Source organism: Snodgrassella sp. W8132, from assembly GCF_016100865.1.
GTDB classification, from domain to species: Bacteria; Pseudomonadota; Gammaproteobacteria; order Burkholderiales; family Neisseriaceae; genus Snodgrassella; species Snodgrassella alvi.
Genome location: NZ_JACFRQ010000001.1, coordinates 1,350,127 through 1,407,797, shown reverse-complemented (window position 1 = coordinate 1,407,797; position 57,671 = coordinate 1,350,127). Strand labels below are relative to the sequence as shown.

The following is a 57,671-nucleotide window of genomic DNA, read 5'->3' as shown; positions in this document are numbered from 1 at the left end:
TACACTAACCTTTATAATAGCCAAATAAAGTTATGGTAGTTATTTAGAGAGAGTAACTTAGTCAGGAATAAATGTTTACATGAATAGCCAGTTTAACCATATCGGAATTGTGACACGGCCGCAAACACCAATGATGAGTGAAGTACTGGACGAACTCATTACTTTTTTATGTGAAGAAGAAATTTCGGTGTATCTGGATAGTGAGGCGCAAGCGGATAACCAGATTAATCCGGTATTGCTGCAACGCTGTAATATTATTAATAAATGTGAAATGGGGCGGCGCTGTGATCTTGTTATGGTACTGGGTGGTGACGGTACTTTATTGTCTGTTGCCCGTAAACTGGCACCTTACCGGGTACCACTGATTGGTATTCATCAGGGACATCTTGGTTTTCTGACACAAGTACCGCGTGCTCAGATGGTAACAGAATTAACCGGCATGCTGACTGGCAAATATCTGCCCGAAGAACGTATTTTGCTGGAAGCGACTGTGGTACGTGCAGGCGAAGAAGTTTATCATTCACTGGCACTAAACGACGTTGTACTCAGCCGTGGTGCACTGGGGCAGATGATTGAATTTGAGGTATTCATCAATAAAGAGTTTGTTTATACCCAGCGTTCAGACGGTTTGATTGTGTCTACACCTACTGGTTCGACGGCATATGCTCTGGCTGCCGGTGGTCCTATTTTACAGCCAACTCTGCGTGCATTCAGTTTGGTGCCTATTTGCCCGCAATCCATGTCCAACCGGCCGATCGCTGTTAGTGATACCAGTGAAATAGAAGTGCTGATTACTAAAGGCAGCGATGCCCGGGCTCATTTTGACGGACAGGCGTTTTTTGATTTACATACTATGGATAAAATCCGTATTTGCCGCTATCGCAATTCTCTGAGGATTTTACATCCGGTTAATTATCAATATTACAAAACTCTGCGCCAGAAACTGCATTGGGGTGACCAGCTGGTATAGCTATTTGCTGTATAAACAAACTTAAGCCGTTAATCAGATTTTAAATAATTTTTGTAGCCTGATATCATCTCTGAAAAAATAATGTGTATGTTGCTATTGGTGGAAAAAACACAATAAAAATTAATAAAACCGAAATTTATTATCGATTATTTTAGATTTTTCTAAAAAATGGTTCCTTATTTTCCTAAAAAATACTAAAATCCGGCATAAATCATTAATACTTTCTCTAAGAAAGGTTGTTTATGCTTCTGGCGCTGTCTTTGCGTGACTTTGTCATTGTTGATGAGCTGAATCTGAGTTTTCAAAGCGGCTTTACCGTTCTGACAGGTGAAACCGGGGCGGGTAAATCAATCACGCTGGATGCATTGGGTCTGTTGCTAGGTGATAAAGCTGATTATGGTCAGATAAGACATGGTGCCAGAGAAGCCCAGTTATCAGCACTGTTTGATGTCAGTGATGTAACGCATGCCCGCACCTTACTACAGGAACAGGGATTACTGGATGAAAACGAAACGCAATTAAGTATCCGCCGTACGATTGATATAAAAGGAAAAAGTCGCAGTTTTATTAATAATCAGGCGGTTACTCTGAGTCAGTTGCGGCAGATAGGTGAATTATTAATTGATATACATGGTCAGAATGCACACCACTCTTTAAATAGTGAATCCGCGCAACGTATATTACTGGATGCATTTGCGGGTGCTGATACAGAAGTTGCTCTGGTACGTGAAGCCTATCAGCGCTGGCATGAAGCCAAAAAAGAGCTGGAAAAAGCGCAAACACAGGCTGATAGTCTGAATATTGAGCGTGAGCGCTTGCAATGGCGCTTTGATGAGCTAAATGCCCTGAATCTTCAAGAGCATGAGTGGGAAAATCTCAGTCAGAGTCATGATTCATTAGTACATGCGGCGGAAATACTGCAAACGGCGGAAAATGTAGAAGAAGTTCTCAATGGTGATGAGGGTTTGCAAAGCCGTTTGTATCATTGCCGGCAGCAACTGGCTGCACTGATTAAAGCAGCTCCTGCTTTTGCAGACAGTGTGGCATTACTGGAATCAGTAGAAGCAGAATTGAGTGAAGTCAGTGCGTATTTGCGTGAAGCCACTGCCAGTGTAGAGACTGATGAAAATTTATTAGCACAGCAGGGACAGCGCATGCAGGAGTTAATGAGTGTTGCGCGTAAATATCGGATCGAGCCACCACAATTGCCTGAAGAGCTAGAAAAAGTTGAATCAGCTCTTAATGAACTGGAGGCGGCTGCGGATATTGAAGCGTTACAGGCGCGGGTAGTAGAACGCGAAAATGAATATATGCATGCAGCACAGCAATTATCAGTGAAACGCCATCAGGCAGCGAAAAAGCTGGCGAAACAAACCACGGCTCACATGCAAAATTTATCAATGCAAGGCGCACGCTTTCATATTGAATTGTTAAGTGCCTCACCATCTGTGCATGGTCTGGAGCAGGTACAGTATCAGGTAGCTGCCAATCAGGGCACGCCTTTAAGAGCAATGAGCAAAGTCGCTTCCGGTGGTGAGTTGGCACGTATCAGTCTGGCTCTGCAAATGGTTACCAGTCAGTATAATGCGGTACCTACATTGATTTTCGATGAGGTGGATACCGGTATTGGCGGGGCTGTAGCTGATGTTGTTGGTCACGCACTGCGTAGTCTGGGGCAAAATCGTCAGGTGCTGGCTGTTACTCATCTGCCGCAGGTCGCAGCTTGTGGTCAGCAGCACTGGCAGGTGCGAAAGCATAACAGCAAAGGGCAGACTGTAAGTGAAATAAACGTACTGGCTGCGACAGATCGGGTGAATGAGATTGCACGAATGCTTGGCGGCGAAACCATTACCGATACCACACGTAATCATGCCAGGGAAATGCTGGAGCTGGCGCAAAGTTAATTCTGTTATTACGAATTTATCTGCAAGCTCTCTGATTTTTCAATGTATATATGTCATTACTGCAAAAGCCGAAATGATATTTATTTAAGTAAATAATTATAAAATAACGTTTATCTGCTTATGTTTTATGCATGCTGTTCTTGATTACAACGGTTTTAATAACAAAACATATTCTGATAATTTTCCTGTCAGCGTGCATTTTTTAATATATGACTGATATAGACTGGAACGGGCTGCTTTAGCCTGAGCAAGGTGTATAGATTCAGTCTGTTTCATGCGCGATGTATAATGATAACTTTCAATATTCTATGATGAGTTGCTGATGAGTGAACCACACAGTGATAGAACACTAGATGTTATCGATTTAAATTGCCCGATGCCGATTTTACGTGCAAAAAAGGCGCTGGCAGCAATGGATAGCGGAGAAGTATTGCTAGTACTGGCAACAGATAAAACTGCTCCTGATGATTTTGCAGCTTTCTGCCGGCAGACAGGACATGAATTATTGCATCAGCAAATCAGAAATGATGATGTAATAATGATGTGGGTAAAACACCGCTAAGTTTTTCAGACGGTAATTTATTACAATTAATTACAATATTTTGTTAACTTTATTCAGGTTCAGGTTGTAGAAGCTGCGACAGAATAGTACATTAACCTATTATTTTTTAGCTGTGTAACACACGCTGATAGAACGGATACAGATGCAGACTCTCACTATAACCCGTCCGGATGACTGGCATCTTCATGTGCGTGATGGTGCAGCATTAAAAGCAGTAGTACCTTTCAGTGCACGGCAGATGGGGCGAGCCCTGATTATGCCAAATCTGAAACCACCGGTAACCTCAGTTGCAGCAGCACTGGCTTATCGTGAACGTATACTTGCTACAGTACCTGCGGGCAGTCATTTTCAGCCATTGATGACTTTATATCTGACTGACCAGACTACGCCGGCACTGATACGCGAAGCCAAAGAAGCAGGTATTATTGCGTGTAAGCTTTATCCTGCCGGTGCCACAACTAACTCTGCGGCTGGTGTCAGTGATTTGTGGGCTTTATTGCCGGTATTGGAAACTATGGCTGAAACAGGCATGCCATTACTGGTGCATGGTGAAGTAACCAATAGTGAAATTGATATTTTTGACCGTGAAGCAGTATTTATTGATGAACTTTTACAGCCGCTATTACAACGTCTGCCTGAACTGAAATTAGTATTTGAGCATATTACCACTGCACAAGCTGCTCAGCTGGTGATTCAGTCTGGTGAAAATGTGGCTGCTACGGTAACACCCCAGCACTTGCTCTACAATCGCAATGCTTTACTGGTAGGAGGAATCCAGCCTCATCATTATTGTTTGCCGGTACTAAAGCGCGAAACCCATCGTCAGGCACTGTTACAGGCTGTAAGCGGTACACAGTCACATAAATTTTTTCTCGGTACCGACAGTGCGCCGCATGCACAGCACAGTAAAGAATGCGCTTGCGGATGTGCGGGTATATTCAGTGCCTTTGCTGCTATTGAGTTGTATGCGGAAGCTTTTGAGCAGGCGGGAGCATTGGATAAATTACAGGCTTTTGCAGCAGAAAACGGTCCGCGGTTTTATGGTCTGGAAATCAATAAGGAAACCATTACACTGGAAAAAATAAATCGCACAGTGCCACCATACTATCCGTATGGTAATCATGAACGACTGATTCCGTTGCGTGCTAATCAGACCATTAGCTGGAGTGTGGTAAATAACTAAATATGCAAGATTCAACTCAAATTACAGACCGGCTATCAGTACAAACACATCAAACCGAAATTCGGGTGCGCGGCTTTCATATAGATGTATACCGCCATGTTAATAATGCACGCTATCTGGAATTTCTGGAAGAGGCACGCTGGCATTATTTTGATGAAGCCGGCTTAACGCCAATGTTTACTGAAGCCGGTTGTGGAATGGCTGTGATAAATATCAATATCAGTTACCGGCGCAGTGCCGGTTTCGGAGATGATTTGCTGATATCTACTGCTTTGAGCAAAATACAACCGCGCAAAGTAGAAGTTAATCAAACGATTACTCTTAAAAATACAGGACAGACAGTTGTGCAGGCTGTGGTGACGTTTATGGCTTTCGATCAGCAAAGCAATAAAGCAATTTCTTTTCCTGCTGCGATACAAGAACGATTTAATGCTATCAGGTAACAATATAAGTTAAGTCAGTAAAAAACCCTGCCAAGCGCAGGGTTTTTTACTGACTTAACTCAACCACTATCAGGCTTTACCGTCAGCTTCACGCAGCATGGCGTAAATTTCATCTTTCAGGCGCAATTTTTCCCGTTTCAGTTCGTCCAGATTATCCAGACCACTGGTTACCGGGTTATTAGTCAGACCTGTAATTTTATCGTCCAGTCGGTTGTGTTCTTCGAATATATTAGCAAAATGGGTATTTTCCGCCTTTAATTTGGTAATCAAGTCGCGATATTCAGGAAACATATAACATCCTTTACAGTTGGTTAAAATGATTTTTATTATTTTGCATTAATTATAGCTTAAGGTATATAAGATTGCGCTAGTTATGACGTAAAAAGTAACAAGAGCATGTTAAACTGGCACAATAATACATACGGGAGTTTATAATGTATAAACGGTTAATGGGTTGGATAGGCGCATTTATTCTGGTTTTAAGCCTCAGCGGGTGTGGCTATAATACAATGCAGTCACAGGATGAGGCTGCAAATGCTGCCTGGTCGGAAGTGCTGAATCAGTATCAGCGTCGTGCTGATCTGGTACCCAATCTTGTGAATACAGTTAAAGGCTATGCCAAACATGAACAACAAGTTTTAACCGACGTTACTAATGCCCGTTCACGTGTAGGCAGTCTGAATATGACCAGCAGTGATGCTGATAATCCGGCAAAAATGGAACAGTTTTCACAGGCACAGGGAAATCTGAGCAGTGCTCTGAGCCGCTTGCTGGTAGTAACAGAAAATTATCCTGATCTGAAAGCTGATCAAAGTTTCCGGGATTTACAAGCGCAGCTTGAAGGTACAGAAAACCGTATTGCTCTGGCACGCAACCGCTATATTCAGACAGTACAGGTTTACAACACTACTTTGCGTTCTTTCCCGAACAATATCACAGCCAAAATTTTCGGAATGCATGTTCGCCCGAATTTTGTACCGGAAAATGAAGCGGCGGTAAAACAGGCACCGCAGGTAGAATTTTAATTCGTTTTCTGTTGTTATTTTATGTGATTAATTAAACAGCCAGTTTGTCAGAACTGGCTGTTTGCATATCAGTATAGTAAGCAGCTGCTACTATTGTGCTAATTGTTTTTTTGCAGAATCTGACAAAATGGAAATTAAAAATTTATATGGTTGCGGCTATTTTCCGAACAGACAGGAGTAATTGTTAAACATACCAGCAGTTCGATAAAAACTTGCAATACTAACTGTGGAAATTTGCTGTATCGGACTGAATACTTGTATTCTGTTGTAATAACAGAATCTGTTTGTCTGAAAGTATGGAGTCAGATAATAGTGGTCTTTTATCCTGACAATCAAAAGGTTAGTATGAACTAAAATACAAGCAAATTTGCTTTTATGGCACTAAGGTTGCAAAGATGAACACAATACGCTTATCTGTCCACAGGCTACTCGGTCTTTTTCTGGGCTGTTTTTTTGCAATGCATTTGCTCGCTGCCAATGGTTTGGTTCCTGTACCAGCGCTGACTGATCCGGTAATGGATACAGCCAATATGTTACAGCCTGCTACCCGTGCAGAATTAAACCAGCAGTTACTGGCGTTCAGCCGGCAGCATGGCAGCCAGATTATAGTATTGACAGTTCCGGCTATCTCACCGGAAACACCTTTTGACTATGCTACGCGTGTTATGGATAGCTGGAAACCGGGGCGTAAAGGAATTGATGACGGTGTACTGTTGTTGCTGGTGCGCGATGAACATAAAACGTTTCTGGCACCCGGTCGCGGACTGGAAGGGGCTATTCCTGATGTTTATGCTAAAAGAATTCTGGATGATGTGCTTCGTCCGCAGTTACGGGCAGATAATGCAGACGGCGGTGTACGTGAGGCTGTAAATCAGCTGGAGAAGCTGATTAACGGTGAAAAATTACCGGCACAACAATCTGCACATCAGGAATCTGATGATTCAGGCTCAACAATTTTTGGAATTCTGTTACTGATATTTATAGCCGGTTCATTTTTGAAAAATATATTTGGTAATACGCTGGGCAGTGCAATAGTTGGATTTCTGGTATTAAGTTTTGGCTGGTATTCGGGCTGGAGCCTGTTTGCAGCGATTATTGGTGCAATTCTGGCATTCATAATAGCACTCATTTTTGCCGGTAATATTTTTATTGGCGGCTCTGGCGGTGGTAGGGGCGGTTTTGGCGGTGGTTCAGGAGGCGGAGGGTTTAGCGGAGGAGGCGGCGGCTATGGTGGTGGCGGAGCTTCCGGTAGCTGGTAATACTGGCAGTCATAATTGAACTCCCCGTTAAATACTGATAATTTGTAAATTTTACGTAAAATAATGTATAGTTATTTATTTATATGATTATGATTATTTAGCATTTCGTTTCTGGTGGGCATACATGTCTAAAGTCGGTTATGGTATCTTTTTTCTGCTGATGTACTTTTTAGTCATGCGTTATAGCGTGTTCGGAGTGCTGATTGATATTGTACTAATCATACTGATTATGTTTTATCTTCGGGCTGTGCAGATTGTAGATGATGGTACTGAAGCATCTATTGCTGCCGACAATAATCTTTATATTGTTATTATGTTTGAAGTGGCTGGTCAGATATGTGCAGCCAAAGGACATGTTTCTGATGAAGACCGGTCGCGTGTCTATGACATGATTAAAAAAATGCAGCTGGATGCAGAAACTGAAGTTTTGTCGCGTTATGCTTTTAATATGGGGCAGACAAAAAATTATCCGCTCAGAATCAGACTTAAACAACTATACCGGGCTTATAGTGATGACAAGCGCGGTTTAATGCTGTTTTGTAAAAATATGCTTGAATTAGCGCTGATTGACGGACGGCTGCATAATAATGAACGGCGCATTCTGAATATCATAGCGGATGAATTTCATATTCCTTATGCACAAATGCTTATTTTTGCCAGCCAGACTATTCATCAGGAAAATGAATACCGGCATTACTGGCAGACCAACGAGCAATGGAAACAGCAGCGTCAGCGTGCGCGTTCAGAGCAACGCCGTCAACAATATCAGCAACAGCAGAAGCAATATCAGCAGCAATACCAGCAACAGCAACAACAGCCTGAAGAAACGTTTGGTTCTGATCCTTATCTTGTACTGGGTATATCAGCAAAAGCGAGCCCGCAGGAAATTAAACAGGCATATCGCCGCCTGATGAATAAATATCATCCGGATAAACTCATTAAGCAAAATCTGTCGGAAACTAAGATGCAGCAGGCAACTGAACATGCTCAGCGTATACAGGCAGCCTATGCTTATGTGAAACAGTTACGCGGATTTGTTTAGATAATAGATAAGGGATTATAGAATCTATATTTATTTCAAAATATATAACCCTTAGAATTTTGTGATTTTCCAATCAGAGAATTTGTCAGAGCCAGCTCTGATAATAGGTTGGTTTTTATGTTAGAAATCATTTTTGCTCTCTGGCAATATCTGGATTTTTACTTTACAGGCTAATTTTCCCTGCTAGATCAATTAGTATCGTTATCATCAAAATATATGCTAACTAATGTCGCCAGCAATAATATCCGTTACATCTGACTTTCCGGTTTTCTGTTTTTATATGATATATATTGTTTTTGTTATCAGCCTGGTAACAGCAGCATTTTCTTATTAAGAAAATTTATGGTAGTGTAAGTAGAATGCTGATTATTCTGGAATTAATTAAGTAACTCAATATATACTTTTTAATAAATCTGCGGTGCTAACTATGAAATCAGATATACAGGAAAAAGCAGAATATACGAGCTTAAATAAACTCAATATGCAATTATTACCACGTATCTGGCGCCACTGGATAAATCCGCGCCAGCGGGTAAGTAAATATTTTCCTGCTCTTGCATTGCAACAGCTAACTGAACAAATTACATTATCTGAGCAACGTCATACCGGACAGCTACGGTTTGTGATTGAATCCAGCCTTGATACCGCGAATTTGTGTCATCACACTACGGCACGCCAGCGTGCACAGTATTGGTTCGGAAATCTGGGTATATGGGATACTGCTGAAAAAAGTGGTATTTTGGTTTATGTACTTTTTGCTGATCGCGCAGTAGAAATTATTGCAGACCGGGGTATTAATACCTGTGTGAGTATGGTGCATTGGCAGCAGATATGTAATCGCATTACTCAGGCGTTTCAGCATCAACGATATATGGATGGTTTAACTGCCGGACTGGATGAGCTGACGGAATTACTTGTACAGTATTTTCCGCGTACGCATGCCGGTACTAATGAACTGGCTGATGAAGTTATTCTGCGCTAGTTTTGAAAAACTAAGTATTTATATAAGTAAATTTTCAAGGTACTGTAACGGCTTAATATTCAATTAAATTATCAGTGTGCAGTATTTTCAGTAAATTAGCCCATAATTACAAAAGATGTGGAATTAATTATTAATATTTCGGGATAAAACGCCATAAATAGTTTTTTTGAATTAAATTTATTTAATAATATTAAAATACAAATATATAAGGTCTATAATATATCTGCGGCTTAAAAGGACAGATTGACAAAGAGGGAATGTGCATGGCCGCAGGTAGTTTGACTATCGCACGTAAGCATAAGCCGGAATAATCTGATATTGCATGACAGGGTTATTCTGGCTTCAGTTTGTCTGATGAGTGCACGTTCAGCGCAAACGTCCGATAATAATGTTCGGCGCCTTGATTAACAGCATGATTTTATCTTCATTTTTTAATTGCATAGTTTGCGCACTATGACGGGTAATACTGGCGGTCAGGCTGACAGCTGCGCCTAAATCCACAGTAATCACACTGTTTACAGCACCAGTATCTATGTGGCGTATTTGACCAGTTAGCTGGTTACGAGCGGATATTTGTAAATTCGGATCGGGACGCGCAAGCATAATGGCTGATGCCTGAATGAGCGCCAGTGCATCAACGCCTACAGCCAGTTCCATCTGTTCACAACTGTGTCTGGTAAGTATGGCTACCAGTTCCTGTCCGTTGCTCAGTTGCAGATGAACCTCATTATTTACTGCCCCTTCAATGATTTGGCTGATTCTTCCGGCGAGTTGGTTATCAGCACTTAAATCCAGATTCATTTTTTGCCATAAACCATGATGACTATTGTCAGCGTCAGCTTCCAGTTGCCTGATAAGTTGCTGATGACGTTGCTGCATAGTGTGATAATAATTTAAAAAAGCTTCACCAAAAGCTGTTAATACGCTGTTTCCGCCACCCTGACCACCGGTTTGCCGTAAGACTAAAGGTTCAGGCGCCAGATTATTCATTGCATCTATGGCATCCCATGCTGCTTTATAACTCATAGGTACCGCTTTAGCTGCCTGGGTAATGGAACCGAAACGCCGGATATTTTCCAGTAAAGTAATCCGTTTGCTGTTGCCAATTCGCTGGCCGTTAATAGTGGGAATTAGTTCGCTGTTAAGATTAAATTGATTCATTGCGATTGTTACGAGGAGCTGAGTACAGACATCCATTATCCATATGCCAGATTTGAGCGTCAAAAGCAGCTGCATCTTCCGGATCGTGAGTAATCAGTAGCATGGGTAAATTTAATTTCTGCTGCCAGGCAGATAACTCAGAACGCATTTGAGCCCGTAGCTGAGTATCCAGTGCAGAAAATGGTTCATCCAGCAGAATAGCCCGCGGCTGAGCAATCAATGCACGAGCCAGAGCCACACGCTGGCGCTGTCCGCCGGATAGGTGAGCCGGATATTGTTCAGCTACCGCATTGAGCTGCATAGCAGTCAGCCAATGCTCAACTTCTGCGTACCGGCTACGTTTTTTCGGATTGAATAAGCCATGACAAATACCGCAGGCAATATTCTGCCGGACATTTAAATGGGGAAAGAGGGCATAATCCTGAAATACAAAGGCCAGTTTACGTTGTTGCGGGCTAAGATTAATATGCTGCTGTGCCTGAAATAGAGTAACACCATTCACATTAATATGACCCTGTTCAGGAGTCAGCAGACCGGCAACAGCCTTTAGCATCAGACTTTTACCGCTGCCTGAGGCTCCCATAATAACTGTACGCTGTGACTGACAGCACAGGCGGATATCCAGAGTAAAATGACTTCCGTCATTACGCTGAAGGGTTTTCTGAAAATTAAAATCTAACATAAAAACCATTGGCCGGATTAAAAACAGACAAAGCAATACCGGAAAATAATATTGTTTAATTCAGGTATCGGATTATTTAAGATTGGTCATAGGTACTTTGCCGGATAAAAGTTTGCCGGTAATTAGTAATATCAGAATACAGACCACAGATATAATCAAGACCAGAGTATTGGCCAGATAGTCATCTCCGGCCTGTACTGCTTCATATACGGCAATCGACAGGGTTTGTGTCTGCCCCGGAATGCTGCCTGCCACCATCAGCGTAGCACCGAATTCACCCATACTACGTGCAAATGCCAGTAATACGCCGGCCAGAATACCTCTCCAGGCTAGCGGCAGAGTAATGCGCAGAAATACTCCGGCATTACTGATACCCAGAACACGCGCTGCCTGCTCCAGCTGGGAATCCAGGCTTTCAAATGCAGCACGTGCCGGTTTAAATATCAGGGGAAACGATACGATTGTTGCTGCTACAACAGCACCCTGCCAAGTGAAAATCAGATTAATACCCAGATAATGTTCCAGCCATTGACCAATAAAGCCATTTTTTCCAATCAGTACCAGTAAGTAATATCCCAGTACCGTTGGCGGCATTACCATTGGCAAAGTGAGAATGGTATCAATCAGTTCCTTTCCCCAAACAGTTTTACGGGCAAGTACATAACCTATACCGACCCCAAAAACCAGATTAATAGCAGTTGCCCACAGGGCGATTTTAAGCGATAGGGCAAGAGCAATCCAGGCCGCAGCCATTATCTACTCCTTGAAATAAAAAATTCAGACAGATTCGCGGAAGGATAACTGCCGGTGGAAAAATACTCAGCGTGCGCTTTGAAAACCGTAACGCTTAAGAATCTTCTGACCTTTTGGCGACTGGATAAAATTAATAAAGCGGCTGGTAGCCACTGGTTCTTTACTGGCTACCGTCTTAGCAATCGGATAGCTGATTGGCTTACTGGTCGGGATGGTTGCAGCTACACTAACTTTATCCGGCATAATGGCCGCATCTGTGCCAAATACGAAACCGGCTTCTGCTGACTGATTAGCGACGTAATCCAGAGCCTGACGGACATTATTCACATTCACAATTTTAGGCTTTACCGTACTCCATACTTTTGCCTGCTCCATTGCTGCCTGAGCATAACGTCCGGCCGGTGTAAAAGCGGGGTTGCCCAGTGCAATATGTTTAATACCTGGTTGCTGCAGATCTTTCAGTCCGCGTACATTCAGACTGCTTTTTTTCGGAATAATCAGTACCAGACTGTTATTTACAAAATTAATTCTGTCCTGTGCCCGCACAAGATTCTTAGTCTGAGCCTGATCCATAGTTTGCTGATCAGCAGAAGCAAATACATCTACAGGTGCACCGTTTTGCATCTGCTGAAGCAGAGAGCCTGAAGCTCCGAAATTAAGCAGTACTTTATCCTGAGGATATTGCTGCTGATATGCTTTGGCAATGTCATTAAATGCATTGGTCAGACTGGCAGCCGCTGAAACTGTGATATTGGCGGCAAGTGAAGCAGTGCTCATTACACTCAGGCTGATTGCAGTAACAATAGTAGTCAGACGAATGTGGTTAAAGCGCATATTTTATCCTTATTTGAAATAAATTATTATCTGGCGCCGGGTCGGGCAATGCCGATTATAAAGGAAAATTATTGCGAAATATACCTATGTATATAGCGATAGATAGTCATAGAGATGTTCGATACAACATATATGTCATAGCAAATAAATAATTTATAAATCACTTTGTATGCAAAATATTCATGACTAATAGAAATAATTTATTGAATAAATTATTTCTATTTATTGCTAATGTAATAACTTGTATTTTAACCTTTATACTAATTAAATTCGGAATTTAAATGAAATTGTAATTATTTATTTAAAGTAGAAAATACTGATAAAATTTTATAATAGTTTAAATAAGGTATTATAATAGGATTAAATGTTAGTATAAATTAATTTTCTGGCATAATTAGTAAGCAGTGCGGGGATGGATTTCCTGCAAATAAATAATAAAAATTTTATTAGGAACATACACACATGAACCTGACAAGACGCCAGTTTTTCAAGGTTACCGCAGCAGGTGCCGGCGCGACAGGACTGGCAGTGATGGGCATGGCTCCTGCCACAGCCTTTGCTGAAGTCCGCCAGTACAAGCTGTTGAGGGCTACAGAAACACGTAATAACTGCACATATTGCTCAGTTGGTTGTGGTACGTTGTTGTATAGTCTGGGTGACGGTGCCAAAAACGCCAAAAAGAAAATTTTTCACATAGAAGGTGATCCCGATCATCCGGTCAGTCGCGGCAGCTTATGTCCTAAAGGCGCCTCACTGATTGACTTTGTTAACAGCCCGAACCGTGTATTGCATCCGCAGGTTCGTGAAGCCGGAAGCACAGAGTGGAAAGACATCAGCTGGGATAAGGCACTGGATCGTATTGCCCGCCTGATTAAAGAAGAACGTGATGCCAATATTATTGAAAAAAATGCTGATGGTGTTACGGTTAACCGGCTGGAAAGTGTGGGTATGCTGTGCGCTTCTGCCAGCTCCAATGAAACCGGTATTCTGACTCAGAAATTCATGCGTTCGCTCGGGTTGGTTGGTGCTGATTCACAGGCACGGGTTTGTCATGGGCCGACGGTATCTGCACTGGCTGCTACGTTTGGTCGTGGCGCTATGACCAATACCTGGACTGATATCCAGAACGCCGATTTTATTCTGGTTATGGGTGGTAATGCCGCTGAAGCACATCCGGTAGGTTTTAAATGGGTTATTGAAGCCAAAAAACAAAAAGGCACTAAACTGATTGTTTGCGACCCGCGTTTTAACCGTACTGCCTCTGTAGCCGATCATTATTTGCCGATTCGTTCCGGTACCGACATAGCTTTCCTCGGAGCGGTAATCAACTGGCTGATTAAAAATGATAAAGTGCAATGGGATTATGTCAAAAACTATACCAATGCTGCTTTTATTCTAGCTGATGGCTATGGTTTTCATGAAGGTCTGTTTTCCGGACATGCCGATTACACGACTGAAGACGGCAGCGCGGCACCGGAAGCGGCTCCGAAAGGTGCTAAAGGCGGGGCTGTTTATAATAATGCCAGCTGGACATACGAGCTGGATGAAAACGGCTATGCCAAAGTAGACCCGACTTTGGAAAATCCGCGTTGCGTCTGGCAGATAATGAAAAAGCATTATGCCCAGTACACACCGGAAATGATGCACAAAATTACCGGTACCCCGATTAAAGATTTTCTGCTGGTGTGTGAAGCGCTGGGGGCAACCTCGGCAAAAAACAAAGCCGGTACAATTCTGTATGCACTGGGCTGGACTCAGCATACTTATGGTTCGCAGAATATCCGTACCATGGCCATGATTCAGCTGATTCTGGGTAATATCGGTATGCCCGGTGGGGGTGTGAATGCTTTACGCGGCCATTCCAATATTCAGGGCTTGTCTGATCTTGGTTTGCTGTCTACCAGTCTTCCGGGCTATCTGAGCCTGCCTAACGAAAAGAAAAATCCGACTTTTGCTGATTATCTGAAAGTTCAGACACCAGCAGCCATGCGTCCGGGACAGCTTAATTACTGGAGCAATACGCCCAAATTTATGGTAAGCCTGCTCAAATGGTTCTTTGGTGATAAGGCTACCAAAGAAAATGACTGGGGCTATGACTGGCTGCCGAAGTGGGACAAAATGTATGATGTGCTGCAAATGACCGAAATGATGTATCAGGGTCAGATGCACGGTTTGCTGGTACAGGGTTTCAATGCCATGGGTTCCTTTCCGGATTCTAACCGTATCATCGAAGCATTTTCCCGCCTCAAGTGGATGGTAGTAATGGATCCGCTTAATACCGAAACGGCTACCTTCTGGGAAAATCATGGTGATGCGCATGACGTAGATTCCCGCTCTATCATGACGACAGTGTTCCGTCTGCCTGTCCCTTGTTTTGCAGAAGAAAATGGTTCGATTGTCAATTCTTCACGCTGGCTGCAATGGCATTATGCCGGAGCCGAAGCTCCGGAAGAAGCCAGAGCCGATCTTGAGATTCTGGCTGATTTGCATTTACGTATTAAAGCTCTGTATGAGAAAGAGGGCGGTAAAGTACCTGAGCCGATTTTGAACCTGAGCTGGCCGTATAAAGTGCCGCATTCTCCGACGCCGGAAGAAATGGCACAGGAATCCAATGGCTGGGCGCTCACGGATATTAAAGACGAGCAGGGTAATATTATCGTGCCTAAAGGCGGGCAACTGGATAGCTTTGCTCAGTTACGCGATGACGGAACAACAGCCTGCGCATGCTGGATTTTCGCCGGTTCCTGGACTAAAAACGGTAACCAGATGGCACGGCGTGATAACAGCAATGCCGGACTGGGTAATACCCCGGGCTGGGCGTGGGCCTGGCCGGCAAACCGCCGTATTCTGTATAACCGCGCTTCCTGCGATCCGTCCGGCAAAGCCTGGGATCCTGACAGAATATTAATTCACTGGGACGGCAGCAAATGGATTGGGGCGGATGTGGCTGACTACAAGGCAGATCAGGCACCTGACACTAATATGAATCCGTTTATCATGAATGAGGAGGGTGTTGGTCGTCTGTTCTGTACCAAAAAACTGGTAGATGGCCCGTTTCCGACATTCTATGAGCCTACTGAATCACCAGTTGGTAAAAACCTGCTTTATCCTAAAGTGCTGAATACACCCGCAATGCGCTTGTTTGACAGCGTTAAAGGTCGTATCGGCAATAAAGATGAATTTCCTTGTGTCGGCACTACATATCGTCTGACAGAGCATTTTCAGTTCTGGACGAAATCCGTGAAATTGCTGATGATTGCTCAGCCCGAACAGTTTGTTGAAATCAGCGAAGAGCTGGCAGCACAAAAAAATATTGCTAAAGGCGATACAGTTAAAATCAGTACTAAGCGCGGCTGGGTAGAGGCTAAAGCCGTGGTAACCAAACGCCTGCGTCCGTTGGAAATTAACGGGCAGACCGTCCATCAGATAGGTATTCCCCTGCATGGTGGCTGGGTGAATGCTGGCGAGAAAAAACAGTTTCTCATTAACACACTCACACCATTTGTTGGTGACTGCAATACACAGACACCAGAATACAAAACCTTTTTATGCAATATCGAAAAAGCGTGAGGGGAATAAGTCATGGCTTTACAATCTTTGGATATAAAACGTCGTTCGGCTACTAATCAGCTCACGCCGCTACCACAGGCAAGAAAACCCATTGAAATTGCCAAACTGATTGATGTTTCTACCTGTATAGGCTGCAAAGCCTGTCAGGCTGCGTGTTCGGAATGGAATGACATTCGCGATGAAGTTGGCACCAATCATGGTGTATACGATAACCCGATTGACCTGAGTGCCGACAGCTGGACAGTAATGCGGTTTTCTGAAACCGAGCAATACGGCAAGCTGGAGTGGCTGATTCGTAAGGACGGCTGTATGCACTGTTCTGACCCGGGCTGTCTGAAAGCCTGCCCGTCACCGGGTGCAATCATTCAGTATGAAAATGGTATCGTCGATTTCCATCAGGAAAACTGTATTGGTTGCGGTTACTGTATTTCCGGCTGCCCGTTTAATATTCCGCGTATTTCGAAAAAAGATAACCGCGCTTACAAATGTACCCTGTGTTCAGACCGTGTGGCCGTCGGGCAGGAACCGGCCTGTGTGAAAACTTGTCCTACCGGTGCTATTCATTTCGGCAGCAAAGAAGACATGAAGTCTTTGGCCGGGGAGCGTATAAAAGACTTAAAACAGCGCGGTTTTGAGCAGGCAGGGCTCTACGATCCACAGGGTGTGGGCGGTACCCATGTTATGTATGTACTGCATCATGCGGATAAACCCAGCCTGTACCATGGTCTGCCGGACAATCCGCGTATCAGTACCACCGTTAAATTATGGAAGAGTATGCTCAAACCGATAGCAGCATTCGGTATTGCTACCGCTGCTTTTGCCGGCTGGCTGCACTACATTACCATTGGTCCGAATCGCCCTGACGATGATGAAGAACAGGTTCTGAATCGTGAAGGCGAAATCCTCAAAGATAAAGGGGACGCATAATGAAAAGATTATTAATTCAGCGATATAAAAAATCCGAGCGGTTTAATCACTGGGTAGTAGCCGGCTGCTTTGTGCTGCTGGCTGTTTCCGGTCTGGGTTTTTTCTATCCGTCTTTTTTCTGGCTCACTGAAGTTTTCGGTTCTCCGCAATTGGCACGCATCCTGCATCCGTTCATCGGAGTGGTGATGTTTCTGGGCTTTTTTATCCAGTTTTTCCGCTATGTAAAATATAATTTTTTTGAGCGGGATGATATTAAATGGTTACTGGGAATTAAGCATATTCTGCTGGGAAGAGAAATTGGTGATACTGGCAAATATAATGCTGGACAAAAATGTATGTTCTGGCTGATGTCCATCAGTATGGCACTGCTGCTTATCAGCGGGCTGATTGCCTGGCGGCAGTTTTTTTCCGGATATTTTCCAATTTGGGTGGTACGTATCGCTTTGCTAGTGCATTCTGCCTCTGCTATCCTGCTGATTGTCGGTATTATTATTCATGTATATGCCGCATTGTGGATTAAAGGCACAATTCCGGCGATGGTGGAAGGAGTGGTTAGTCAGGAATGGGCGAAAAAGCACCATCCACGCTGGTACCGCGAAATGATGGCAAAAAAAGAAGCCAAAGCGCAGCAAAATTCCACTTCACAGACAACTGAATAATTTAAATAATCATCATCTGTAGTGCTGTCTGTATGGCGTATTGTCATACAGACAGTAAAATTTTATCTTCTTGCGTGACTCGGTTAATATGTCGGTACAAGTCTTTTCCGGCTGTTACCGGTTCATAAATACAGAAACCTCATGAATTACACCCCCGCCCAAAATCGCACTGTCTGGGTGGCACAGGCTGGAGAATGCAGTAGTACCAGTGATAATATTAGTGCCGAAATCCCGGTAGCACTTGTTTATAACGGTATCTCCCATGTCGTATTAATGGCTACGCCCGCTAATATTGCCGAACTGGCATTGGGTTTCAGCCTGAGTGAAGGCATCATTGAAAATGCAGAGCAAATTTATACGATTGAAATTACTGAACATCTGCATGGAGTTGTGGCTGAGATTGAGCTGGCCAGCGCAGCATTTGCACGTTTGAAAAGTCGCCGTCGCCAGATGAGCGGACGCACCGGTTGCGGGCTGTGTGGTATTGATAGTCTGGCAGCTGTTCAGCCAGAAATAGAACCGGTTTTACGCGATTGGCATGTAGAATTTAGCATAATCGGGCGTGCTTTGACCGATTTTAACCATCATCAGCAACTGCGGGCGCAAACTGGTTCAGTTCACGGCGTGGCGTGGGCTGACAAGGCAGGTAAGATTGTAACCGTCCGTGAAGATATCGGCCGGCACAATGCTTTAGACAAGCTTATTGGCTGGGGATTACATGCAAAAGTGGATTGGAAGCATGGTTTTGTGGTATTGTCCAGTCGCGCTAGTTTTGAAATGGTAATGAAATCAGCAATAACCGGTATCGGGTGTATCGTGGCCGTATCTGCGCCCACCACCTATGCCATTGATTTGGCTCACAAGGCTAATATCACGCTGGTGGGTTTTGCGCGTCATAATCGCCAAGTAATTTATACCCATCCTCAATTTTTTCATCCTTAACGCATGTTTAAAACAAAAAATAATAGAATATACTCTATTGTTTTTGTTTCGCTTTTTAGATTGAATAAGAACTATATTACCACTTACAGTAAGGACGACTATGTTATCGATTATCAAACGATATAGCCGTAATTTGGCCTGGCAAATTTTAATCGCACTGATTATGGGGGTAGCACTGGGATTATATCTGCATACTTTTTCAGATCCTTCTCATCCCTACTACAAAACCTATCAGTCGTGGGTAATCAATGTATTACAACCGATGGGGGATATTTTTATCCGCCTGATTAAAATGATTGTGCTGCCCATCATTCTCAGTACGCTGACATTGGGTATTGCCGGACTGGGTAACTCCAAAAGTCTGGGTCGACTGGGCGGTAAAACCATTCTGTATTTTGAAATTATCACTACTATCGCCATTGGTGTGGGTTTACTTTTCGGTAATCTGTTTCACCCGGGTAGCGGCATTGATATTTCCAATCTGCACCACAGCAATGTCAGTCAGTACGTACAAAAAAGTGAAGCACTGGCCGAGAAGCCTCATGGTCTGGTTATAATGATTCTGGACATGATTCCGCATAATATATTTGATTCGCTTAGCAGCGGTGAAATTCTGCCGGTAATCTTTTTCTGTGTGTTTTTTGGTCTGGGCTTAACTAAGCTACCTGATAATCAGCGCCTGTTCTTTTCAGATTTTCTGAAAGTGATTTCAGACGTAATGTTCAAAATCACCAATATGATTATGCGTTACGCACCTATCGGGGTATTTGGTCTGATGACTGTTACCATCAGTAAATTCGGTTTCGGTTCGCTGATTCCGCTGATGAAACTGATTTTAATAGTTTATCTGGCGATGATAGTATTTACTCTGGTGATTCTGGGTGGCGTGGCCTATTTCTGCCGCTTTAACATTTTCACTATTATCAAAATTCTGAAAGATGAGCTGATAGTGGCTTTCTCAACCTCCAGCTCAGAAACTGCGCTGCCAAAAATGATTGAGAAAATGGAAGCATATGGCGCGCCGAAATCTATTACCAGCTTTGTGATTCCTACCGGATATTCATTTAATCTGGATGGTTCTACGCTGTATCAGAGTATTGCAGTTATCTTTCTGGCGCAGTTATACGGTATTTCTCTGTCGGTTAGTGATCAGGTAATGATTGTGATTACGCTGATGGTGGCTTCTAAAGGTATTGCCGGTGTACCGGGTGTATCGTTTCTGGTACTGTCTGCCACGCTGGCTACAACATCCATTCCGTTAGAAGGTCTGGGCTTTATTCTGGGTATCGACCGTATTCTGGATATGGGACGTACTGTAGTTAATGTAATCGGTAATGCTCTGGCTTCATTGGTTATTTCGCGCTGGGAACATGATTTTGATGATGAAAAAGCGCGGGAATATGAGAAATCACTTGGTATTAAATAATTAGTTTTCAGTAATAAAAAGGTTCAGAAATTTCTGAACCTTTTTTGTTATCCGATTTATCACATTTTGAAAAACAAATTGATAAGAGACATTATCTTTCTCTATTGATGGCATATAGAAAATCATAGACAGTAAATCCAGACAGAATACCTATTTTTGGTTAAACTTGGTTATTTAATTTGTTGATAATGATAACGGTACCATTACCTGAACAAGTAATACCGTTATATAACCGCGTTGATACATGAAAACACAAGTAACACCAGAAACCATACAAGCACAGGAATTTTTTCACATCCCGTTCTGGCAGCAGCCTCCTGTTGATATTTTCAGCCGGCGCGCATTGCGGCTGAATGAATTGGCTGCAGAAGACAATAGTGACTGGCAACCATACTTACAGCTACTGACTGTTATCAATAATGCTCAGCAAAATTTACTGGAGCAATATGCACAGGAAGCCTGGGTAATTCCTGAGACTGATAAAGATGAAGTTCCGCTTACTCTGGCATTACTGAGTGCCAATATAGACCTAACAGAGCGTCTGTTTACCGATTTACATGCTTTACTGCAAGCAGATTTGTCACCAACTGCTCAGCAGGTATGGAAAGAGTTATTGCAGCTCGACAGTGAAAGCCGCAACCAGTTATGCCAGCATGCATTTAATCAGCAGCTCGGGATAGCTCATCAGGATTATCAGGTCTGGGTAAATGCAGTGGTGCAGATTGTTTATACTCATGCAGCGTTAAATCTGGCGGCTACAACGGTAAAACCTCTGTCTGAACCGGGTTTTTGCCCTTGCTGTGGTACTGATGCTGTGGGTTCAGTAATAATCGGACAGGGTGAGCTTGAAGGGCTGCGCTATTTGTGTTGTGGTGTATGCAATAGTCGCTGGCACAGTGTACGGGCACGCTGTAGTTTTTGTGATAATAGCCGTGATCTGGGCGTACACCGGATTGAACAGGTAAAAGAAGGTGTATTGTCTGGTGCAGAGGCGGAATGCTGCCCCAGCTGTCATGCTTACCGTAAACGTTATCGCCTGGCCAAGCAACAATATGCTGATCCGATTGCTGATGATTTGGCCTCTTTAGCTCTGGATATACTGTTGAATGAAGAGGGATGGCAGCGTGGCGGAGCCAATCCGTTTTTACTGATGGGAAAAATACCCAGACATTAAATTAAGCTAAAGCTGTTTGGCTTGAATAAATAATAGGAAGTCAAGCAGCTTAAATAAGAAAATCTGATCAAACAGATGGATAATAAAGATGAAGAAAACGGAGAAATTTTTTTCTAGAGTAATTGGTCCTTTAATTATCGTATTGGGGATAATCTGTTTAGCTGAAAGTAAAAGCAATCACCAGCACTATTATCTTCCTTTGCAAAATAAAGCCAAATATCTTTTATCATTAAATTGTTCACCAAATCAATGTACTACACATGGGAGAATGATATATAACCATTCGGAAAATATATCCGCTAAATCCATCAGTACTCCAATTTATCATTTTCGCTATTATTTCCGGATAGCAGATAAAACCTATATTAATGATGATTTGCGTGTTTTTAGTGAAGGTTTTGGTTTTAACAAAGTGGGATTGCGCTATTTTCCTGCAGGTGGCCTGAATCCAGCTGAATTTTTTTCAGAAGAAATCATTTTTGATCCAGCTAATCCAAATATAAATTTACCCGCGATATATGCAAAAGTTCTTCATGAAATTCCCAGCCCTTATGGCTTTTTTGAAGGTTTTTTTATTATTATAGGGGGAATTATTCTTACTCTAATCAGCTATTGGAATAAAATTTTTTTAAAAAGCAGGCTTGATAAATAATTAAAGAAGTATTTCTGATACCCAATTAAAATTATTTTTTATTATTTCATCGTAAAGTAATTTATTATCTTTATAAATAAGACTGATATTACTAAGGCCTTCTAATATCACCATTAATTGATTGGTTATTGCCTCATTTTGTGGGTTTTGCCGAAGTTTATCGCGGATTAAATTTCGAATAAATTCTTTATGCTCCATAGCCAGCTCTTTTATTGCATTATCGTTATGGATTTCTTCTCTTGCTCTGACAAATAAGCAGCCATTAAAATCGTCTTGATTGTACCAGTTTAAATGCCATTTAAATATCTGAATAATGGACTGTTGCTGGTCAAGATCAGCTATTGCTTCGGTAAGTTCTTGTTTAAATCGCAAGTCTCTTAGTTTTAAAACTTCAAAGATTAAATTGTCTTTATTGCCAAAATGTTTATATAGCGTTGTTTTAGAGCAACCTGACTGGTCTCTTATTTCATCGACTCCTACATTGCCAAAACCCTTTTGATAAAAGAGTTGTTCTGCTGTATCAGCAATTAATCTGTATGTTTTTTTCATTTATTATCCAAAGTGTTTGATAAGTGGACAGATCTGTACTATTATAAAAATGAACAGATTTGTTCACTTTTGTGCTGGCACTAATTGCTAACACTCAAGCTAATCTTATAGGATATAAAGAATAATGAAACCATTTTTTTTCGGCAAGGAGAAACTGCCACCAAAGCCCACAAATAGTGAATTATTGCAAAGTCTGACCGGTGGTTTCGTAGCTATATTTTTTCTGATCTGGTTTAGTCAGGTCACCGGCTATACTTTAATAATGGCACCATTTGGAGCAAGTTGTGTGCTCTTGTTTGCTGTATCTCAGTCACCACTTGCGCAGCCAAGAAATGTCATTCTGGGACATTTAATTTCAGCTTTTTGCGGGTTACTGTTTTTAAAACTATTCGGTCATGATGTTATTATTATTGCCTTGGCTGTAGGCATAGCAATTATCGCTATGCAATATTTTCGGGCAGTGCATCCACCAGCCGGTGCTAATCCATTAGTCATTTTATTAACAGCAGATAAAATAGATTATGATTTTACTTTTCTGTTGTTTCCAGTTCTGTCCGGGTCAGTAATATTGGTAGCAATTGCTTATTTAGTTAATAATTTTTTTAATCAAACGCATTGGCCTGTCTATTGGCTGGCACTCTTTAAAGAAAAAGAAAAATAATAATAAACCTATCATGTTGTTATCAGTAAATTGAAAAAACTTTGTGATACTTTTTTGGCGCAGAAAATTGGTCAGAAGATAAGGTAATCCAGTGTATATCAGCTTATGATAAGCTCGTACTATCCGCTGAATCAGCTGTTAAAAAAATCTTAGTTGAAATGATTTATTAATCTTTTCATGTACTGATTAATGAATCATAATTTTTTGTTTAATAAAAATATTTCAGAATTTATTGTCTGAAGACTTTGATAAGCTTCAGATAGATATTAGTCGAAATCGATTTTCACGCCTTCTTTTTTAAGTATATTAGTTGCTATATTCATATCCGGCAGTGTTTCGCCGAAGTAAACCCGATTAGATAATTGCTGAGTGAATATCGAATGTATCTGGTTAAATGCACCAATAGCGGTGAGATGGGACTGACCTTTAGGATCTGTAATGGATAAGATGGATTGAGCTGGCTGGTTGGCCGAATCTGTGCCTGTGATATTGATTAAAATGCGGTGCTCATCACCTTTACCCGGATTGTATAGCAGTTTCTGGCGAAATGTTTTAAAACGTTGCGTTGAGATTAAACGCCAGAAGCCACTATGAATTAATACATAGAAAAGGCGGTTGGTTATATTGCTGTTAAAACCAATTCGTGTGGATACTGATCTGGCTTGGGTTAACATTGGCAAGATTAACTGATCAGGTGTATCAAAGCGATAAACCCGAAAACGTTTTTTATCTGTAAAGCTGACCAGCCTGCTGTCTGAAAATGGCATACAGCTTTGAGTGTGTCCCTCGGCGATGACTTCAAAAGGAATCAGCATTCTGTCCATATAATCTACAGAATTGATTCCTGAGTTATCTTGCATAGAATAGAGAATATTAATATCTATGCTGTTTATCTGTTTGAATTTAAGTGCCTGCCGGAGTATCAGGCTGGCAGCTACACCAGCCATCCATGTGGAAGAAAATACTATGGGAGCATGCAACTGGTCGAATGTATGGGTATAGGTAATCGCTGTTTTTAATTTATCCGTCCAGCGAGTAATATCAAGATAGGCAATCTGATTTTTGATGGCAAAATGCAGTACGCGGTTATCGGGATCATTGGCGAGGGTTACAATTAATTGGGGCCGGATATTGTCTGGAAGCAGTGGTGCATTGATATCGAATTGTATTGCAGATGCTTTGGATAAGGTACTGGCAAATGCAGTTGCAGTATGTATATTGCGCCCGCCAATAATAATATGTACATCCTGATAATATTGATTTAACAGTGCCGCTACTTGTTTGCCTACTACACCATAGCCACCGATTAATAATACTGACAGCTGATTGTTCATGCAGACTTTCTATTTTAGGTTGATTGACCTAAAATAATATACTAAATAATTTATTTTTGGTCAATTGACCTATTTATAAAAAGCATGATGGCTAAATTATCTCCAAAAAAAGAACAAATACTGACTACTGCCGCGCGGTTGCTGGCGACACGGGGCGGGGTGAATTTCAGTATGCGGATAGTGGCAGATGAAATGGGAATACGGTTAAGTAATCTGCAATATTATTTTCCTACGCTGGAAAAACTCTTTAGCGCGTTGGTTGAAAATATGCTGCTACTGGTTGAGCGGAAAATAAATCTTGCGCTAAAAAGTGATGCTGAAACGATGAGTGTACTGATAGATATCATTTGCTCAGAACTTGATGATGTTTACAATTGTCAGTTAATGTGGGAAATCTGGGCACTGTCTGAACGAACAACAGAAGCTCATCATGCTATTGATTTGTTTTATCAGGAATATTTAAAAAAAATAGCTTGTTTCGTCCAATCACAGAATACTGTACTCAATAATGATGAAATACAGCGACGTGCATTAATCATTGTTAGCTTGCTCGAAGGTATATGGGTGGTTGCAGGGAAAAAACGCTCAGGCATTGAGTTGGATAAAATTAAGGCAGATTTACTGCACACGATTAGTCTGATTATCAGCAGCACCTGATCACGATGCGCAATATATTTATAAAAACAAATTGAGCAGTAATTTAAACCAAATATAGTCGGCCATTAGCAAATTGAAATTCTGCTCAGGTTATCAGATTATTTGGCTAATCAGATAATAAAATTAGAAAAATCCTGATTATATGAAAGCCGGAAAAAGCTCTCTTGCTTTTTCCGGCCTTATTTTTGCTGAATAATTTATTTTTTATATCGGATAAACTGTCAGCCACTGTCCCTGCTGAATATCAGTTTGTGCGGGAATATCGATTAATACCTGTGCATTCACGCAACCGGAAAGCATATGTGAACCCTGTTTATTTAATGGAATAACCTCCGGACCATTATTGGTAAAGCGCAAGGTTCCGCGCAGGAATTCGCGTCGTTTTTGCCGGTTCGGGGTTATGCTGAAAGCAGCTTTGGCCTGATAGCATTCGGGTAGTGCTTGCAGAATATGGCGCCCGGCGGCTGTTTGCAGTGCCGGTAGTCCAAGCAGTTTGAAGGTAACAAAGCTGGCTACCGGATTGCCGGGCAGAAGCATGACACGACATTCACCGATACTGCCCCAACCAAAGGGTTTGCCCGGTTTTATCGCCAGTTTCCAGTGTTCTATACTGCCTAATTGTTGCAGTGCCGGTTTAACCAGATCACGATCACCTACAGAAGCACCACCGGAAATAATAATGCTGTGGCTGCTGGTGGCGGCTTTGGAAAGGGTTTCGGTGATGATATCGAGATTATCCGGCAGAATACCGCCGTCAATGATTTCAATAAATGTGTAAGTTTGAAGACAGGCCAGCAACATGGGGCGGTTACTATCATATATCTGATGCTGCTGTAACTGGCTATTGCCACTTACCAGTTCATCACCGGTGGTAAATACGCTTACACGCAGTTTTTGGTAAACCTGTAGTTCACTGAATCCCTGTGAGGCGGCCAGTCCGACTGCCTGAGCATTAAGTAATGCACCTTTTTCCAGTAAAGTTGCCCCTTGTTTCAGCTCTTCGCCCTGACGGCGAATATTTTCATTGGCAACGGGTGTGCTGGTGCAGCTGAGGGTGAGTCCTTCAACGCAGGTGTTCTCCTGCATAATTACTGCATCAGTATTTACCGGAATTCCGGCACCAGTGTAGATACGCATAGCCTGACCGTGTTGCAGGGTTAGCTGTCGTGTATCTCCTGCTGCGGCTGTATCGGTTAGTTGCCATTCAGAGCAATCGAGCCCGCATATCGCATAGCCGTCCATAGCGCTGTTGTCGAATGCGGGAGAGTCTGTAGTAGCTATAATACTTTGGGCGAGGATGCGCCCGGCAGCCTGATTAAGCGGTACGGTTTCAGTATCGACTATGCGGCTTGCCTGTTGTAACAGGGCTTCCTGCCCTTGGTAAACATCCATCATAAGGTTGTTTCTCCGCTGCGCATGCTGGTAAACATTGCGCTGCTGTTATAGTTGGTAAACGGAATATTGTCAGCAAAGGTAACGATAGCATGCCGGTATGGCAGAATGACGGAGCGGACACTGTGTTTGCCAGTGCTGTTAAGCTGTTGCCGGATATGCTGTAAGTGACGCCGCCGCATCTGACAAACGACAGGGTGCAGAGTGAAAGAATCTGCGGCGCAAACAATATCAAGTTCAGGCTGGCCGGATAGTTTCTGATACAAACCGGCAATGATATCGGTGTTGAGTAATGGCAGGTCACACGGTACTATTTGCAGATATTCAATAGCTTCCGGTAAATGTTGTGCAGCACTGATGATACCGGCAAGTGGCCCCATCCCGCTATAGGCCGGCAGATCAGAATATACGGGATAGCCGTATTTTTCTATTCGGGCAATATCCCGGTTGGCACTGATAATAATGTGCTCGCTGCAGTGACCAAGCTGATACAGAATATGTTCCAGCAATGGCTGACCATTTAGTGTCAGCAGGGCTTTATTGGCACCACCTACACGGGTACCGAGTCCGCCGGCCAGAATAATCAGCCCGAGATTTGCATTTATTCCCATGACTGTGTGCGCAGCCGGTCTGTATGTTTCATTTCTACCCAGTGCTGCAGACCATTGGCAAAACATTCTTTTTTCCAGAATGGTGCTTCGGTTTTGAGGTAGTCCATAATAAAATGATTGGCCTGATAAGCATGTTCGCGATGGCCGCTGGCAGTAAGTACCAGTACTATTTGTGCGCCTACTGGTAATTCACCCACACGATGAATGACGCAGGCGTAGGGTAAAGACCAGCGTTCGCAGGCACGGGTGATGATTTTGCTGATTTCATGCTCGGTTACTTCCGGCATATGAGTGAGATACAGATGACTCAGTGGTTGTTGCGGGTTATCGTTGCCGCGCACTTTACCAATAAAACTGACTACAGCTCCGCAATCCGGAGCACTTTTTTCAGCCAGTGCCAGTTCCTGACTGAGGTTGAAGTCTTCTGTCTGTATTTGTATGCGTGTCTGCATTTTAACCTCCGGTTACTGGTGGTAGCAGTGCGATGCTGTCTCCGTCTCTAATGGCTGTGTTGCCATGCTGAATAATATTATTTACAGCAATTTTATATACTTTTCCCTCGGCCAGTACCTCGGAGAACGGTATTCCGCGCTGCCGCAGATAGGCGAGCAGGGTATTGCTGTCATCAAAACTGCATGCAAGCTCTTCCTGTGCCATGCCCAGTTCTTCGGCAAAGCGTGCCAGATAAATAACCGTAATCATGATAAAGACATAGTTAAACCAATAATCGTTTATTATGCCGTGTTTTTTCTTTTTATGGCAGATAGCTGCTGCCAATGCTATTGGATTTAAGTAATAATTTAGGATAAAATGCCGTTCTTTTCTTAATTATTCCAATCATTTGCCTTATTCTGAAATTTTTTCTGATAACAGGCTTTTACCTATCTCATGCTGATTGACCGCTTCAACAGACGTATTGATTATTTACGAATTTCGGTAACGGATAAATGTGATTTGCGCTGTACTTATTGTATTCCGCAGGGATTCACAGAGTTTGAAAAACCGGTTAACTGGCTGTCGTTTGCTGAGATTGAGCGTGTTGCCGGCGCATTTGCCCGTATGGGCGTGTCACGTTTCCGTTTAACCGGCGGTGAACCGCTATTGCGCAAAAATCTGCCCGATCTGGTTGCACGGCTGGCGGCATTGCCTGGGGTTTCAGATTTGTCGTTAACTACCAATGGCACGCAACTGGACAGGTTTGCCTATGATTTACGCAAAGCGGGACTAAACCGGCTGAATGTGAGTCTGGATTCACTGCGGCGTGAATGTGTACAGGAGATTTCCGGTAAGGATAGCTTTGATAAGGTAATAAATAGTCTTCAGACGGCACGCGATGCAGGCTTTGAGCAGATTAAAATTAATATGGTGCCGCTGCCGGGGGTTAATACCGGTGATATAGAGGATATGGTGGCGTTCTGTATTGCCAATGGCTTTATTCTGCGCCTGATTGAAGTAATGCCGATGGGTGTAAGCGCCCGCGGACTGGATTATTTTAATTTACTGGAACTGATTGAAAATCTGCGCCCGAAATATCAGTTGCATGAAAGTAAACGTGTCTATGGCGGCGGGCCGGCTAAATACTGGGAAAGTGCGGATGGCCGATTTACTTTAGGACTGATTACACCACGTTCCCAGCATTTCTGTGCCACCTGTAACCGGGTACGTATGTCTGTTGATGGGACATTGTATTTGTGTCTGGGGCAGGAACAGAGTATGGCATTAAAACCTTTATTAATGGCAAATTGTTCTGATGCTCTGCTGGAGCAGGCAATTCAGCAGGCAGTGGATTTAAAACCGGAAAAACATGAATTCAATGAAAAACCGGATAAAATTGTGCGCATTATGGCCAAAACCGGTGGTTAGTATCCTGGTTATTGCTGTTACCGGATAACAAAAGCCCGCTCAGGAAAGCGGGCTTTTGTTTTAGAACTAAATCAGAACAGGATGAGTGTCCACGGTAACAGATAAGTTTGTACGACGGTAAATAAGCCGGCGATTACACAGAAAAGCAGGCTATGACGTACGGTAAAGCGGAACAGATCTGATTCTTTACCGGCCAGACCTACAGCAGCGCAGGCAATGGCAATAGACTGCGGTGAAATCATTTTACCGGTTACACCACCAACTGAGTTAACTGCTACAGCCAGTACCGGATCCATACCTACCTGCATAGCAGTATTAGCCTGCAGGGCGCCAAACAGAGCATTGGCAGATGTGTCTGAACCGGTGAGGAAAACGCCTACCCAGCCAAGGAATGGTGAGAAAAACGGAAATGCTTTGCCGGTATCAGCCAGAGCCAGAGCCAGTGTGGAGGAAAGACCGGAATAATTAACTACGTATGCAAAAGCCAGTACTAATCCGATAGACAGTACCGGATAGCGTAAGTCGTACAAAGTATGTTTGAATGTATCGACAGCCAGACGTGGTTTTATTTTTAATAGCAATATGGAAATAATGGCAGCCAGCAGTATGGATGTGCCCACTGCTCCTAACAGATTAAGTTTAAATTCGGCTGCGATAGGGGTGTTTTCCGTTACGATAGGTGCGGTTTTAATCACCAGATTATCAAGCCACGGCCATTGAATTTTAATCAGGCTGAATGAGTTAAACCATTCTTGCAGTGGTTTGATTGTCCAGACTGCAACGCAAACAGTCAGAATAATGAAAGGTGACCAGGCCAGGGCAATTTGTTTGGCGCAGTATTCTGAAGTACCGCGTTGTTTTTCAGGCTGCTGCATGCCGCTGAACGTAAATATCTGTTTCGGCTGCCAGACCCGAAGAAACAGTGCCAGACACACCATACTAACCAGGGCAGATGTAACATCCGGCAATTCAGGTCCGACAAAATTGGCTGTGATGAACTGAGTAACGGCAAAAGAAATACCGGAAACCAGTAAAGCAGGCCATGTCTGACGAATACCGCGTATCCCGTCCATGATAAATATCAGATAAAACGGAATAACGACAGACATCATAGGTAACTGCCGGCCGGCAAGCTGGCCGATATGAAACGGATCAATACCTGATACTTGTCCGCCAACCAGAATCGGAATGCCCAGTGCGCCGAATGCTACTGGTGCAGTATCGGCAATCAGACACAGTCCGGCTGCATATAATGGTTTGAAACCAAGACCTACGAGTAGTGCTGCACTGATGGCAACAGGTGCACCAAATCCGGCTGCACCTTCCAGAAAAGAACCAAAGCAAAAACCAATCAGCAGCAATTGCAAACGCTGATCTTTAGTAATGGACAGAATAGATGAGCGGATGATGTCAAACTGCCCGCTTTTAACCGTAAGGTTATAGAGAAAAACTGCGGTAATAATAATCCAGGCAATTGGCCATAGACCATAAAAGAAACCATACAAGGCAGAGGACAGGGCGAGAGCAACCGGCATTTTATATGCGGCAACAGCCACGATAATTGACAGAATCAGCGTAATGGCTCCGGCAACGTGGCCTTTCATGCGCAAAACGGTGAGTGCTGCAAAAAAAAATATGATAGGTAAAAGGGCTGCCAGCAATGTGAGATAAATGCTGTTACCTAATGCCGAGTAACTTTGTACCCATTGGTGCATATATTTCTCCTCAATGTATGAGTCTGTGTGTGATAAGTTGATTGGTATGTGCGTTGTTGAAAATGCTGAGTACTATTAATTTTTTTAATGCTAACTAATGCATAATGCCTTGCAGGCTGTTACTTTAAAAAATAAAAATGTTAACGTCAATGTTTGTATTTTATATTTTAATCTTTGTAATTAAAGCCGATGCGGCTGAATAAGTCTTTTTTCTGCTCAATCAGAAGATAAATTTAGGATGATAATATATTAATTGTTTACTTTGTCTGATTTTAGTGTCTGAGAAAACAGATTATTTTTAATTATTGCCTTGTTTGGTCGGGTGATTTATAACTATATTGTTAATTTTATGTATGCTAATGATAGCAGAGTTTAATTACTGTCTGTATACTGATACAGCAGAATAATAGATGTACAGTAATTGATTACTGTACGGCAAGAATAATATGAATGTTGTGCTGGCGCAGAAATGCAGCTGTTTGTATACCGATTGTCTTTTATCAGCCAAATTTGGGTCATAAGGAGAATTCCGGCATTGGCAATAAAATTGTGTTTGTCACAAAGTTGTCATGTTGGTCTTTTACAATAAGTCAGGGTAATTCCTAACATTAGGGAGAAAGCTGTGTCTGCTTCGTCTGCGGCTTCGTCGTCTGGGGCAATTATGTCTGCATCTAGTAAAACTAGTAAAGTAAGTAAAATTTTATTCCTGCTGATACTAATGGGCGGTCTGGTCTATGCCGGCGTTTGTATTTATCATGATTTGCAGGGAATTCCCACTTCTTCATTGCTGGTATATGCCTTATTAACAGTAGCCCTTCTGATTGCGCTGGCGTTTGAGTTTGTGAATGGTTTTCATGACACCGCTAATGCAGTGGCCAGTGTTATCTATACACGTTCGCTTAAACCCAATACTGCGGTAATCTGGTCTGGAACGTTCAATTTTCTCGGGGTGATGCTGTCTACCGGTGCCGTGGCTTATGGTGTGATTTCTTTACTGCCGGTGGAGCTGATTCTGCATATGGGCAGTGATGTTGGCTACGCGATGATTTTTGCTTTGCTCTCAGCAGCCATTATCTGGAATCTGAGCACATGGTGGCTTGGCTTACCGGCTTCCAGCTCTCATACTCTGATTGGCTCAATTATCGGTGTAGGGGTGGCTAATCAGCTGATGTCGGCACATCAGGGAACCAGCGGTGTAAGCTGGAATCAGGTAATTAATGTTGGTGAATCGTTATTATTTTCGCCGTTGCTCGGTTTTATTCTGGCTGCTTTGCTGTTAATTCTGTCTAAAAAATTATTGCGTATCCCTGCTTTATATAAAGCACCGGAAAATGATATGCCACCACCCTGGCCGATTCGTCTGCTGCTGATTTTTACCTGTACTACAGTAAGTTTTGCCCATGGCTCAAATGACGGACAAAAGGGTATGGGTCTGATTATGCTGATTCTGATTGGTACCGTGCCCATGGCGTATGCTCTTAACCATACTGTACCCAAGGAGGAATGGGCAAAATTTTCAGCTCATTCAGTGGCTGCACAGAAAACCATCCATGATTTGCTGCCAGCAGGCTTTGTGTTGCAACAAGGTACAGATGTGCGGGCACAGGTCACAGCTTTAGTGGAAAATAAACAGGGTACGCCGCAACAACTGGACGCACTGGCTCAGTTGGTAGAAATTGTGGCGCATGATGTGAGTAAAAGCGACAGTCTGCGTAATTTACCGCCTGAACAGGTAGGTAATATCCGCAACGATATGTATCTGGTGTCTGAATCAATGACCTTGTTGCAAAAAAATGCCCTGGTTCATCAATACAGTCTTAATCCGGTACAGATGGACAGTTTAAAGACATATCACACATCAATTGATCATGCCACTAAGTATATTCCGGTTTGGGTAAAGGTACTGGTTGCACTGGCACTCGGACTGGGTACCCTGGTTGGCTGGAAACGGATTGTGGTAACAGTGGGTGAAAAAATCGGCAAAACCCATTTGTCCTATGCGCAGGGGGCTTCTGCGGAGCTAGTAACGGCCGCGCTGATTTTTGCTGCCGATCGCTTTGGTTTGCCAGTAAGCACAACACATGTACTGACTTCCGGTATAGCCGGTACGATGGCTGCCAATAAAAGTGGTCTGCAAAAATCCACAATTCGTAATCTGGTGATGGCATGGGTACTTACTCTGCCGGTTTCCATTCTGCTGGCCGGAGGCTTATTCTGGTTTTTTCGGATGATTTTCTGAGTATGTATTACTATTTGTGTTCTGAGTGGTTACAAACTCTGTAATAATTTGCCAAATGCTCTTGCATGGTACGGTATTTCACAGTTTAATGTCGGTTTAGTGGTGGCTGTGCTGGTGCACGTCATAGATACTTGCTTCCTCCCGTTATAACGGGGCATACAAATTGGAAATCGTGTATGAAAAAATTACTGGTATTGTCAGCCATCGTAAGCTTGCTGATAGTTGCCTGCTCGGATGCCGGTACAGCAAATAAAGATGCTGCTTCCAATACTTCCAATAACGGAGTCATGAATCCGACTGACCAGCTTAATATCTATAACTGGTCTGACTATGTTGACCCTGATACAGTAAAAAATTTTGAAAAAGAAAATAATATCAAGGTTCGTTACGATTATTATGATAGTAACGAAACATTGGAAGCCAAAATTCTGATTGGTCGTTCCGGCTATGATCTGGTTGTACCATCCATTGCCAATGTCGGTCGGGAAATTAAAGCCGGTGCTTACCGGCCGGTAGATAAAAGCCAGCTGTCCTATTACAATAATATCGACCCGAATCTGTTGAAAATGATGGATAAGGTAGATCCGGGTAATAAATATGCAGTGCCTTATTTCTGGGGTATTAATACTATCGGTATCAATACCGCTATGGTAGAGAAAGCACTTGATGGCAAATTACCGGATAATCTCTGGGATCTGGTATTTAATCCGGAATATACACATAAACTGAAAAATTGCGGTATTTCTCTGTTTGACAGCCCTACAGAGCTGTATCCGCTGGCTTTGCATTATTTAGGTAAAGACCCGAACAGCAGTGAACCGGATGATATCCGTGCTGCAACCAATCTGATTAAATCCGTACGTAATGATGTGAAACGTTTTAGCTCATCAGGCTATATTGATGATATGGCTCGCGGTGATCTGTGTGTGGCTACCGGTTACGGTGGTGATTTAAACATCGCTAAAAAACGTGCTGAGGATGCTAAAAGTGGCGTGCATTTACAGGTGCTGGCACCGAAAGAAGGGGTTGGAATCTGGGTTGATTCGTTTATGATTCCTAAAGATGCCCAGAATGTAGCCAATGCTCTGAAATACATCAATTACACACTCGAACCTAAAGTTGCAGCGAAAAATGGTAATTATGTGACTTTTGCACCAGCCAGCAAACCGGCACGAGCACTGATGAGAAGTGAAATTAGTAGCGACCCCAGCATATTTCCCACTCAGGAAGTACTGGATAAGAGTTTTATCGTATCACCGAAATCACAGGATGCTGTGCGTCTGGCTGTGCGCCTGTTCCAGCAGGTAAAAGCAGGGCAGTAGCTGTTTGATATTCGCGCACGCAGGTTTCAATAAAAAAACGAATCGTTCCGGTTCGTTTTTTATTTAGGATGATTAGCTTATCTTAGCGAATCATCGGAACATATAACTCTTTGAATGGGTGTAGTATGCTGGTAATGGCAGAATCGTTATAGATATTAGCTGTCAGAATATGGGTAAACACTTATAATCAGAGGCTACAGCACCAGTTCTGATTGTTGAAGGTCAGACAAAATTTGAGAGTGAATATCAGCATATTTTCATATAGCAGATAGTAAATCAATGAAATTATCAGTCATTATCGGAAGTAATGGTTTTTTATTCATTTAAAATAAAAGTTTGTTCTGAGATTTACACGCTTAATCTTTAATCTGACTGGCTGCTCACGGTCGGATAAAAAGTGTAAAGAGCAGCAGCGTTAGCAGAATAAAGGTTTTGAAGTTTTAAATGGGATGGTTATGAAAATTTTAATTTGTAATGATGACGGTTATTTATCAGATGGGATAGCTTTACTGGCACAGGTAGCATCTAAATTTGCTGAAATAAGAGTTGTTGCTCCGGAAAGTGATCAGAGCGGCGTAAGCAATTCATTTACTCTGAACCGGCCTCTGTCGATTAAAAAAGCCGCAAACGGTTTTTATTATGTTAATGGCACGCCAACCGACTGTATCCATGTAGCTATGCATACCATGACTGACTTTAAACCTGATTTGGTTTTGTCCGGTATTAATCATGGTGCCAATATGGGTGATGATGTGCTGTATTCCGGTACAGTGGCTGCGGCTACTGAAGCTTTTCTGATGGGCATACCTGCACTGGCATTTTCAATTAATGATCGCAGCGGTGAGTATTGGGCAACGGCTGAAAAAGCCGTCATGACTATTCTGGAAAAAGTATGTGTACAGCCGCCGGCTGAACCGGTTTTATGGAATGTTAATATTCCGGCTGTAAAAGCAGAATCAGTGCAGGGCTATCGTGTGGCTAAACTGGGGCGCCGACATCATGACCAGTGTATTGTGCCGTATAGCAGTCCTCGCGGCGAAACCCTGTATTGGATTGGTGGCGTAGGTGCCGCTGATACTCGCTGGCAGGAAACCGATTTTAGTGATAACGAAGCAGGTTTTATTACCATTACGCCATTATCGCTGGACTTAACTAATTATCAGCAAATGGGTGCAGTCAGTACATTTTTACACGACATACAATGGTGACAGAAGTGGGACAGGGCGTAAGCTGGACCGGATATGAATTCCGGCGTGCACGAATGGTAGAGCGGCTGAAACAGATGGGTATTACCCGTGCTGAAGTATTGGCTGCTATGTCTGCTGTGCCCCGGCATGTATTCGTTGAAGAGGCTTTGCGCTCTCATGCTTATGATGATATGTCTCTGCCGCTGGGTTTAGGGCAAACTATTTCCCAGCCATATACGGTCGCAGTCATGACGCAGTTATTGTTTGCCAGACGGCCAATACAAAATAATCTGCGGATACTGGAAATCGGTACTGGTTGCGGTTATCAGACAGCTATTTTACAGGCACTGGGTTTACGTGAAATTTACTCAATAGAGCGTTTGCGTCCGTTACATGAGCGTGCCAAACAGAATTTACGTGCAGTACGTTTACTGGCTCATGCACGACTGGTCTGTGGAGATGGTTATCTTGGTTTGCCGCAGGAAGCACCTTTTGATGGCATTATACTGACAGCTGCGCCGAAAGAGGTGCCTTTGCCTTTATTACAGCAACTTTCAATTGGCGGGCGTATGGTTTTACCTTTGGATGAGGGCGGAGTACAGTTTTTATGGGTAATCGACAAAACTGCTGAAGGTTTTCAGGAAACCTGTGTGCAACAGACTTTATTTGTACCATTGGTAAATGATAATTAAACCAGAAGCATTCTGTCATTTTATTTTGCCGGTTTACATAACCACTTGAATCCAGGCATAGATCAATGCCTGTCAAACTGACTGATCCCCTTTACTGTCAGAAGAGCCTGAAAGAGTAAACGGGATCACAGTATCAAATAACTGAACACCATTAAATGTATAAAAATAGCTAACGTTATGAAATAACGAATAAATAATATAGGTTATGACCAAACCGGTTGCTACTGTGCATTGCTTGATGAAAAACTCAGTAAATAGCGTAAAATAATCTTGTCTTAATATTTTTTAATGAAAAAAATAATGATAGCAAAGAGTTATTGCTAAACAATACAGAAAAAGCTGGAAAAATTCTTTGGCTCCTTCCGGCTTAATCTGAATAGTACTGATTCACTATGTTATATAAAGTGATTTGGCTGTCAGAAACAGGTAAATCACAGTAATCTGGGAAAATAACTATGAAAGTAGCAGTATTCGTTGAACCCGGAAAAGTAGCTATACGGGAAATGGAAAAGCCGGTTATTCAGAAACCTACCGATGCCATTATTCGCATTGTTCGTGCCTGTGTTTGCGGTTCTGATTTATGGTGGTATCGCGGAATCAGTACCTGTGAGCCGGAACGAATTGTCGGCCATGAAGCTATTGGTGTTGTTGAAGCTACCGGCAGCGCAGTAACTCATGTCCGAAATGGTGATTTTGTTATTGTACCGTTTACGCATGGTTGTGGTCATTGTGCTGCCTGTAAGGCAGGTTTTGATGGTAATTGTCAGAATAAAGAAGATGAGCGCAACGGCGGGTATCAGGGTGAATATCTGCGCTTTACTAATGCAGACTGGGCTTTAGTAAAAATTCCCGGTCAGCCGCAGGATTATTCAGATGCTGTTTTAAATTCGTTACTTACCTTGGCCGATGTTATGGCTACTGGTTATCATGCTGCTGCCAGTGCTGAAGTAAAGCCGGGAGATACGGTAGTGGTGATGGGCGATGGAGCGGTTGGGCTGTGCGGAGTCATCGCGGCGAAACTGCGCGGCGCTGAACGAATTATTGCAATGAGCCGTCATCCTGACCGGGCAAAACTGGCAGAGGAGTTCGGAGCAACTGATATTGTGCCTGAGCGTGGAGATGAAGCGACAAAAAAAGTGTTGTCGCTTACCCGGCAGGCTGGTGCTGATGCAGTATTGGAATGTGTGGGAACTCAGCAATCACTGCAAACAGCAGTTGCTGTAGCCCGCCCCGGAGCAATTGTTGGTTGTGTTGGTATACAGCATGACACAGAAATCAAAACCAGCGATGTTTTCTGGCGGAATATCGGATTACGCGGCGGTATTGCCAGTGTCACCACTTATGATAAAAATTTATTACTGCAAGCTGTGTTAAATGAAGAAATTCAGCCGGGGAAAGTATTTACCCATCGGTTTGATTTAACCGATATTCAGGCTGCCTATCAGGCTATGGATCAGCGTCAGGCAATTAAATCATTAGTTATTGTCAGCCATGAATAATAGATAACTCCCGCAGCTTGTTAAGCTGCGGGAGTTATCTGTATAAACAGCAACGCTCATTCTAACGGTCTGATCAGAAAATGCCTTTCATACCTTCCGGTGTATAGCGTTCTCCCTGAATATTGATATGATTTTTCAGCTCGTTCAATGTCTGAATATCTGCTGTATCCAGTTTTAACTGGCAAGCCTGATTATTTTCATTCAGGTATTTTTCACTTTTGGTTCCCGGTATAGGTACAATATGTTCCCATTGCGCGAGCAGCCAGGCCAGTGCGATTTGACCCATAGTGCAATTATATTTAACAGTCATGGGTTCTAATGCCTGAAGCAAACGTTTGTTATGTTCCAGATTATCATCCTGAAAACGGGGGTTGGTACGGCGGAAATCATTTTCAGCCAATTCGTTTTTATTCTGAATTTTACCGGTCAGAAAACCACGCCCGAGAGGTGAGTAGGGTACAAGACCGATATTTAATTCTTTTAGTAATGGCAGCACTGAATCATCTTCTATATGACGTGTCCACAGCGAATATTCTGTTTGCACCACATCAACCGGATGAACTGCATGGGCACGCTGCAAAACAGGGGCAGAAACTTCACATAAACCGACATGGGCTATTTTCCCTGCCTGTACCAGTTCTGCCAGAGTCTGCATTGTATCTTCAATTGCAGCATTAGGATCTAAACGATGAATATAAAATAAATCGATCTGTTCAATGCCGAGTCTGGCCAGAGAGTCATCGCAGCATTGTTTAATATATTCAGGGTGGTTATTAATGCTGCGGTTATAGCCGGAAGTATTGTTTCTATCAATACCGCATTTGGTTGCGATAGTAAGTTGTGCCCGTACTGAAGCAGGCAGAGTTTTCAATACTGCACCGATCAGTTTTTCGTTTTCACCCCGACCATACATATCTGCTGTGTCAATCAGCGTAACACCGCTATCAATAACTTTGTGCATCATTGTGCGGGCATGTGCTGTATCCATATCACCATAAAATTCGCTCAGACCCATTGCTCCATAGCCCATTGCAGATACGGTAATGTTTTGTCCAAGTTTTCGTTGTGGTAAAGAATGGCTCATTATTTTCTATCCTCAGATTAGTTATATCTGAAACACTTAATCAAATAATGCTTTTATTCGACTGCGGTCAGATAATTGTTAATTATTGATAGTGATAGTAATTAATTAACCTTGCTAAGAGAAATATAAAATCATTGATATAAAAAATATATCAATGATTTGAGTTTCTGAACCTTCCGGAAATATACATGTCACAATGGGGTATTAACTGAATTATGGTGCTTAAAATACTCAATAATGGTTTGTATCACAGTATTTTCAGCCTGCTGATGCCAGAGCAGATGTATATCGATTGATAGTTGCTGTTCATATTCAGTAGTTAATTTTTTATATACCACTCCCGGGATATATGCCTGTGCCATAGAAGCCGGAAGTAATAACATGCCTCTGCCCATGGCAATTTCCATCAGCATGGTTAAGAAATTAGGTAATTTCGGTTGTAAAACCAGAGAAGCAGTTAAGTTGCTGATGACTTTTTGCAGTTGATCATACAATCCCGGATTCTGGTACCGTTTACACCAGTACAGAGGTAAGTCTGTTACTGTATTTAAATCTATTTCATCCCGTGAACAGGCAGGGTGGTTTTCAGGTAAGGCCAGTACCAGTTTTTCCTGATAGACTAATAAACTATTTGCCTGATCATTATTTTTTTTATAATCTGAAATAATAATCAGATCAATATTGCTTTTATTAAATTCAGCCAATAGCTCTTTTGAAGAATAGTCCTGCTGCAAAAGATCGATGTTTGGCTGGAATTTACTAATAAATTCGCTGAATAGCGGAATAAAATTAAAACCCAGAATTTTAGTTATACCGACAGTTATTCTGTCTGTTGAATAATTATTAACATTGGTTATGGCCAGAGATAAACCTTCCAGCCAGTTTCTGGCTTTGTCTCTGAATTGTCTTCCCTGTTCAGTAAGCATTACATAACGGGTATTACGTACCAATAAAGTAGTTTGCAGCTTTTCTTCCAGCTCTTTGATTTGCATCGATAACGGGGGCTGACTAATACCCAGTCTGCTGGCTGCCTTGCGAAAATTACCTTCTTCACATACTGCCAGAAAATATTGCAATTGTCGGACTGTTGGCAGATGCCGACTGTAAATGGCCGAGTTATCAAGATTATGTTCTGTCTGAGCAGGTAATTGATTATACATATTTCCCCTAATTCATTGTTGTGCATCCGTTCGCAATTAAACTGTATAAGCGACAATATTTTCGTCAATCAGACTGGAAAAGCACATCATGCGAATGTTTAATGGAAATGATTTAAAAAAAATCAAATCTAAAATTAAATTATCTGCAGGTAATTATTGATATCGTCGGGAATCATAACAGAAAAGATATAGTTAATGTTAGTATGAAAGTTAACGAGAAAATATTAATTAAATCTATAGAAACTAATAATGAGAGAAATAATACCAAATAATCTGGTGTAACAATCGTATGGGAAACTAAATATATGGTTTACAGATATCGGCTAAGCTAATTATCAATTATGCATTGGCTGGATCAGCAGAAAACAGATATTGTTGAAAATAAGTTGTGTCAGTTTCACTTATGAATTCGTTTAGCTATTTTATTTAATGGCAGAATCCCAAAGATTGTCTGCATATCTGTATTTAAGTGTTTATGTATGATGTCAAAGAAAATCTTTTTTTCACCGTTGGTGTTTACTTTGATTATTGAATTATTTGACTAATCTGTTATATACATAAGCTCTGCGCTACCAAAGGCAATTGCTATCGGAGCATTGAGCTTGTAGGTGATCATCTTAAATTTGTCATACTTAATCATCAAAAAATCTGCAAAACATAAATATCGAGGATGGTAATAATCTTTTTTTATAACGAGTTCCCTTATTAATAAATTCCTGTATTTTTATTATTTATGATTATTGTTAATAAGTTGAATACCAACTAACGCTAAGATTAGATTTAACGTTGACAACAGAACACAAATGGCTATTACTCCATTCCAGGTCATGTTTTGATAAACTATACCTAATAGATAAGTGCCAATACTGCCTCCTGCCAAACACGAGAGTAAATATAAAGACGAAATCGCACCGCGCGAATTAATTGGCACAATTTTATTAAGCATGGCTATAACTAATGGCTGAATGCCAAATACAAATAAAAACAAAGCAAAAATCCCGAATCCGATAATATATATTGCTGAGCTATAACCAATAGTCACAACCGATATACATACAGCTAGCAAACAGATGATTAAGAGAGACCGTTCTTTGATAATCTGTGATAATTTACCAGTAATTATGGTGCCAATAACCGCACTCAGACCGGCAAAATTAAGCCAGCCTAAAGTTGTTGCAGACAAATAAAAAGGTGAACTTTTCAAATAAAAAGTAAGTAATGAAGATAATCCTAAATAAACAAAAAATAGTAAAAAGCCGACTAATAAAAAAATAACTACCGTTTTATCAAGTAATAATTTAATTGCCGCTAGATAAGTACCCCGTACACTATTAGTTGAAGGTTGAATTATTGAGCGTTTTATACCGTAAGGGACAAAAAGACATGTTGCAGTTATCAAACCTGCATAAATAATAAATGCAACTTGCCAAGACCAAAGATCGGTCAGCATTGCGACTATACTTCGACTAAAAATCATGCCCACAATAGAAGCTGAAATCATCATTCCCATTGCTTGGGGTAACTTATGGTTAGGCGTGTTTTTAGCTGTATAAGCGAATAATGCCGCAGGAACAGCAGCGGCAAAAAAACCGATTAATGACATGGTGACCAAATACAACGTAAAAGAATCAACAATCACCGATAAAAATAAACAACAAACAGTTCCAATACTACCGACCAAAACTAACAACTTTGTCGAAACTTTGTCCGAAAGCGGGCCATAAATAAAAAAAGAAATGGCATAAAAAAAGCAAGATAAGCTGAATACATTTCTCGCTGCTAAAATATCAATATGATAGCTTTGAGAGATCTCTTGAAAAATAAGTTGGCTGATATAAACCGACCCGACTAACAGCATGATTAATAATGCTGATAACATTAAATTCGATTTTGTCTGTACAAGATTTTCTTTAGACTTTGCTTCCATGAACAAAATCCCGATTAGCGAGTGATTGAGTTCAAGACAGGTTAACTAACAAAAAAAGAATTGAGAAATATATAATTTGTTATACGAAATTCGTATTGTAGAAAAAACAAGATAAACCAATGCAAAAAGCAAAGACCTCAATCATAATAATCTGATTGAGGTTGATAAATTGCAAAATAGCATAAAGGTCAGACTGAAAATATCATTTAAATTACTGAATTATTAAATAATATTTTGAAGCCTGACCTTTAAAATTTTAGTGTCTGTTAGTTGGATAATGAAATATCACGCCGTCTGAATATCAATGTGGCTATCAGGAAAAAAATCAATGCATAGACAATATTGGCTGCCAAGGTAATAAAAAATTCACTCTGGACAGACTGATCAACTGTTTTAGAAATTAACTCAATCAAATAGCTGTTTACATTTAATGGGCTTAATTTGTATATCCATCCGTCTTCAGGTAAATGAAGGTAGAAAAAGTTGATTAGTCTCCACAGACCACTAGCAAAGAAATAATACACAATACAGCTACCGGTTATGAGTGCACTGCTGTTAAATACGGAAGAAAGCATCAGAGCAAAAGCAGTAAAAAATATTGTAATGGCTAATATGAATATGCTGTATATTCCAGTGTACTTTAATACGATGCTAATTTCCGGTATTTGGTGAATTGTCAGTATATGTATTAATAAACAAATAATTACAGATACAATCAGAAAAACAGACATTAATATAGTAATCGCTGCAATTTTAGCCAGTAATATTTTGTAGCGCTGATAAGGACGGGTCAGAATAAATTTAACTGTTCCTTTGGATATTTCAGAACTTAGAATATTAGATGCATAAATAATAGAGATAAAATTAATAAATTTGTAACAAATAGTGATACTATATAAAAAGACTTGGTTACTATCATTTTTAGAAATTGAATGTGATGTATGAGTGACCACAAAATGCATAGTGCTGAAATAAATAATTAGTATCAATAATAATATTATGGGTATGATAATGACACTTCGGGTGTTTTTAAGGTATTTACGCCATTCATTAATTAGTAATTTCATTTGTTGACCTTTTGTTGATTATCGTTTTTTATGCTTTGCAGAAAAGAATCTTCCAGAGAGTAATGAGTCAGCTTCAAACCAATTAAGGGAATATCATGTTGAACAAGAAGTCTGGCAATTTCTGCACGCGGATCGTGGTCAGTTGAATCAGTTGCAATTTCAAGATTATTGAGCTGACGGGTAACCTGATACCCGTTGTTCAGCAGAATTTTTTCTGCCGGTGCTAAATCTCCGTCTACTTCGATATGAATAATGTTATTGGATTTACCCAGAAAATCACTCATTGTTCCCGCATAGACCTGTCTGCCCTGATTAACGATAAAAATATCATTAACAATTTCCTGAAGCTCGGAAAGCAGGTGGCTGGAAATAATAATGCTGTTTCCATGCTGAACAAAATTTTTCATCAATGTACGAAAATCTTTCATTCCTTCCGGATCAAGACCATTCATGGGTTCATCCAGAATTAATACTTTAGGCTGATGAATAGTTGCGTTTGCGACGCCTAATCTTTGGCGCATACCCAGAGAATAGCCTTTGACTTTTTGGTGTTCTGCACCTTTAAGCCCGGTTCTGGTTAATGTTTGCATTAAATCATCTTTACTGATTGACTGACGGCTCATATCAGCAAAAATTTGCAGATTATTGAAACCGGACATGTAATTATAGAATTCCGGATTTTCAATGATGGTACCAAGATTAAAAGCTGCTTTTTCAAAGTCTTTTTGTATATTGTGTCCACAGATTTTAATGTCTCCGGAAGTGGGAAACATCAGACCTGTGAGTATTTTCAGCATAGTGGTTTTGCCGGCACCATTGGGGCCTAAAAAGCCCATAATCCGACCGGGTGCAATCTTGAAAGAAATGTTATCCAGAATCTTCCTGTTTTTAATTTTTTTGCTAACATTTTTAACTTCAATGAGATAATTGATTTTTCCCACTCTAAACCTTTCTTGTTCAGGGAGTTAAATTTATTGACTTTGTCGATGTTATGTGAGTAAAGCAATACCTGTCTTTATGGTGTACGGAATTTTTATTTTCCTTATTCATAATAATGTATTATACATAATTTAACAATATTAGAATGTCTGGTTTATTGGTAGTTTATTCAGTCCGGACATGCTGAATATAAATTGAGTGTTGCTTTTGAATCTTTTTTATGTAATGAATCAGATAAATAGCTAAGCAGAAAAAATCTGACTGAAATAATTTTTTGCCGTAATCAAAATTATCTATCAGAAAAATTCTGGGAATGAGGCATAAATGATCTGATTAAAGGATATCTGTTCTATAAAGATTATGTATTTAAATATTCGGGTTTGACGTAATAGGTTATCTGAAAAATGTTTGTACATAATGAAATAATAAAAAAGCACAGCTTATGCTGTGCTTTTTTATTTAATTTGGCGCGGCGGACGGGGCTCGAACCCGCGACCCCCGGCGTGACAGGCCGGTACTCTAACCAACTGAGCTACCACCGCGCAAGTTTTATGCAATGCATAAAACAGAAAACTGGTGGGTGATGACGGAGTCGAACCGCCGACATTCTGCTTGTAAGGCAGACGCTCTACCAACTGAGCTAATCACCCCTGCTTGGGAAAGACGCTATTAAACCAGATATGCTGTTCGCTGGCAAGTACTAGTGATGAAAAAATTAGTTCGTTCCCTGTAGTGACCAGTTTTCAAAAAGAATTACTTTGTCTCTGGGACCAAGTACAACCAGGGTATCTGCATTTTTAAAACGGAATTCAGAGTCAAATTTGCGTAATTGATGAGCATTGCGGCGTACTGAGAGCAGTTTTACTTTCAATTTGTCCAGCGGAAGGTCGTCTACACTTTTACCTACCAGAAAAGCATCTGGCGGCAGAGTGAAAGCCTGACGGAAATAATGGATATTCTCATCAGAGACGGTGTCATCGCTGCCGGCAAATAAACCTTCAAGTGCCTGATAACGATTTTGACGAATACGCTGCATGATTTGATAGACTTCATCAAACGGTTTGCCTGAGCTTAATAATGCCTGACTGGCGAGTGTAAGGCTGGATTCTTTCTCATCAGAAACGATATCGTCTGCACCCATATTGGTTAGCACAGGAATGTTGTCGTCGTTGGTAACGCGCACGATTACCGGCATGGTAGGGGCAATCAGCATAATATTATTGAGAATATGCTTGGCCTCTGTCATATTATTGATGGTAATCAGTACGGTATTGGCACGTTTTAATCCGGCTGCCTGTAATACTTCCTGCCGTTTGGCATCACCGAATGTGACCGGTTCTCCGGCAGCTTTGGCTGTGGCAACCCGCTCAGCATCCAGATCAATGGCATAGTAGGGTGTCTCCTCCTGTTGCAGGATGCGGGCAATGCTCTGACCACAGCGGCCGAAACCGATAATGAGGATATGGTCAGATTTGCTCATGGTATCTACCAGTATGCTCTGTAAATCAACTGCCTGTTCGTCCCAGCTGCGTTTAACCAGCAGTTTATTGATTTTATCTGCACTTCGCATAATAAAGGGTGCCAGTATCATGGAAAGCAGAATGGCGGCAATGGCTGCCTGTTGCAGCTCAAGAGAAATGAGTTTTAATGCGCCGCTAATGGCCAGCATAACAAAGCCGAATTCACCGCCCTGAGCGAGATACAAAGCTGTTTTAATGCTGTCGCCGGTATTTTCTTTCATGTAGCGGCTAATGCCAAATAGTACCGCTGCTTTCAGAATAATCAGCAGTGCTCCCAGTATCAGTATCATTAACCAGCTTGACTGTAAAACTTGTATATTCAGTTTCATGCCGATAGTAATGAAGAAGAAGCCGAGCAGAATGTCCCGGAAGGGGCGAATGTCATCTTCTACCTGATAGCGGTATTCGGTTTCTGATATCAGCATACCGGCAACAAAGGCACCCAGTGCCAGTGACAGACCGGCCAGCTGAGTAAGATAAGCAACTCCGAGAGTGACCAGCAAAACGTTAATCATGAAGAGTTCGCTGGATTTGGTGCGGGCAATCAGACGGAACCACATAGGCATGATTTTACTGCCGACCACCAGCAGCAGACCTAAGGCAAGTGCCATGGTAAGCAGGGCTTTGCCCATTTGCAGGATCAGACCGTCACTGCTGTGAGCCAGAGCAGGTAATAAAATCATTAATGGAACGACGGCAATATCCTGCATCAGCAGTACGCCCATAATCATGTGGCCGTAATGCTGTCCCAGTTCGTTTTTTTCTACCATAATGCGGCTGACAATAGCCGTCGAAGACATAGTCATGGCTGCGGCAAGGGTAAACGCCCATGTCAGCTGAATACGCATGGCTGCAAACAGGATAAAAAGTATCAACAGGGTAAGTGCGACCTGTAATCCGCCTAAACCAAGCACCAGCCTGCGCATGGCTTTGAGTTTGCCGATGGAAAATTCAAGCCCGATGCTGAACATAAGAAAAGTAATGCCGATTTCTCCGATAAATTCGGTGGCATGACTCTGATTAATTAAATGCAGCCAGCCAGGACCGGCTATGAAGCCAACTACCAGGTAGCCTAGCATGGCGGGAATGTGTAAACGTCGGCAGATGATAGAGGCCAAAACGGCCACCAAAAGAATCATCACGACAGGGCCAAGAGAAATATGCATAATATATTGATTTTATTTAATTAAAATTTTATTATCATATTTTAACATAGATGTTTTGGCTTGTGCGGACTTATACCTTATAAAGATACATTTTTTAACAGATTATTGTAAGAAATTGCGCAATTGTTTAAGTGCTGTCCATGCATTGGCTTTTAAATGGCTTTGACGCAATAATCGTGCAGGGTGGGGCGATATTACGTAAGGAGTATTGTGCAGATTTTGTGCCAGTATTGTCTGGTCGAGCTGGCTGAATATCTGCCCAAGCAGCAGAATAGCCTGAGGCCGGATATGTTCGATCTGAGCACTCAGATAAGGCAAACAGGCTTGCAGATGCTCATCAGTAATGCGCAGGCTGACATTAGGCGCACACTTCACCTGGCTGGTAAAAAAAACTTCTTCAGCAGTAATATTGATGGCTGCCAGCATATTGCTGAGCAATTTGCCGACTTCTCCGCTGAAAAGCTGCCTGCTGCTGTCGTCGGGCGGTGCAGGATTAGAGCTGATAACCAGAAGCCGTGCATTGCTTGCACCATATCCCGGAAGTGGAGTGCAGCGCTCCTGATGCAAATTGCAGCGAGTGCATGCAGCCAGTGTTGCCGGAATGGATTCGAAGCTGATATTTAATTTATCACTTGTGGTAATGGGGCTGATTTTGCTAGTGTTATCTTCTTTGGTAATCTGTGTTACAGATTCAGTTGCCGGCTGATTGATAATTTGCCGAAGTGCGTCACGATGCCGGTTGGCTGGCTGAGTTGCAGTAATATCAGCCGGCGACGTCTGGTGAGAAGTTCTCACTGGTTGTGAACGGACAGAATTGTCCGGAACAGAGCGCGCAACAGGCCGGGTATCGTTTTTTACTGGCGTATTTGTTTCTGTAATTTCGGAAGGTATCAGATAAGCAGTTTGTGATAACCACATGGGGCCGAGACCCAGCGCTTCGTGCAGATAAAGATAGCGGCTGTCTAGCATGGTTTTTCCATTAATACAGCATCATCACCATTCTGGTAATAATTTTTACGTATGCCACAGGATACAAAACCATTGTTTGTATACAGTTGCAGTGCACCGGAATTGCCGGCACGCACTTCAAGCAATATCCGGTTCAGATGCTGTTGCTTTGCATGCTGGAATAAATGTTCCAGTAATTGTTGTGCATAACCCTGCCTTCTGAAATCTGGATGGGTGTCAAGTAAATGAATTTCAGCTTCCTCAGGCAGTTTTTGCCAGACCAGCATGCTGACAATTCCATGCACAGGCAGGTCGATTACCCATACAGGTTGTGGTGCATAAACCGTATTGGCCAGTTGTGTTGCTGACCATGGCGCCGGATTACACTGTTTTTCAAGCTCATGCAGAGCGGCGACATCAGCGAGAGTGGCGGCACGGATATTCATGCTATCTGACTCGCAGTTCGTCTGGCAGCCTGTTCGGCAGCTGTCAGGGCAATTTTATTGCGGACATAATGCAGGCTGGCATGAGCAGCATCAGTTGCTTTGTAACGACCGGATAAGGCCAGTTGCACATACTCCTGAGCTCCGGGCATAAGATTCTGCCCTGATACGGGTAAATTGATATTCAGCCCGTAAGCATTACCGATACCTGTAGCCTGATGCTGACCGGCCGGCAGACAGATGCTTTCGGCAGTACCCACCAGATAATCACTCAGACGTTTATGATTATGGGTGTCATACCATGCATAGAATAGTTCGTTCATACGTGCGTCTGTTGCGGCCAGTACGCAAGGCTGATCCGGTGCAAGAGCAGCTACAGCATCCAGACAGGGAATGCCAATCAGTGGCAGACTGAATGGCAATGCTAAACCAGTAGCTACACCCAGACCAATGCGTAATCCGGTGAAAGCACCGGGGCCTTGTGCGTAAATGATGGCATCCAGCTGAGACAGTATCAGTCCGGATTCTGCCAGTAACTGCTGTATACGCGGTAATATCAGTTCAGACTGTTTTGCACCGGCTGCTTCGCAGATGCTGTCAGTATGTCCGTTGTGATGCAGTCCCAGTGACAGATAACTGGTGCTGGTATCGATTACAAGCAGACGTGAATCATTGCTAATCATGATGTGTTAATGTATTCGGATAAATTGAATTATACCGTTTTATGCCTTTATTTTTTAGGTTAAATATTGTGCCAGAGTAAAGTTATAGGTAAGGGTAATAAATGCTATTTTTGGGTAATTTTTTGATAAATAATTGTTTATATTCTAGATTTAGTGATTAATTATCACGGCTGGTTTGTACTTTTTCGGGTGTGATGTTAAGTTATATTAGCTGTGCCGGCTGTGAAATTGAATTAAGAATGGAAGTTGTTTGTGGATGAGTTGTATGTAGGGCGTTTTGCCCCCAGCCCTACCGGTTTGTTGCATATTGGTTCGCTGCTTACTGCGGTAGCTTCTTATCTGGATGCGCGCAGCCGGCAGGGACGCTGGCTTGTGCGGATGGAAGATCTGGATCCGCCGCGTGAAATGCCGGGTGCGGCAGCAGCTATTTTATCTGCACTGGAAGCTTTTGAACTGCACTGGGATGGTGAAGTTGTTTATCAGAGCAAGCGTCATCACCTTTATGCTGCAGCTCTGGCGCGATTGAAAGCGCAAGAACTGGTGTATCCGTGCTTTTGCAGCCGAAAAACGATACAGGCTGAAGCACAGGGCATGGGTACGGATGGTTTTATTTATGGCGGACATTGTGCATCTTTGAATGCAGATATGTCTGTCTGTTCAGAGAAAATGCCGGCATGGCGTTTGCGGACTGGTACAGATATAACCGGTTTTACGGATGCAGTACAAGGTTATAAGCAACAGTGTTTATCCAGAGATGTGGGCGATTTTGTTTTGTTGCGGGCAGATGGTTTCTGGGCTTATCAACTGGCGGTCGTAGTTGATGATGCGGATCAGGGAATCAATCATGTAGTACGCGGTCAGGATTTGTTATTATCTACCCCCCGTCAGATTTATTTACAGCAGTTACTGGGTTTTTCACAGCCGGCTTATGCTCATTTACCGTTGCTGACTAATACGCTGGGACAAAAATGGTCAAAACAGACGCAGGCACCTGCATTAGATTTGCGCCGGCGTGAAACTTTACTGCGGCAGGTTCTCACTTATCTCGGGCAGCCGCAGGCACCAGAGGTGGATAGTCTGTCTGATTTGCTGAGCTGGGCGGTGCAGCACTGGCAGCTTAAGCGTATTTCACCACAGGCAATTGCAACAAATTAATGCTGATAGAAAGTTTTAGACAACGAGGGAGAAAAGGGTTGGTTCGAAGTAACTTACATGCATCTGCTCCGCGATTTTATCTGCGCTTATGGCAAAAACGACAACACCGCTCATACCGGCTGGCATGGGTGCTGATGGTTACCGCAGCCGTATTAATTATTGTACAGAGTGCTCTACTGGCTAACCTTTTTGCTTTGTGGCTTAATGGAGAGGATGTAACTGAGACTTTATTTCAGTTTTTACCTTATCTATTAATCTGCTGGCTGTTGCGGCCGTTACTGAACTATTTTAAAGACCGGTTGCTATTACGGGCAAGTGTGGCAATCAGATTACAGTTACGCAGTCAGTTAATGAAAGCACTGGCATTACTGGGACCTGAGCGTAGCCAGTATGGCAGTGATGGAGCTCTGTCTACAATGGTTTTGGAACAGGTAGATGCTCTGGATGGATATTTAAGCCGTTATGTTCTGCAACAGCAACTTGCAGTACTGATGCCGGTACTGATTGCTGCGGCTACCTGTTTTTATAGTCCATTTGCTGCTGCACTATTATTGCTGACTGCGCCACTGGTTCCGATTTTTATGATTTTGCTCGGACAGGCGGCAGCACGTAAAAATCGTGCGCAGTTTTCAGCACTGGCGGCTTTAAGCGGACGTTTTCTGGATTTGCTGCGGGGTCTGCCCACGTTACGTCGTTTAGGTGCTCAGTTGCAGGCACAGAAGACTATTGATGCCGCTGCTGAGTCTTATCGGGTGCGAACAATGGCGGTATTACGGCTGGCATTTCTGTCTACAGCCGTTCTGGAACTGTTTGCTTCACTGGCGATTGCACTGGTGGCTGTCTATCTGGGTCTCGGGCTGCTGGGCGTATTGCCCTGGGCAAACGGACAAATACCGGTACCTTATCAGGGGGCATTATTTATTTTATTGCTGGCGCCGGAATTTTATGCACCATTGCGTCAGCTTGGTGCTGATTATCATGATAAAGCTAAGGCAGAGGCAGCAGCCGAGACATTAATGCCACTATATAAAGTGGTCGAAAATATTCCTGCTGTTTCTGAAGAAGTTGATTTTGTATTGCAAACACCTCCCAGTTTGCGCGCAGATTATCTGGTGGTATACGGACGTGATGAACGTATCCGTCTGCCGCAATTCAGTTTTTGCATAGAAGCCGGAGAACGTGTTCTGCTCAGAGGAGCGAGTGGCAGTGGAAAATCCAGTCTGCTGCAGGCCTTACTGGGGTTTGCTCCTTACTCTGGTACTTTATGGATCAATCAGCATAATTATGCTGAATTAAATTTACCGCTATTACGACAGTCGGTGGCTTATCTGGCACAGACGCCACCAATATTGTCACTATCAGTTGCCGAAAATTTGCGGCTGGCCAGCCCGGATGCTACGGATGAAGAATTGCAGCAGGTACTGCAACAAGTAGGACTGTGGGTATTAATTCAGCGTTTACCTCATCAAATGGATACACAACTGGGTGAGCGTGGTCGTGGAATGTCCGGCGGACAGTTACAACGACTGGCGCTGGCACAAATGCTGTTACGAAAAGCACCGTTATGGCTGCTGGATGAACCAACCGCTCATCTGGATGCGCAAACAGCATCGGAAATTATGCAGTTGCTGGCGCAGCTGAGTATCGGTAAAACGGTGATACTCGTTAGTCATGATATTAGTTTTGCCGGATGGGTTGATAGGGAAATCATGCTGACTGACCGGCAGGAGCAATTACGATGAAGCGTTATCATTTGTTATGGTCACAACAGCAGCTGAAACTGTCTAATTTATTGCTGAGTCGCAAGAGTGCCTGGTTACTGGCATGGTTATTAGGGCAGGTAACGGCTATAGCCAGTATCGGACTGCTGGCTCTGTCCGGCTGGTTTATTACTGCTGCCGGGCTGGCCGGAATAATAAGTCTGGCAACAGCTTACACCTTTAACTATTTTACTCCGGCAGGGGTGATCCGTTTGCTGGCGATTGTGCGTACCGCGGGGCGCTATGGTGAGCGTCTTGGTTCACATGATGCAGTACTGGGTCTTCTGGCTGATTTACGCAGCGGGCTGTTTTCTCGTCTGGCTACAGGTAAACAGCAGCAACAGAACGCTCTGCGGCAGATGCATTCTTTACTGAGTGATATTGAATTGCTGAATAACTGGCCGCTTAATGTTGTATTGCCATGGTTATGGGCATTATTCATGTTGCTGGGCATTCTGGGGCTAACTTTAATTGTGGCCGGCAGCAAACTGACATTGTATCTGTCTATTCCATTATTTCTGGCAACTGTCGTGATTCCGGCATTGGCTGCACTGTACGGACAAAACTGGGGCAAACAGCAGGCAGGATTGGCTGAAAAGCGGCGTACAGCTTTATTGCAACCACTTGAAGCAATAACAGCTTTGTTGCAATGGCAGCAATGGTCACGCTTTGCAACGGTTTTTCATGCCGAAGATCAATATTATGTCTCTGGCCAGTTGCATCAGCAGCAACTGGCAGGAAGAGTAGTATTGTTACAGCAGGTATTGATGGCTGCAGCAGTGGCTGTTTTGTTATGGTTGGGAAGTGAGCGTTTCGGTGGCGATGCAAACCTTTCAGTAGCCATGTTGCTGGCGCTGGTGCTGGCTGTATTTGGTTTTACAGAACTGGTGCTGGTACTGGGTATGAATATGATGACCTATGGTCTGTGTCAGGCTGCATGCATACGTCTTAATGCAATTACGCCCGCACTGACTGTTGAAGAATCAGATAAAAAGCCTTTACCGGCACAACTGCATTTACAGGCGCGTGCATTACAGGCACGCTGGCCGGATGCGCTGAACGGAGCGGAAAATGTCAGTTTTGATTTGGTTAACGGTAATATTTTGTTGCTGCAAGGAGCATCTGGTGCCGGGAAATCAACTTTGCTGGCAGTATTAGCGGGGGAACTGGAACCAGCAGCAGGGCAATTGTGTTGTAATCAGCAACCGTTTTCAGCATGGCAGTGGCAGGGAGAGGTGGGTTATCTGGCTCAGCAACTGGATATATTTGATTTAACTCTGGCTGAGAATCTGCGTTTGGGTAAAGCTGATGCTACTGAGGATGAGTTGTGGTCAGTACTTTCCAGCGTCGGGCTGGCTGTATGGGCTGAAAATCAGCCCCAGCTTCTGGAGACACGTCTGGGAGAATATGGAGCAGCTGTGTCAGGAGGGCAGGCACGTCGTATTGCTTTGGCACGTTTACTGCTGCGTCCTTATAAAATACTGATACTGGATGAACCGTTTGCCGGTATTGATGAGCAGGCACAGGCAGAGCTGGCTTCTGTGCTGCAACAGCATCAGCGGCAAGGTATTCTGATTGTAGCAAGCCATCAGACTAATCCGTGGTCTGAGGCTCAGATTTTGCAAATAAATTGAATAAATTCTGAATAAATTTTTAGCTGATTTACTTTTCTGGCAGCCATTTTGTGGCTGCCTTTATTTGATCTAGATCAAATAAATAACTAATAACAAATTTTAACAAAGACATTGTATTATAATTTCTAAATATATATTTTTAGCATTTATAATGTAAAAGTAAAATATATAATATTTTTAACAATAGAAGTTTAGTTTATTTTTAATTTTACATATTTAATGTAAACTTAAATAACTATATTTATTTGTTAAATTTATGCATTAGTTTAATATTTCCGATTTGTATAGTATATTAAATTCTATTAAATTGAAATATTTATCAATGCCGGTTTAAAGATAAATATAATTTTTATTAATATAAATTACAGGAACAAAGCCATGGATTTAGTGGAACTGTCAAGGCTGCAGTTTGCGCTGGTCGCGCTTTATCATTTTTTATTTGTACCGCTAACATTGGGGATAGTATGGATTCTGGTAATAATGGAATCCACTTATGTGTTAACCGGTAAGCAGATATATAAAGATATGACGCGATTCTGGGGCAAATTGTTCGGCATCAATTTTGCTCTGGGTGTAACTACCGGTATAACAATGGAATTCCAGTTTGGTACCAACTGGTCATATTATTCGCATTATGTGGGGGATATTTTTGGTGCGCCATTGGCTATTGAAGCGCTGATGGCATTTTTTCTGGAATCCACTTTTGTAGGCCTGTTCTTTTTTGGCTGGGAAAGACTGAGCCGGCCTGGTCATCTATTAGTTACCATTCTTATGGCACTTGGTTCCAATCTGTCTGCATTGTGGATTCTGGTAGCCAATGGCTGGATGCAGGATCCGGTAGGGGCGCATTTCAATTTTGAATCAATGCGTATGGAAATGACCAGTTTTACTGACATTTTCCTGAATGAAGTAGCGCAGAATAAATTTGTACATACAGTCTCTGCCGGTTATGTAACCGCTGCGGTTTTCGTGATGTCTATTTCTGCCTGGTATTTGCTGAAACGTCAGGATATCGAATTTGCCAAAAAAAGCTTTCGTATTGCCGTAGCTTTTGGTGTGGCTTCAATTCTGTCAGTTATTATCCTGGGTGATGAATCCGGTTATACCGTGGGAAAATCACAGCAAACTAAAATGGCGACACTGGAAGCCATGTGGGAAACAGAACCGGCTCCGGCTTCGTTTAATCTGATTGCTCTGCCAAATGAGCAGAAAATGGAAAATGATTTCGCTATCGAAATTCCATGGGTAATGGGTTTAATCGGTACCCGGTCACTGGATAAACAGATTCCGGGAATTAAGGAAATCATTGCTGAGAATACGGAGCGTATTCGCAATGGCCGGGAAGCTGTGATTGCGCTGGAAACATTGCGTAAAGACCGTACAGATGCACAAGCACAGGCTGCCATGAAAAAATATGGCGATGATCTGGGCTTTGGCTTACTGCTTAAATCCTATGTGCCGGATGTACGTCAGGCTACTGAATCTGATATCGCACATGCAGCCCGGGAAACAATTCCGCGTGTCGCTCCGATGTTCTGGAGTTTCCGCATCATGGTATTGTGTGGCTGTCTGCTGCTGTTGCTGATGGTTGTAGCATTTTATACTTCGGTTAGAAATAGTTTTGCAGATAAACGCTGGTTGCTTAAATGGGTGTTCTGGAGTTTACCATTGCCCTGGCTGGCCTGTGAGGCAGGATGGTTTGTTGCGGAGTATGGACGCCAGCCATGGACAGTATATGGTGTACTACCGACTAATCTTTCGGCTTCTTCGCTGACAGCTGCTAGTCTCTGGGGATCAATTTTCGGTTTTGTAACGCTGTACACAATCTTATTAATTGTGGAAGTGTATCTGATGGTACGGTTTTCCCGTCAGGGCCCGGGTTCACTGGGTACAGGGCGTTATGCTAATGAAGCAGAACATTAGGAGTAGACCATGGAATTCTTGGATTATTCGGTATTAAAATTCATCTGGTGGTTGTTGCTGGGTGTTCTGCTGATTGGCTTTGCCATCATGGACGGGCAGGATATGGGGGCAGGTTGTCTGCTTCCGTTTGTTGGCAGAAACGATAACGAGCGCCGTGTCATTATTAATTCAATAGCCCCGCACTGGGATGGTAATCAGGTATGGTTTCTTACTGGTGGTGGTGCTATTTTTGCAGCATGGCCATATGCTTATGCGACAGCATTTTCCGGCTTTTACTGGGCAATGATGGCTGTGCTGTGGGCAATGTTTTTCCGTCCGGTAGGATTTGACTATCGCAGTAAAATCAATAATGCCCGCTGGCGTACTACCTGGGACTGGTTACTGTTTGTCGGCAGTTTTGTGCCGCCGCTGATTTTCGGTGTGGCTTTCGGTAATCTGCTGCTGGGGGTGCCATTTCATTTTGATGATGATTTGCGTTCTTTCTATACTGGTTCATTCTGGGCTTTGCTCAATCCTTTCAGTTTGTTGTGTGGTGTGGTATCGGCTGCAATGATTACCTTTCATGGTGCGATTTATCTGGCATTGCGCACAGATGAACAGGTAAGACAACGTGCACTGCGTGCCAGCACAATTGCTCTGATTGTTGTGGTAATCGCATTCTCACTGGCCGGTATCTGGGTCAATATGGGAATTAATGGTTACAGCATGGTTGAGGGAAGTTATTTGCCCGGAGCTTCACCTGATCCGCTGAATAAACAGGTGGTCAGTGCCACTGGTGCATGGATGAATAACTATCAGCAATATCCGCTGCTGTTAGTGATACCGGTACTGGCTTATGTTGGTTTTATAGTGGCATGGCTTCTGGCAAAAGGCGGGAAGAATTTTGTAGCATTCTGGTTTTCAGCATTGGGTCTTGGCGGCGTAATCAGTACCGCTGGTGTATCCATGTTCCCCTTTATCATGCCTTCAAGCACAGATTTGCGCTCCAGCCTGACGGTATGGGATGCCAGTTCGAGTGAATTTACTCTTAAAATTATGCTGGTGGTGGCATTAATTTTCGTGCCGCTAATGTTGTGTTATACCAGCTGGTGTTATCGGGTGATGCGCGGTAAGGTAACTACCGACATGATTCGCAAAAATGACCATAGCCTGTATTAAATTCGGCTTAGTCTGCCGCTGGTATTTTAGCCGGCAGACAAGCCAGTAAAACAAGGAGTATTTTATGTGGTATTTTGCCTGGTGTTTAGGTATTGGTTTTGCCATACTGCTTGGAGTAGTAAATGCATTATGGGGTGAATATCAGCAAGACAGAGATAAGTTAGATCAGCAATCACAACAATGAAATAGTGTATGCCAATCTGATACATTCTGTTACTGAATTAATTAATTTTAAAAAAGTTCCTTTGGTTTGCTGTATACCAGTTTGCTTGGTATACAGCTTTTTCTTTTATACTAAAGGTAATACAAAGGTAATAATTGTATTTATTGAAATGATTTGTTCATTATTGTTTGATTTACAGTAAATTTGATGTATTTTGCTGGAAAGTGCTGGTTTTTTGTATTAGTATAATTAATGAATATAATCTTCGGAAAGGAATCCGAATGAATAAATCTATGCGTAATAGTCTGATTTTTGCTATTGGGCTGGTTGTAGCAGCAGGTGTTAGTGCTAAGGAAATCAAAGTAGCCAGTAATAACACTGCATATGCGCCGGAAGAGGTACAGAAACTGGCCAATACAGCAGTAAAAATGGGTGTAAAAGAACCTCTGAATATGAACGTTGCTTCCGGTAATCTCATTGTTACCGGCAGTAGTGACACTAAATGTATATTTAAAGTAGGTACGGCAAAAACGCCACAAATTAGCGGTATCAGCTGTAAATAAATAGAAAATAGCTATTACAATCAAAAGATGAAAAACTGACCTGTTCATAGTAACTGGTCAGTTTTTTTATCGGTAATAGTATTATGAAAATTAGAAGAAAGAGTGAAAAGATTAATGTATCTTGGAGAAAAATTTACTCTTTCGATTGGTTTTTATAAATTTTATTTTCAGCAATATAATCTTTCCATCAGCTTTTATTTTGGTTTTTACTTGCATGAAGGGCAGAAAATGAAAATTTGCGATGATTGTATTTGTGTAAGTAATTTGAGATTCAGTAAACCGACCTTTATACTGCGCTTTGCTGAATAGTCTGTTTGTAATAAAACAGGTACATCTACGGTTTAATTAATTGAATAATGGGGAATTGATATGTGGTTAGGTATAGCAGCAGTTAATCTGGCTTTGGCGGTAATGCTGGGTGCATTTGGTGCACACGGATTAAAACATATGGCCAGTGTGCAGCAACTGGAATGGTGGCATACAGCAACACAGTATTTTTTCTGGCAT

General features: G+C 42.4%; 53 protein-coding genes and 2 tRNA genes (1 of these 55 running past the window's edge). 32 read left to right on the top strand and 23 right to left on the bottom strand.

All coding sequences use genetic code 11. The annotated features are described in order from the left end of the window. Positions 1 to 79 precede the first annotated feature (79 nt). From H3U82_RS06240 to H3U82_RS06220, 5 genes are all read left to right on the top strand, one after another. The gene (locus H3U82_RS06240) at positions 80 to 970 is read left to right on the top strand and encodes an NAD(+) kinase (RefSeq protein WP_025330224.1); all 891 of its coding nucleotides are present in this window, start codon (positions 80 to 82) and stop codon (positions 968 to 970) included. Between the two features lie 242 nt (positions 971 to 1,212). Further along, positions 1,213 to 2,874, top strand: coding sequence for a DNA repair protein RecN (recN, locus tag H3U82_RS06235; RefSeq protein WP_037393640.1), 1,662 nt, complete (start codon positions 1,213 to 1,215; stop codon positions 2,872 to 2,874). Between the two features lie 322 nt (positions 2,875 to 3,196). Then, positions 3,197 to 3,436 carry a sulfurtransferase TusA family protein gene (locus H3U82_RS06230; protein ID WP_037475987.1) on the top strand — a complete coding sequence of 80 codons (240 nt, stop codon included), beginning with the start codon at positions 3,197 to 3,199 and terminating at the stop codon, positions 3,434 to 3,436. Between the two features lie 142 nt (positions 3,437 to 3,578). Continuing rightward, positions 3,579 to 4,619, top strand: coding sequence for a dihydroorotase (gene pyrC, locus H3U82_RS06225; RefSeq protein ID WP_198209666.1), 1,041 nt, complete (start codon positions 3,579 to 3,581; stop codon positions 4,617 to 4,619). 2 nt (positions 4,620 to 4,621) lie between these two features. Beyond that, the gene (locus H3U82_RS06220; protein WP_084563328.1) at positions 4,622 to 5,062 is read left to right on the top strand and encodes a thioesterase family protein; all 441 of its coding nucleotides are present in this window, start codon (positions 4,622 to 4,624) and stop codon (positions 5,060 to 5,062) included. Positions 5,063 to 5,131: 69 nt separating this feature from the next. Here the strand turns inward: H3U82_RS06220 and H3U82_RS06215 are convergent, their stop codons facing one another. After that, a complete protein-coding gene (locus tag H3U82_RS06215; protein WP_025330229.1) occupies positions 5,132 to 5,353 on the bottom strand; it encodes a YdcH family protein in 222 nt (73 codons plus the stop codon). Positions 5,354 to 5,496: 143 nt separating this feature from the next. On the opposite strand from H3U82_RS06215, the gene H3U82_RS06210 reads away from it, so the two are divergent. The 4 genes from H3U82_RS06210 to H3U82_RS06195 all read left to right on the top strand — a co-directional run bounded on the left by H3U82_RS06210 (position 5,497) and on the right by H3U82_RS06195 (position 9,370). Then, positions 5,497 to 6,087 carry a LemA family protein gene (locus tag H3U82_RS06210; protein WP_078475098.1) on the top strand — a complete coding sequence of 197 codons (591 nt, stop codon included), beginning with the start codon at positions 5,497 to 5,499 and terminating at the stop codon, positions 6,085 to 6,087. A 395-nt stretch (positions 6,088 to 6,482) separates the two neighbouring features. Next, positions 6,483 to 7,346, top strand: coding sequence for a YgcG family protein (locus H3U82_RS06205; protein WP_232336113.1), 864 nt, complete (start codon positions 6,483 to 6,485; stop codon positions 7,344 to 7,346). 124 nt (positions 7,347 to 7,470) lie between these two features. Continuing rightward, positions 7,471 to 8,388 (top strand): DnaJ domain-containing protein, encoded by a 918-nt coding sequence (locus H3U82_RS06200; RefSeq protein WP_084587185.1) that lies wholly within the window; start codon positions 7,471 to 7,473, stop codon positions 8,386 to 8,388. Between the two features lie 427 nt (positions 8,389 to 8,815). Next, positions 8,816 to 9,370 carry a TPM domain-containing protein gene (locus H3U82_RS06195; protein ID WP_232335773.1) on the top strand — a complete coding sequence of 185 codons (555 nt, stop codon included), beginning with the start codon at positions 8,816 to 8,818 and terminating at the stop codon, positions 9,368 to 9,370. Positions 9,371 to 9,736: 366 nt separating this feature from the next. Here the strand turns inward: H3U82_RS06195 and H3U82_RS06190 are convergent, their stop codons facing one another. The 4 genes from H3U82_RS06190 to modA all read right to left on the bottom strand — a co-directional run bounded on the left by H3U82_RS06190 (position 9,737) and on the right by modA (position 12,800). Next, positions 9,737 to 10,531 carry a TOBE domain-containing protein gene (locus tag H3U82_RS06190; protein WP_172349999.1) on the bottom strand — a complete coding sequence of 265 codons (795 nt, stop codon included), beginning with the start codon at positions 10,529 to 10,531 and terminating at the stop codon, positions 9,737 to 9,739. Beyond that, a complete protein-coding gene (locus H3U82_RS06185; RefSeq protein WP_198209664.1) occupies positions 10,518 to 11,213 on the bottom strand; it encodes an ATP-binding cassette domain-containing protein in 696 nt (231 codons plus the stop codon). The genes H3U82_RS06190 and H3U82_RS06185 overlap by 14 nt, the downstream gene beginning before the upstream one ends. 72 nt (positions 11,214 to 11,285) lie before the next feature. Continuing rightward, positions 11,286 to 11,966, bottom strand: coding sequence for a molybdate ABC transporter permease subunit (gene modB, locus H3U82_RS06180; RefSeq protein WP_100126379.1), 681 nt, complete (start codon positions 11,964 to 11,966; stop codon positions 11,286 to 11,288). A 66-nt stretch (positions 11,967 to 12,032) separates the two neighbouring features. Then, positions 12,033 to 12,800, bottom strand: a complete 768-nt coding sequence (gene modA / locus H3U82_RS06175) for a molybdate ABC transporter substrate-binding protein (RefSeq protein ID WP_084551828.1) — start codon at positions 12,798 to 12,800, stop codon at positions 12,033 to 12,035. A gap of 462 nt (positions 12,801 to 13,262) precedes the next feature. Between modA and fdnG the strand changes: the two genes are divergently transcribed. From fdnG to H3U82_RS06140, 7 genes are all read left to right on the top strand, one after another. After that, a complete protein-coding gene (gene fdnG / locus H3U82_RS06170; RefSeq protein WP_198209661.1) occupies positions 13,263 to 16,370 on the top strand; it encodes a formate dehydrogenase-N subunit alpha in 3,108 nt (1,035 codons plus the stop codon). Between the two features lie 12 nt (positions 16,371 to 16,382). Beyond that, positions 16,383 to 17,297: a formate dehydrogenase subunit beta gene (gene fdxH, locus H3U82_RS06165; protein WP_037476001.1), complete on the top strand. Its 915-nt coding sequence runs from the start codon at positions 16,383 to 16,385 to the stop codon at positions 17,295 to 17,297. Then, positions 17,297 to 17,956 (top strand): formate dehydrogenase subunit gamma, encoded by a 660-nt coding sequence (locus H3U82_RS06160; protein ID WP_025330240.1) that lies wholly within the window; start codon positions 17,297 to 17,299, stop codon positions 17,954 to 17,956. The genes fdxH and H3U82_RS06160 overlap by 1 nt, the downstream gene beginning before the upstream one ends. Positions 17,957 to 18,097: 141 nt before the next feature. Beyond that, entirely contained in the window at positions 18,098 to 18,898 is an 801-nt protein-coding gene (gene fdhD, locus H3U82_RS06155) for a formate dehydrogenase accessory sulfurtransferase FdhD (protein ID WP_198209659.1), read from the top strand. Positions 18,899 to 18,998: 100 nt separating this feature from the next. Further along, on the top strand, positions 18,999 to 20,324 hold the full coding sequence (locus H3U82_RS06150; protein ID WP_037393559.1) for a cation:dicarboxylate symporter family transporter: 1,326 nt from the start codon (positions 18,999 to 19,001) through the stop codon (positions 20,322 to 20,324). A gap of 244 nt (positions 20,325 to 20,568) precedes the next feature. Beyond that, on the top strand, positions 20,569 to 21,498 hold the full coding sequence (locus H3U82_RS06145; RefSeq protein WP_198209657.1) for a formate dehydrogenase accessory protein FdhE: 930 nt from the start codon (positions 20,569 to 20,571) through the stop codon (positions 21,496 to 21,498). 88 nt (positions 21,499 to 21,586) lie between these two features. Then, positions 21,587 to 22,150: a hypothetical protein gene (locus tag H3U82_RS06140; protein WP_144235783.1), complete on the top strand. Its 564-nt coding sequence runs from the start codon at positions 21,587 to 21,589 to the stop codon at positions 22,148 to 22,150. Here H3U82_RS06140 and H3U82_RS06135 read toward each other — a convergent pair whose 3' ends face one another. Continuing rightward, on the bottom strand, positions 22,151 to 22,699 hold the full coding sequence (locus tag H3U82_RS06135) for a TetR/AcrR family transcriptional regulator (RefSeq protein WP_084586262.1): 549 nt from the start codon (positions 22,697 to 22,699) through the stop codon (positions 22,151 to 22,153). 262 nt (positions 22,700 to 22,961) lie between these two features. Between H3U82_RS06135 and H3U82_RS06130 the strand changes: the two genes are divergently transcribed. Next, a complete protein-coding gene (locus tag H3U82_RS06130; protein ID WP_198209655.1) occupies positions 22,962 to 23,360 on the top strand; it encodes an HPP family protein in 399 nt (132 codons plus the stop codon). 266 nt (positions 23,361 to 23,626) lie between these two features. On the opposite strand, the gene H3U82_RS06125 is transcribed toward H3U82_RS06130, so the two are convergent. After that, a complete protein-coding gene (locus H3U82_RS06125; RefSeq protein ID WP_198209653.1) occupies positions 23,627 to 24,694 on the bottom strand; it encodes a hypothetical protein in 1,068 nt (355 codons plus the stop codon). A gap of 87 nt (positions 24,695 to 24,781) precedes the next feature. Here H3U82_RS06125 and H3U82_RS06120 point away from each other — a divergent pair, with 87 nt between their 5' ends. Beyond that, a complete protein-coding gene (locus tag H3U82_RS06120) occupies positions 24,782 to 25,351 on the top strand; it encodes a TetR/AcrR family transcriptional regulator (RefSeq protein ID WP_198209652.1) in 570 nt (189 codons plus the stop codon). A 204-nt stretch (positions 25,352 to 25,555) separates the two neighbouring features. On the opposite strand, the gene glp is transcribed toward H3U82_RS06120, so the two are convergent. Genes glp through H3U82_RS06100 form a run of 4 tightly spaced genes read right to left on the bottom strand, consistent with a single transcriptional unit; the run spans position 25,556 to position 28,056 of the window. Beyond that, positions 25,556 to 26,746, bottom strand: coding sequence for a gephyrin-like molybdotransferase Glp (gene glp / locus H3U82_RS06115; protein ID WP_110414015.1), 1,191 nt, complete (start codon positions 26,744 to 26,746; stop codon positions 25,556 to 25,558). Then, a complete protein-coding gene (mobA, locus tag H3U82_RS06110; protein ID WP_172397120.1) occupies positions 26,743 to 27,354 on the bottom strand; it encodes a molybdenum cofactor guanylyltransferase in 612 nt (203 codons plus the stop codon). The genes glp and mobA overlap by 4 nt, the downstream gene beginning before the upstream one ends. Further along, positions 27,345 to 27,806: a molybdenum cofactor biosynthesis protein MoaE gene (locus H3U82_RS06105; RefSeq protein WP_084586273.1), complete on the bottom strand. Its 462-nt coding sequence runs from the start codon at positions 27,804 to 27,806 to the stop codon at positions 27,345 to 27,347. Before H3U82_RS06105 ends, mobA begins: the two co-directional genes overlap by 10 nt. A 1-nt stretch (position 27,807) precedes the next feature. Further along, complete coding sequence (locus H3U82_RS06100; RefSeq protein WP_025330251.1) at positions 27,808 to 28,056, bottom strand: MoaD/ThiS family protein; 249 nt, start codon at positions 28,054 to 28,056, stop codon at positions 27,808 to 27,810. A 186-nt stretch (positions 28,057 to 28,242) separates the two neighbouring features. Between H3U82_RS06100 and moaA the strand changes: the two genes are divergently transcribed. Further along, positions 28,243 to 29,217 carry a GTP 3',8-cyclase MoaA gene (gene moaA / locus H3U82_RS06095; RefSeq protein WP_037393542.1) on the top strand — a complete coding sequence of 325 codons (975 nt, stop codon included), beginning with the start codon at positions 28,243 to 28,245 and terminating at the stop codon, positions 29,215 to 29,217. 71 nt (positions 29,218 to 29,288) lie between these two features. Here moaA and H3U82_RS06090 read toward each other — a convergent pair whose 3' ends face one another. Beyond that, positions 29,289 to 30,932: a lactate permease LctP family transporter gene (locus tag H3U82_RS06090; RefSeq protein ID WP_198209651.1), complete on the bottom strand. Its 1,644-nt coding sequence runs from the start codon at positions 30,930 to 30,932 to the stop codon at positions 29,289 to 29,291. Positions 30,933 to 31,554: 622 nt separating this feature from the next. Between H3U82_RS06090 and H3U82_RS06085 the strand changes: the two genes are divergently transcribed. From H3U82_RS06085 to H3U82_RS06065, 5 genes are all read left to right on the top strand, one after another. Then, positions 31,555 to 33,171: an inorganic phosphate transporter gene (locus tag H3U82_RS06085; protein WP_198209650.1), complete on the top strand. Its 1,617-nt coding sequence runs from the start codon at positions 31,555 to 31,557 to the stop codon at positions 33,169 to 33,171. A gap of 176 nt (positions 33,172 to 33,347) precedes the next feature. Continuing rightward, a complete protein-coding gene (locus H3U82_RS06080) occupies positions 33,348 to 34,493 on the top strand; it encodes a polyamine ABC transporter substrate-binding protein (RefSeq protein WP_025330255.1) in 1,146 nt (381 codons plus the stop codon). Positions 34,494 to 34,948: 455 nt separating this feature from the next. Next, positions 34,949 to 35,701 (top strand): 5'/3'-nucleotidase SurE, encoded by a 753-nt coding sequence (gene surE / locus H3U82_RS06075; RefSeq protein ID WP_037393579.1) that lies wholly within the window; start codon positions 34,949 to 34,951, stop codon positions 35,699 to 35,701. Then, complete coding sequence (locus tag H3U82_RS06070; RefSeq protein WP_025330257.1) at positions 35,695 to 36,372, top strand: protein-L-isoaspartate(D-aspartate) O-methyltransferase; 678 nt, start codon at positions 35,695 to 35,697, stop codon at positions 36,370 to 36,372. Before surE ends, H3U82_RS06070 begins: the two co-directional genes overlap by 7 nt. A 455-nt stretch (positions 36,373 to 36,827) precedes the next feature. Then, positions 36,828 to 37,871, top strand: coding sequence for a zinc-dependent alcohol dehydrogenase family protein (locus H3U82_RS06065; protein ID WP_110414019.1), 1,044 nt, complete (start codon positions 36,828 to 36,830; stop codon positions 37,869 to 37,871). 73 nt (positions 37,872 to 37,944) lie between these two features. On the opposite strand, the gene H3U82_RS06060 is transcribed toward H3U82_RS06065, so the two are convergent. The 11 genes from H3U82_RS06060 to tsaB form a co-directional block, all read right to left on the bottom strand. Continuing rightward, the gene (locus H3U82_RS06060) at positions 37,945 to 38,955 is read right to left on the bottom strand and encodes an aldo/keto reductase (RefSeq protein WP_078475075.1); all 1,011 of its coding nucleotides are present in this window, start codon (positions 38,953 to 38,955) and stop codon (positions 37,945 to 37,947) included. Between the two features lie 191 nt (positions 38,956 to 39,146). Then, entirely contained in the window at positions 39,147 to 40,115 is a 969-nt protein-coding gene (locus tag H3U82_RS06055) for a LysR family transcriptional regulator (RefSeq protein ID WP_198209649.1), read from the bottom strand. A 727-nt stretch (positions 40,116 to 40,842) separates the two neighbouring features. Further along, the gene (locus H3U82_RS06050) at positions 40,843 to 42,042 is read right to left on the bottom strand and encodes an MFS transporter (RefSeq protein ID WP_198209648.1); all 1,200 of its coding nucleotides are present in this window, start codon (positions 42,040 to 42,042) and stop codon (positions 40,843 to 40,845) included. A 266-nt stretch (positions 42,043 to 42,308) separates the two neighbouring features. Next, positions 42,309 to 43,109: an ABC transporter permease subunit gene (locus tag H3U82_RS10965; RefSeq protein WP_037393524.1), complete on the bottom strand. Its 801-nt coding sequence runs from the start codon at positions 43,107 to 43,109 to the stop codon at positions 42,309 to 42,311. Further along, on the bottom strand, positions 43,106 to 44,050 hold the full coding sequence (locus H3U82_RS06040; RefSeq protein ID WP_084551808.1) for an ABC transporter ATP-binding protein: 945 nt from the start codon (positions 44,048 to 44,050) through the stop codon (positions 43,106 to 43,108). The genes H3U82_RS10965 and H3U82_RS06040 overlap by 4 nt, the downstream gene beginning before the upstream one ends. 463 nt (positions 44,051 to 44,513) lie before the next feature. Continuing rightward, positions 44,514 to 44,590 (bottom strand) — tRNA-Asp (locus tag H3U82_RS06035). A 32-nt stretch (positions 44,591 to 44,622) separates the two neighbouring features. Beyond that, positions 44,623 to 44,698: transfer RNA gene (locus tag H3U82_RS06030), tRNA-Val, on the bottom strand. A gap of 65 nt (positions 44,699 to 44,763) precedes the next feature. Next, positions 44,764 to 46,737: a monovalent cation:proton antiporter family protein gene (locus tag H3U82_RS06025; protein WP_171991508.1), complete on the bottom strand. Its 1,974-nt coding sequence runs from the start codon at positions 46,735 to 46,737 to the stop codon at positions 44,764 to 44,766. Positions 46,738 to 46,836: 99 nt separating this feature from the next. After that, on the bottom strand, positions 46,837 to 47,703 hold the full coding sequence (locus H3U82_RS06020; protein ID WP_198209647.1) for a uracil-DNA glycosylase family protein: 867 nt from the start codon (positions 47,701 to 47,703) through the stop codon (positions 46,837 to 46,839). Beyond that, entirely contained in the window at positions 47,697 to 48,128 is a 432-nt protein-coding gene (rimI, locus tag H3U82_RS06015; protein ID WP_037393521.1) for a ribosomal protein S18-alanine N-acetyltransferase, read from the bottom strand. Before rimI ends, H3U82_RS06020 begins: the two co-directional genes overlap by 7 nt. Next, positions 48,125 to 48,808 (bottom strand): tRNA (adenosine(37)-N6)-threonylcarbamoyltransferase complex dimerization subunit type 1 TsaB, encoded by a 684-nt coding sequence (gene tsaB / locus H3U82_RS06010; protein WP_025330268.1) that lies wholly within the window; start codon positions 48,806 to 48,808, stop codon positions 48,125 to 48,127. Before tsaB ends, rimI begins: the two co-directional genes overlap by 4 nt. 261 nt (positions 48,809 to 49,069) lie before the next feature. Here tsaB and gluQRS point away from each other — a divergent pair, with 261 nt between their 5' ends. The 8 genes from gluQRS to H3U82_RS05970 all read left to right on the top strand — a co-directional run. Further along, entirely contained in the window at positions 49,070 to 49,963 is an 894-nt protein-coding gene (gene gluQRS / locus H3U82_RS06005) for a tRNA glutamyl-Q(34) synthetase GluQRS (RefSeq protein WP_198209996.1), read from the top strand. A 38-nt stretch (positions 49,964 to 50,001) separates the two neighbouring features. Next, positions 50,002 to 51,705 carry a thiol reductant ABC exporter subunit CydD gene (cydD, locus tag H3U82_RS06000; protein ID WP_171991503.1) on the top strand — a complete coding sequence of 568 codons (1,704 nt, stop codon included), beginning with the start codon at positions 50,002 to 50,004 and terminating at the stop codon, positions 51,703 to 51,705. Beyond that, complete coding sequence (locus tag H3U82_RS05995; RefSeq protein ID WP_025330271.1) at positions 51,702 to 53,357, top strand: amino acid ABC transporter ATP-binding/permease protein; 1,656 nt, start codon at positions 51,702 to 51,704, stop codon at positions 53,355 to 53,357. Before cydD ends, H3U82_RS05995 begins: the two co-directional genes overlap by 4 nt. Before the next feature lie 378 nt (positions 53,358 to 53,735). Beyond that, positions 53,736 to 55,280 (top strand): cytochrome ubiquinol oxidase subunit I, encoded by a 1,545-nt coding sequence (locus tag H3U82_RS05990; protein ID WP_084565427.1) that lies wholly within the window; start codon positions 53,736 to 53,738, stop codon positions 55,278 to 55,280. 9 nt (positions 55,281 to 55,289) lie between these two features. Further along, positions 55,290 to 56,438, top strand: coding sequence for a cytochrome d ubiquinol oxidase subunit II (cydB, locus tag H3U82_RS05985; RefSeq protein ID WP_110414027.1), 1,149 nt, complete (start codon positions 55,290 to 55,292; stop codon positions 56,436 to 56,438). Between the two features lie 64 nt (positions 56,439 to 56,502). Continuing rightward, a complete protein-coding gene (gene cydX, locus H3U82_RS05980) occupies positions 56,503 to 56,622 on the top strand; it encodes a cytochrome bd-I oxidase subunit CydX (RefSeq protein WP_025330274.1) in 120 nt (39 codons plus the stop codon). 260 nt (positions 56,623 to 56,882) lie between these two features. Next, the gene (locus H3U82_RS05975; protein WP_084553978.1) at positions 56,883 to 57,164 is read left to right on the top strand and encodes a hypothetical protein; all 282 of its coding nucleotides are present in this window, start codon (positions 56,883 to 56,885) and stop codon (positions 57,162 to 57,164) included. A gap of 369 nt (positions 57,165 to 57,533) precedes the next feature. Then, positions 57,534 to 57,671, top strand: the start of a protein-coding gene (locus H3U82_RS05970; RefSeq protein ID WP_084565425.1) for a DUF423 domain-containing protein. It continues 225 nt past the right edge of the window; the window shows 138 of its 363 coding nt (coding positions 1-138); its start codon is at positions 57,534 to 57,536; its stop codon lies beyond the right edge, outside the window.

Bases quoted from the DNA above. Each gene is read 5' to 3' on its own strand.
- H3U82_RS06240 (WP_025330224.1), top strand. From the start codon at position 80: ATGAATAGCCAGTTTAACCATATCGGAATTGTGACACGGCCGCAAACA.
- recN (WP_037393640.1), top strand. From the start codon at position 1,213: ATGCTTCTGGCGCTGTCTTTGCGTGACTTTGTCATTGTTGATGAGCTG.
- H3U82_RS06230 (WP_037475987.1), top strand. From the start codon at position 3,197: ATGAGTGAACCACACAGTGATAGAACACTAGATGTTATCGATTTAAAT.
- pyrC (WP_198209666.1), top strand. From the start codon at position 3,579: ATGCAGACTCTCACTATAACCCGTCCGGATGACTGGCATCTTCATGTG.
- H3U82_RS06220 (WP_084563328.1), top strand. From the start codon at position 4,622: ATGCAAGATTCAACTCAAATTACAGACCGGCTATCAGTACAAACACAT.
- H3U82_RS06215 (WP_025330229.1), bottom strand. From the start codon at position 5,353: ATGTTTCCTGAATATCGCGACTTGATTACCAAATTAAAGGCGGAAAAT.
- H3U82_RS06210 (WP_078475098.1), top strand. From the start codon at position 5,497: ATGTATAAACGGTTAATGGGTTGGATAGGCGCATTTATTCTGGTTTTA.
- H3U82_RS06205 (WP_232336113.1), top strand. From the start codon at position 6,483: ATGAACACAATACGCTTATCTGTCCACAGGCTACTCGGTCTTTTTCTG.
- H3U82_RS06200 (WP_084587185.1), top strand. From the start codon at position 7,471: ATGTCTAAAGTCGGTTATGGTATCTTTTTTCTGCTGATGTACTTTTTA.
- H3U82_RS06195 (WP_232335773.1), top strand. From the start codon at position 8,816: ATGAAATCAGATATACAGGAAAAAGCAGAATATACGAGCTTAAATAAA.
- H3U82_RS06190 (WP_172349999.1), bottom strand. From the start codon at position 10,531: ATGAATCAATTTAATCTTAACAGCGAACTAATTCCCACTATTAACGGC.
- H3U82_RS06185 (WP_198209664.1), bottom strand. From the start codon at position 11,213: ATGTTAGATTTTAATTTTCAGAAAACCCTTCAGCGTAATGACGGAAGT.
- modB (WP_100126379.1), bottom strand. From the start codon at position 11,966: ATGGCTGCGGCCTGGATTGCTCTTGCCCTATCGCTTAAAATCGCCCTG.
- modA (WP_084551828.1), bottom strand. From the start codon at position 12,800: ATGCGCTTTAACCACATTCGTCTGACTACTATTGTTACTGCAATCAGC.
- fdnG (WP_198209661.1), top strand. From the start codon at position 13,263: ATGAACCTGACAAGACGCCAGTTTTTCAAGGTTACCGCAGCAGGTGCC.
- fdxH (WP_037476001.1), top strand. From the start codon at position 16,383: ATGGCTTTACAATCTTTGGATATAAAACGTCGTTCGGCTACTAATCAG.
- H3U82_RS06160 (WP_025330240.1), top strand. From the start codon at position 17,297: ATGAAAAGATTATTAATTCAGCGATATAAAAAATCCGAGCGGTTTAAT.
- fdhD (WP_198209659.1), top strand. From the start codon at position 18,098: ATGAATTACACCCCCGCCCAAAATCGCACTGTCTGGGTGGCACAGGCT.
- H3U82_RS06150 (WP_037393559.1), top strand. From the start codon at position 18,999: ATGTTATCGATTATCAAACGATATAGCCGTAATTTGGCCTGGCAAATT.
- H3U82_RS06145 (WP_198209657.1), top strand. From the start codon at position 20,569: ATGAAAACACAAGTAACACCAGAAACCATACAAGCACAGGAATTTTTT.
- H3U82_RS06140 (WP_144235783.1), top strand. From the start codon at position 21,587: ATGAAGAAAACGGAGAAATTTTTTTCTAGAGTAATTGGTCCTTTAATT.
- H3U82_RS06135 (WP_084586262.1), bottom strand. From the start codon at position 22,699: ATGAAAAAAACATACAGATTAATTGCTGATACAGCAGAACAACTCTTT.
- H3U82_RS06130 (WP_198209655.1), top strand. From the start codon at position 22,962: ATGGCACCATTTGGAGCAAGTTGTGTGCTCTTGTTTGCTGTATCTCAG.
- H3U82_RS06125 (WP_198209653.1), bottom strand. From the start codon at position 24,694: ATGAACAATCAGCTGTCAGTATTATTAATCGGTGGCTATGGTGTAGTA.
- H3U82_RS06120 (WP_198209652.1), top strand. From the start codon at position 24,782: ATGGCTAAATTATCTCCAAAAAAAGAACAAATACTGACTACTGCCGCG.
- glp (WP_110414015.1), bottom strand. From the start codon at position 26,746: ATGATGGATGTTTACCAAGGGCAGGAAGCCCTGTTACAACAGGCAAGC.
- mobA (WP_172397120.1), bottom strand. From the start codon at position 27,354: ATGGGAATAAATGCAAATCTCGGGCTGATTATTCTGGCCGGCGGACTC.
- H3U82_RS06105 (WP_084586273.1), bottom strand. From the start codon at position 27,806: ATGCAGACACGCATACAAATACAGACAGAAGACTTCAACCTCAGTCAG.
- H3U82_RS06100 (WP_025330251.1), bottom strand. From the start codon at position 28,056: ATGATTACGGTTATTTATCTGGCACGCTTTGCCGAAGAACTGGGCATG.
- moaA (WP_037393542.1), top strand. From the start codon at position 28,243: ATGCTGATTGACCGCTTCAACAGACGTATTGATTATTTACGAATTTCG.
- H3U82_RS06090 (WP_198209651.1), bottom strand. From the start codon at position 30,932: ATGCACCAATGGGTACAAAGTTACTCGGCATTAGGTAACAGCATTTAT.
- H3U82_RS06080 (WP_025330255.1), top strand. From the start codon at position 33,348: ATGAAAAAATTACTGGTATTGTCAGCCATCGTAAGCTTGCTGATAGTT.
- surE (WP_037393579.1), top strand. From the start codon at position 34,949: ATGAAAATTTTAATTTGTAATGATGACGGTTATTTATCAGATGGGATA.
- H3U82_RS06070 (WP_025330257.1), top strand. From the start codon at position 35,695: ATGGTGACAGAAGTGGGACAGGGCGTAAGCTGGACCGGATATGAATTC.
- H3U82_RS06065 (WP_110414019.1), top strand. From the start codon at position 36,828: ATGAAAGTAGCAGTATTCGTTGAACCCGGAAAAGTAGCTATACGGGAA.
- H3U82_RS06060 (WP_078475075.1), bottom strand. From the start codon at position 38,955: ATGAGCCATTCTTTACCACAACGAAAACTTGGACAAAACATTACCGTA.
- H3U82_RS06055 (WP_198209649.1), bottom strand. From the start codon at position 40,115: ATGTATAATCAATTACCTGCTCAGACAGAACATAATCTTGATAACTCG.
- H3U82_RS06050 (WP_198209648.1), bottom strand. From the start codon at position 42,042: ATGGAAGCAAAGTCTAAAGAAAATCTTGTACAGACAAAATCGAATTTA.
- H3U82_RS10965 (WP_037393524.1), bottom strand. From the start codon at position 43,109: ATGAAATTACTAATTAATGAATGGCGTAAATACCTTAAAAACACCCGA.
- H3U82_RS06020 (WP_198209647.1), bottom strand. From the start codon at position 47,703: ATGCTAGACAGCCGCTATCTTTATCTGCACGAAGCGCTGGGTCTCGGC.
- rimI (WP_037393521.1), bottom strand. From the start codon at position 48,128: ATGAATATCCGTGCCGCCACTCTCGCTGATGTCGCCGCTCTGCATGAG.
- tsaB (WP_025330268.1), bottom strand. From the start codon at position 48,808: ATGATTAGCAATGATTCACGTCTGCTTGTAATCGATACCAGCACCAGT.
- H3U82_RS05995 (WP_025330271.1), top strand. From the start codon at position 51,702: ATGAAGCGTTATCATTTGTTATGGTCACAACAGCAGCTGAAACTGTCT.
- H3U82_RS05990 (WP_084565427.1), top strand. From the start codon at position 53,736: ATGGATTTAGTGGAACTGTCAAGGCTGCAGTTTGCGCTGGTCGCGCTT.
- cydB (WP_110414027.1), top strand. From the start codon at position 55,290: ATGGAATTCTTGGATTATTCGGTATTAAAATTCATCTGGTGGTTGTTG.
- cydX (WP_025330274.1), top strand. From the start codon at position 56,503: ATGTGGTATTTTGCCTGGTGTTTAGGTATTGGTTTTGCCATACTGCTT.
- H3U82_RS05975 (WP_084553978.1), top strand. From the start codon at position 56,883: ATGAATAAATCTATGCGTAATAGTCTGATTTTTGCTATTGGGCTGGTT.